Source organism: bacterium, from assembly GCA_023150945.1.
In the GTDB taxonomy this organism is placed as follows: Bacteria; Zhuqueibacterota; Zhuqueibacteria; order Zhuqueibacterales; family Zhuqueibacteraceae; genus Coneutiohabitans.
In genome coordinates this window covers 1-57,671 of record JAKLJX010000004.1, presented here as the reverse complement: position 1 = coordinate 57,671, position 57,671 = coordinate 1, and the positions used below count along the sequence as shown (strand labels likewise).

The 57,671-nt window shown below is 59.6% G+C and carries 33 protein-coding genes; 17 read left to right on the top strand and 16 right to left on the bottom strand.

Annotated features, from left to right (window positions below):
• Positions 1–56: 56 nt before the first annotated feature.
• Positions 57–1,304 (top strand): DUF4032 domain-containing protein, encoded by a 1,248-nt coding sequence (locus L6R21_07070; GenBank protein ID MCK6558945.1) that lies wholly within the window; start codon positions 57–59, stop codon positions 1,302–1,304.
• Positions 1,305–1,695: 391 nt separating this feature from the next.
• Here the strand turns inward: L6R21_07070 and L6R21_07065 are convergent, their stop codons facing one another.
• The 6 genes from L6R21_07065 to L6R21_07040 form a co-directional block, all read right to left on the bottom strand.
• Positions 1,696–2,046, bottom strand: coding sequence for a VOC family protein (locus L6R21_07065; protein MCK6558944.1), 351 nt, complete (start codon positions 2,044–2,046; stop codon positions 1,696–1,698).
• A 118-nt stretch (positions 2,047–2,164) separates the two neighbouring features.
• Positions 2,165–3,196 (bottom strand): hypothetical protein, encoded by a 1,032-nt coding sequence (locus tag L6R21_07060; GenBank protein MCK6558943.1) that lies wholly within the window; start codon positions 3,194–3,196, stop codon positions 2,165–2,167.
• A gap of 171 nt (positions 3,197–3,367) precedes the next feature.
• The gene (locus L6R21_07055; GenBank protein MCK6558942.1) at positions 3,368–4,108 is read right to left on the bottom strand and encodes a sulfite exporter TauE/SafE family protein; all 741 of its coding nucleotides are present in this window, start codon (positions 4,106–4,108) and stop codon (positions 3,368–3,370) included.
• 66 nt (positions 4,109–4,174) lie between these two features.
• Positions 4,175–4,942, bottom strand: a complete 768-nt coding sequence (locus tag L6R21_07050; protein ID MCK6558941.1) for an SDR family oxidoreductase — start codon at positions 4,940–4,942, stop codon at positions 4,175–4,177.
• 3 nt (positions 4,943–4,945) lie between these two features.
• Complete coding sequence (locus L6R21_07045) at positions 4,946–6,193, bottom strand: T9SS type A sorting domain-containing protein (protein MCK6558940.1); 1,248 nt, start codon at positions 6,191–6,193, stop codon at positions 4,946–4,948.
• Positions 6,194–6,590: 397 nt separating this feature from the next.
• On the bottom strand, positions 6,591–8,681 hold the full coding sequence (locus L6R21_07040) for a S46 family peptidase (protein ID MCK6558939.1): 2,091 nt from the start codon (positions 8,679–8,681) through the stop codon (positions 6,591–6,593).
• Between the two features lie 244 nt (positions 8,682–8,925).
• On the opposite strand from L6R21_07040, the gene L6R21_07035 reads away from it, so the two are divergent.
• The 5 genes from L6R21_07035 to L6R21_07015 all read left to right on the top strand — a co-directional run bounded on the left by L6R21_07035 (position 8,926) and on the right by L6R21_07015 (position 15,734).
• Positions 8,926–10,500: a sodium:solute symporter gene (locus tag L6R21_07035; protein MCK6558938.1), complete on the top strand. Its 1,575-nt coding sequence runs from the start codon at positions 8,926–8,928 to the stop codon at positions 10,498–10,500.
• Positions 10,497–10,958, top strand: coding sequence for a hypothetical protein (locus tag L6R21_07030; GenBank protein MCK6558937.1), 462 nt, complete (start codon positions 10,497–10,499; stop codon positions 10,956–10,958). The genes L6R21_07035 and L6R21_07030 overlap by 4 nt, the downstream gene beginning before the upstream one ends.
• Positions 10,959–11,020: 62 nt before the next feature.
• On the top strand, positions 11,021–12,316 hold the full coding sequence (locus L6R21_07025; GenBank protein MCK6558936.1) for an MFS transporter: 1,296 nt from the start codon (positions 11,021–11,023) through the stop codon (positions 12,314–12,316).
• Positions 12,317–12,511: 195 nt separating this feature from the next.
• The gene (locus tag L6R21_07020; protein ID MCK6558935.1) at positions 12,512–13,291 is read left to right on the top strand and encodes an MBL fold metallo-hydrolase; all 780 of its coding nucleotides are present in this window, start codon (positions 12,512–12,514) and stop codon (positions 13,289–13,291) included.
• A gap of 19 nt (positions 13,292–13,310) precedes the next feature.
• Positions 13,311–15,734 (top strand): glycoside hydrolase family 31 protein, encoded by a 2,424-nt coding sequence (locus tag L6R21_07015; GenBank protein ID MCK6558934.1) that lies wholly within the window; start codon positions 13,311–13,313, stop codon positions 15,732–15,734.
• Between the two features lie 214 nt (positions 15,735–15,948).
• Here the strand turns inward: L6R21_07015 and L6R21_07010 are convergent, their stop codons facing one another.
• The 3 genes from L6R21_07010 to L6R21_07000 all read right to left on the bottom strand — a co-directional run bounded on the left by L6R21_07010 (position 15,949) and on the right by L6R21_07000 (position 20,317).
• Positions 15,949–16,473, bottom strand: coding sequence for a hypothetical protein (locus L6R21_07010; protein MCK6558933.1), 525 nt, complete (start codon positions 16,471–16,473; stop codon positions 15,949–15,951).
• Positions 16,474–16,515: 42 nt separating this feature from the next.
• Entirely contained in the window at positions 16,516–17,355 is an 840-nt protein-coding gene (locus tag L6R21_07005; GenBank protein ID MCK6558932.1) for a metallophosphoesterase, read from the bottom strand.
• Between the two features lie 358 nt (positions 17,356–17,713).
• Positions 17,714–20,317, bottom strand: coding sequence for an alpha/beta fold hydrolase (locus L6R21_07000; protein ID MCK6558931.1), 2,604 nt, complete (start codon positions 20,315–20,317; stop codon positions 17,714–17,716).
• Between the two features lie 485 nt (positions 20,318–20,802).
• Between L6R21_07000 and L6R21_06995 the strand changes: the two genes are divergently transcribed.
• The gene (locus L6R21_06995) at positions 20,803–21,429 is read left to right on the top strand and encodes a hypothetical protein (protein ID MCK6558930.1); all 627 of its coding nucleotides are present in this window, start codon (positions 20,803–20,805) and stop codon (positions 21,427–21,429) included.
• Positions 21,430–21,444: 15 nt separating this feature from the next.
• Here the strand turns inward: L6R21_06995 and L6R21_06990 are convergent, their stop codons facing one another.
• The 3 genes from L6R21_06990 to L6R21_06980 are packed head-to-tail and all read right to left on the bottom strand — an operon-like array spanning position 21,445 to position 25,269.
• Positions 21,445–22,788: an NAD(P)-binding domain-containing protein gene (locus L6R21_06990; GenBank protein ID MCK6558929.1), complete on the bottom strand. Its 1,344-nt coding sequence runs from the start codon at positions 22,786–22,788 to the stop codon at positions 21,445–21,447.
• Positions 22,781–23,125 (bottom strand): DUF1992 domain-containing protein, encoded by a 345-nt coding sequence (locus tag L6R21_06985; GenBank protein ID MCK6558928.1) that lies wholly within the window; start codon positions 23,123–23,125, stop codon positions 22,781–22,783. Before L6R21_06985 ends, L6R21_06990 begins: the two co-directional genes overlap by 8 nt.
• A complete protein-coding gene (locus L6R21_06980; GenBank protein ID MCK6558927.1) occupies positions 23,122–25,269 on the bottom strand; it encodes a SpoIIE family protein phosphatase in 2,148 nt (715 codons plus the stop codon). Before L6R21_06980 ends, L6R21_06985 begins: the two co-directional genes overlap by 4 nt.
• Positions 25,270–25,555: 286 nt before the next feature.
• Between L6R21_06980 and L6R21_06975 the strand changes: the two genes are divergently transcribed.
• Together L6R21_06975 and dut are read left to right on the top strand one after the other, a co-directional pair.
• Positions 25,556–26,101 (top strand): HD domain-containing protein, encoded by a 546-nt coding sequence (locus L6R21_06975; protein MCK6558926.1) that lies wholly within the window; start codon positions 25,556–25,558, stop codon positions 26,099–26,101.
• Positions 26,102–26,219: 118 nt separating this feature from the next.
• Positions 26,220–26,657 (top strand): dUTP diphosphatase, encoded by a 438-nt coding sequence (dut, locus tag L6R21_06970; protein MCK6558925.1) that lies wholly within the window; start codon positions 26,220–26,222, stop codon positions 26,655–26,657.
• A gap of 21 nt (positions 26,658–26,678) precedes the next feature.
• Here dut and L6R21_06965 read toward each other — a convergent pair whose 3' ends face one another.
• The 4 genes from L6R21_06965 to L6R21_06950 form a co-directional block, all read right to left on the bottom strand.
• Positions 26,679–29,666 carry an SBBP repeat-containing protein gene (locus L6R21_06965; GenBank protein ID MCK6558924.1) on the bottom strand — a complete coding sequence of 996 codons (2,988 nt, stop codon included), beginning with the start codon at positions 29,664–29,666 and terminating at the stop codon, positions 26,679–26,681.
• 115 nt (positions 29,667–29,781) lie between these two features.
• Entirely contained in the window at positions 29,782–38,190 is an 8,409-nt protein-coding gene (locus L6R21_06960) for an Ig-like domain-containing protein (GenBank protein MCK6558923.1), read from the bottom strand.
• 345 nt (positions 38,191–38,535) lie between these two features.
• A complete protein-coding gene (locus L6R21_06955; protein MCK6558922.1) occupies positions 38,536–46,233 on the bottom strand; it encodes an Ig-like domain-containing protein in 7,698 nt (2,565 codons plus the stop codon).
• Between the two features lie 813 nt (positions 46,234–47,046).
• Positions 47,047–47,502, bottom strand: a complete 456-nt coding sequence (locus tag L6R21_06950; protein MCK6558921.1) for a hypothetical protein — start codon at positions 47,500–47,502, stop codon at positions 47,047–47,049.
• 250 nt (positions 47,503–47,752) lie between these two features.
• Here L6R21_06950 and glgB point away from each other — a divergent pair, with 250 nt between their 5' ends.
• From glgB to miaA, 8 genes are all read left to right on the top strand, one after another.
• Positions 47,753–49,990 (top strand): 1,4-alpha-glucan branching protein GlgB, encoded by a 2,238-nt coding sequence (glgB, locus tag L6R21_06945; protein MCK6558920.1) that lies wholly within the window; start codon positions 47,753–47,755, stop codon positions 49,988–49,990.
• Positions 49,991–50,026: 36 nt separating this feature from the next.
• Complete coding sequence (locus L6R21_06940) at positions 50,027–51,028, top strand: DUF4126 domain-containing protein (protein MCK6558919.1); 1,002 nt, start codon at positions 50,027–50,029, stop codon at positions 51,026–51,028.
• 89 nt (positions 51,029–51,117) lie between these two features.
• Positions 51,118–51,945 (top strand): undecaprenyl-diphosphate phosphatase, encoded by an 828-nt coding sequence (locus tag L6R21_06935; GenBank protein ID MCK6558918.1) that lies wholly within the window; start codon positions 51,118–51,120, stop codon positions 51,943–51,945.
• 235 nt (positions 51,946–52,180) lie between these two features.
• Complete coding sequence (radC, locus tag L6R21_06930; GenBank protein MCK6558917.1) at positions 52,181–52,870, top strand: DNA repair protein RadC; 690 nt, start codon at positions 52,181–52,183, stop codon at positions 52,868–52,870.
• 22 nt (positions 52,871–52,892) lie between these two features.
• The gene (gene mutL, locus L6R21_06925) at positions 52,893–54,710 is read left to right on the top strand and encodes a DNA mismatch repair endonuclease MutL (protein MCK6558916.1); all 1,818 of its coding nucleotides are present in this window, start codon (positions 52,893–52,895) and stop codon (positions 54,708–54,710) included.
• A gap of 119 nt (positions 54,711–54,829) precedes the next feature.
• The gene (gene moaA / locus L6R21_06920; GenBank protein ID MCK6558915.1) at positions 54,830–55,855 is read left to right on the top strand and encodes a GTP 3',8-cyclase MoaA; all 1,026 of its coding nucleotides are present in this window, start codon (positions 54,830–54,832) and stop codon (positions 55,853–55,855) included.
• 9 nt (positions 55,856–55,864) lie between these two features.
• Positions 55,865–56,470: a methyltransferase domain-containing protein gene (locus L6R21_06915; GenBank protein ID MCK6558914.1), complete on the top strand. Its 606-nt coding sequence runs from the start codon at positions 55,865–55,867 to the stop codon at positions 56,468–56,470.
• A complete protein-coding gene (gene miaA / locus L6R21_06910; protein ID MCK6558913.1) occupies positions 56,467–57,417 on the top strand; it encodes a tRNA (adenosine(37)-N6)-dimethylallyltransferase MiaA in 951 nt (316 codons plus the stop codon). The genes L6R21_06915 and miaA overlap by 4 nt, the downstream gene beginning before the upstream one ends.
• Positions 57,418–57,671 lie beyond the last annotated feature (254 nt).

The following is a 57,671-nucleotide window of genomic DNA, read 5'->3' as shown; positions in this document are numbered from 1 at the left end:
TTCACCGGTCGCGTTGTTACTTTGCCCGGCCACTGTCATGACGACCGGTTGAACCTATGCTGCCCCTCTCCTCCTTTCCCCAAATTTCTTTCTTTGTGGATGATCTGTTTCTCCCCGATTTGGAAAAATTGCCGTGGCCGCACGCCGTTGCAGGCTGGCGGTCGCTGGGCGTGAAGCATTTCAATATCAAACATGGTCTCGGCCGCCACCCGGTGGTGTTCGTGCAAGCAGGCAACCGGAAATATGTGATCAAAGAATTGGGTTTCGAGGTCGCGCGCCGGGAAGTGGAGAACTACAAGCAAATGCTGCTGCGCGGTCTGCACACGCTGATCCCCGCAGGCTGCGTGGCGCGCGAAGAAGAGCCGCTCGCGGTGTGGACGCCGGTGGGCCGCCAATATCAACGCAATCTCATCGACCACACCGTCACCCTGCTCATCGACCACGTGCTGCCGGACTCGCAGTTGTATCGCCGCGCTTTCAACTTGGAAAACCGCAAGCGCATTTGGGATGCCATCGTCGACCTGTTCGTCGAGCTGCACGCCAACGGTGTCTACTGGGGCGATGCCTCGCTGGCCAACACGCTGATCAAATTCATGAAGATCGATGTCCCGCTCATCGGCCGCAAGACCCGCCTGAAGGCATTCCTGGCAGATGCGGAAACCGTCGAGATTCACGACTCCGTGCCGGATTCCATGCGGGAGGCGGATCTGGCGTTCTTCCTGGAATCGATGGAATGGGTGAATGAAGACTTGCGCGCCAGCGACATCACGCGGGATGAAATGGCGACGGCGCAGGACAAGGACTATCTGCGCGAAAACTACGAACGCCGCTATGAGGTCGAGCTCAAGGGCCGCGCCTTCGAAAAGCTCAGCGGGCTGGAAATTGCAAAATATCTCGGCCCGGTGCGGGAGCCGGCCTATTTCGAGGTGTTGCGCCAGCACATTGAAGAGCACAAGTGGTATGCCAGCGAGCGGCTGCAACGCGAAGTCAGCTATGCCGAAGGCGCGCGCGACTGGCTGGAACGCGTTTTCATCCCCATGTGCGAGTTGTTCCGAAGCGAAGGACTGCTCGATCTTTTTCCGGGCAAGACCGCCTCCGACTTGTACGTGGAAATCATGAACAACAAGTATGTCTTGAGCCGCAAAGCGGGCCGCGACGTCGGCATGATTCGCGCGGCGCGTGATTACGCCAACCGCTTTGGCGAACCCCATCCTGTTGCCGCGTTTTGGCGCAGCCTAGCCGGCGGAATGCTCAAGATCCTGGGGCAACGGAAAAAGGGAATCCGAGCGCCAGGCCGGGATTGAACGCCGAGAGGCACTCCCGCGCGTGAGAAAAACTCTCACCGGCAGGGCAGATCAGATTGTCGAATGGGTAAATATTTAGCCAGTTGCAGAAACCCACCGCCCGGGCGTTCTTGATTCGAATCAGCTTTAGTTGTTGAATTCCTTCGTCGAACGGGCTTCAAAGGGCTCTGAGCGCCCGGGCGGTTCTTCAAATGACTATATTTCTACTCGAATGGTTTTCGTTTTGATGTGGGGGAGCTGCCCGGCGATTTCGAGAGCAGCGAGCTGGGCAAGGCCTGAAATTCAGAACACACGAATGGCGGATGGAGGCGGAGCCGACTGAAGACGAATAGCGGGATTTGGTTCAAATCGGTCGAGTATTGCAGAAAGCGCCGGACCGCAATCCCGGCCGTCAGCGATTCTGCCAAATGCCGAGCACATTCTCGTCGGGATCACTGATCAACGCAAAGCTGCCGCTTGCCTTGTCTGGCGTTTTGGCGCGGATGATCTTTCCGCCCAGTTGCTGCACGCGCTGCAGCGTGTCGTCGATATCCTCGACGCGGATATAGAGAATGATGCCCTGGCGGCCGGTGTGCCGGGGGGAATGGTAGAAGGCGCCGTTGACGTGCTCGCCGGTTTCGAAGAGCATGTAATCTTCTTCCGCGAGGAGATCCATCTTCCACTCAAACAATTCGCGGTAGAAGTTTTGGGTTCGCTCAAAGTCCGCGCTGGGAATCTCCACGTGTACGAAGCCGTGGACCATCACACCTCCAGGGGGTAAACGACCAGTATCCGTGTAGTTCCCCGTTGCGCCTGCTTGCCGCAGCCCCGGGGCGGGCACGCAGGTGTGCGGCGCGCCCCGGAATGAGGCGACAACAAACTCATTCGGCCAGACGATTCACGCGGCGGGCGCGGCGCAGACGCAGGCGCGCCGCGGCGAGCTCCAGAATGCGATAGACCATCGCGCCGTAGTCGTAGCCGATCTCTTGCGCCGCCATGGGCAAAACGGACTCGGGATCGAGATCGGGATTGGGATTGACATCGAGCACCATCGGCGCGCCATTCCACAAGCGGATATCCATGCGGGCATAATCGCGGCAGCGCATGGCGCGATAGGCGGCGATCGCGGTTTCCTGCAAGAGCTGCAGCAGATTGTCATCGACGGGCGCCGGGCACAGCCACTTGATGCCGTCCCAGCCGTCGGAGTTGGGATTGAATTTCGATTCGAACGTGTAGAGCCGGTCGTGAATGTCGGAGTAGCGCGAATAGTCCAGCTCCACCGGCGGCAGCACTTCGAGTTTGCGATTGCCCCACACCGCGACGTGAAACTCGCGGCCGCCGATGAAAGGCTCCACCAGCGCCGGCCCGCCAAACTCCGCTTCGATGCGCCGGATCTGACGCGCCAGTTCCGCGCCGGACTCCACCACCGAGGCGCGCGTGATACCATAGCTGCAATGCTGATTGGCGGGCTTCACCATCGCGGGGTAATACATCCATTCTTTTACTTGGTGATGGTGCATGGCATGGCCGGGCGGCGTGGGCGCGCCGGCATTCAGCAGGATTTTCTTGATGGTATACTTGTTCTGGGATTTCCTGAGTGTGCGGGAATTGGCGCCGGTGTAGACGAACCCGCGCTGCTCGAGACCTTTGGCGACCAGCGCATCGGACCACGGTATGTCAGAAAAGCCCTCGCACCAATTGAAGATGATCCACTCTTCCGGATCAAAGCGCGCGAGCGGTTCCAGGTCCTCGTGGATTTCCACCGCTTCCACCCGCATCTTCCTGCCCTGCAAGCTCGCGAGCATGTAGTCCACGAGCCGCATCGAATTCGCGCGATCATCCGCGGGCCAAGTCGGATCGATGTTGTAGAGCACGATCACTCGTTCGATGGGTTCGTGTTGCTTTGTCGCCATTCGGCCTCCAACTTGTTGTTCATCTGCATTCATGCAACGGTCTTGCTGACCTCACGCGGCGCGACGCACTGCCGCGGCCCCAGCAAAATTTTTGCGATGATAGGAATCATTCGCGATAATTGCAAGAAATAAAATGCGGCGGCGCGTCCTGCCGTATTTTTTTTGTACGGCTCACAGCAAGATCATCTTCACGGCAGCAAACAACAACACCAACGCGAGCAGCCGGCGCAACGTGCGCGGAGCAAAACGGTGGCTGCCATACGAAGCACCGAGATAGCCGCCGGCCGCAGCGGCCAACGCCCACCAGGACATCTCGCGCGGCAGCATCGCAGCTTGCGCGAGATGTCCGAGCAGCCCCGCGACCGAATTCACAAAAATAAAAGCCGTTGATAGCGCGGCGGTCTCGCGCGCGTCCGCCCAGCCGCGCAGCAGCAGCAGCGGGCTCAAAAAAATCCCACCGCCCACGCCGGTCAATCCGGAGACCAATCCCATCGCGCCGCCCCAGAGCAGTGCCGTGTTCCGCGGTATGCTGCGCCGGGCAATGATCGCCGGCGTTGCCGTCGTGCGATAGAGCCGGTAAGCCGCATACGCCAACAAGCCGGCCACGGCAGTTCGATAAACGAATCCCGGCAGCATCCAGCCGCCGCCGGCGAAGGCAAAAGGAATCGAGGTCAGTGCGAACGGCCAGAACTTCTGCCACGCAAAATAGCCGGCGCGCTGAAAGCGAACGAAAGCGATGGCCGAGACCAGAGTATTCAACACCAATGCCGTGGGTTTCATGATTGCCGGCGGCAGGCCGAACAAAGCCATCGCCGCGAGATAGCCGGAGGCGCCGGCCTGGCCCACGGAAGCATACAACACCGCGGTGGCGAAAATCACAACGGCGAGAGCGACAGTGGTGAGCGTAGCCAAAGGAGAAGAATGGTGTGTTCGCGGGTCCGGGTCATCAAACTGGAATGCGGCGCGCTGGCATGGGCGTCAGCGCGCGCAGGTGAGTTGGCGGCCGCCGTCAATATTGAATGTCACGCCTGTAATCCAACCGGCGCGCGGTGAGGCCAGATAAAGAATGGCATCGGCAATTTCCTCCGGCGTGCCGACTCGCCCGATGGGATGCGTGGTCTTGCTGTGTTCCAAAAACGCCTGATACTTTTCCTCCTCCATGCCGCTGGCGCGATGGAGGTTGGTGAGCACGACACCGGGATTGACGGCGTTCACGCGCACGCCGAACGGCGCCAGATCCAGGGCGGCACAGCGCGTGAGCTGGTCCACCCCGGCCTTGCTGACGCAATAGGCGAGCACGTTGGGAAAGGCGCGCGTGCCGGTGACGCTCGACACATTCACGATGTTGCCCTTGGTTGATTTCAGAAACGGCACGGTCTCCTGCATCATGTGAAAAACTGAGGTCAAATTGAGACGAAGCATCAGGTCCCACGCTTCCGTGGTGGTGGAGGTAATCGAACCGGTGGCGATGATGCCGGCGGCATTGACCAGAATATCGAGGCGACCGAAGTGATCGACCGTCTGCGCGACCGCGCGACGGCACTGCGCCGCGTCGGTGACATCCACGGGCAGAATGATGCTCTCGCCGCCCTGCTCGGCGATTTCAGCAACCACGCGTTGCAGGCTCTCCTGGCTGCGGCTGAGCAAAGCCAGGCGGCCGCCGACAGCCGCAAACGCCCGTGCCGTGGCTCTCCCGATGCCGCTGGAGGCTCCCGTAATCAATGCAATCTTGCCGGTCAGTTCCATACGTCACTCCATATAGACGAGTTTGCGCGTCTGCGATTGGCCATCAGCAACGAGGCGGTAGAAATACACGCCGCTCTTCAGGCCGCGGGCCGCGAGACGGGCGCGATAGTGCCCCGGCGCTTTGGTCTCATTCACCAGCGTGGCGACTTCCGCGCCGGTGAGGTCATAAAGCTTGAGCGTCACCCACGCGCGCCGCTGCAGCCGGTAGCCAATCACCGTTTCCGGGTTGAAGGGATTGGGAAAGTTCTGCTCCAGCTCAAACAGCGCCGGCCTCTCTGCGCGCGGCCGCTGCTGCACGGCAGTCTGGTTCCCCACGACGAAATCGGCAAAAACCGGCAGGTGGTCCGAGGCTTCGTGCAGGGCATTGGCAACGCTCGCCGCCACCACGCCGTTGGCACCGGCGTTGATGGCGCGGTTGAAATGATTGCCGTCGTTGCCAAAGGCGCGATAAGAATTGGGCAGCAGATACATGCCGTTCGGCGTGAGCACACTGGCGGAAACCAGGATCAAATCAAAGCGATCGTCGAGGCCGCCGGCGCTGCCGTCGCCAAACACCGTGGTGCGCGTCGACTGCGTGTGCAGGGCGGCAAAACTCGCATTGTTGTTCCACACGCCCACGGCATTGAGCGGATCGAACAGCCGGCCGTCATTGTCCGCCTGGCTTTCGGTGAGGCGCAGAAACGCCGATTCGCTGGAACGCGAGAGATTGAAATCGCCCATCGCCACCAGGTTTTCCTCCGGCCGCAGTTCGTTGAGATAGGTTCTCAGCGTCAGCGCCTCGTTGGCGCGCTGCCGCTCGTCGTTGACCTCGGAGCCGGCCTTGAGATGCGCGGAAAACAAGCGGAACTCCACACCGTTGGCCTGCAGATAGTATTCGGAGATGTTGCGCAAGCTCGTGCGGATTTGCTGCGTGCCCAGCAACGTCACCTTCGCCGGTTTGTAGTAGAGTGTATTGTCGAGATCGAAGCCATCGACAAACGGCGCGCTTTGATACAAATGGGATTGGGAAAAATTCATCACTTGATTGAGGAAGAGCAGTTGCCCCTGCTCGCTTTCGAGTTCCTGCACCAGCAACAGATCCGGCTGCAGCGCGTTGATCACCGTGCGGAAGTTGGGCAAGCGCGCCACCCCCTGGCTGCTCGGGAAAAAGAGCAGATTGTAGCTGGCAATGCGGAGGGTATCGAGCTGCGCCCGTGCCGCGCCGGCACCGAGCAGCAGCAAGAAACAGAGAAGCAGAGAGTATTTTCTCATGCAGCCACGCTTCCGGTTAAATGTTTTCGCGGGTAAAGTCTGATGAATGATGTTGCTTCCAATTAGTGTCTGTTCGAAAACGCCACCGCCCGGGCGCTTTTTAATGACCGAGAATACGTTTTGTTCAACCCGTGCACGTTCAGGGCTGAACGCCCGAGCAGTTTCTTCATTTCCGGACGGACACCAATTATAGCCGAAATTACTCGATTTGCAAGCCACAAATTCCGCCCGCGGCAAAAACACTCACATTCCGCAAAGCTTCGGACAACCGCGGCCTCTCTCGGCCCAAAGCAAAAGTGGCGCTTGATGCTGCCATCAGGCGCCACTTCATGTGGAGACTCTTTGCTGCTTTGGCGGAATGATACCAAGCCCGCCGGCAGGAGTTCATCCACCAAAATCAGTCGGTCTTGGAGGGCACCGCGCCCGCGTTTTCCAGCTCATCGGCAACCGCGCCGGCATCATACAACTTGCGCATCGCTTCGATCATGTAAGCGGGATGCACCGCCACCGCACGATTGGTTTCGTCGTTGTAGACGTAGCGGCCCACCAGGCTCTCGATGTTGCCGTCGAAGATCAAACCCACCAGTTCCGCGTCTTTGTTGATGACCGGCGAACCGGAATTGCCGCCGATGATGTCGTGGGTGGTGACGAAGTTCACCGGCGTGCGGAGATCGAGTTTGTCGTGGCGTTCGAGATAGCGTTTGGGCAGGTCAAAAGGCGGCTGCTGGTTGAAACTGTACGTGCGGTCAAAGAGGCCGTACAGCGTCGTCATGGCCGGTGCTTGGGTGCCGTTCATCGGGTAGCCCGCCACTTTGCCATAGGAAAGCCGCAGCGTGAATGTGGCATCAGGATAGGCGGCTTTGCCGTAAACCGCGAAACGTGCCTTGCCGATCTTTTCACCTGCCGTCACCAGCACGCTTTCCACCTGCTCCTCGTAGAGGCGGTTTTGTTCGCGCATCATGCCGTCCAGCTTGCGCATGATCACAATGAGCGGATCGGTCGAGGCATTGATCGCGCTTTCCCCGCCCTCGAAGAGTGCCCTGCGCACGGCCACGCCGGTCAGTTTGGTGCCACCGATGAGCTCCTTCGCCACCTCGACCGGCGGGCGGCCGTTGAGTACGATCTTAATGAAGGGATCATCCGCGCCGAGCTGCTCGAGCGATTCTTGCAGCGCATCGGCCAGCGAGACTTCCTCCAACGCCGGATAAACCGGCGCCGGCGACAGCAGTTTGAATCTCAAACCCTCGAGCTGGGAGTCGTGAAAACCATCGAGGCGCTCTTCGTCTTTCTTTTTGATCTCCGTGGCATACTGCACCAGGTTCTTGGCCATGCCGGCCAGGCGCGAGAAGCGCAAATCACGATAACGGAGGTGGGGCAGCATTTCGATCTGCTTCTTTTCGGCACTGGCGATCATGTCCCAAGCCTCGCCGTAGGCCGACTGCCACTCCGGCTTGCTGGCGACCAGAGCGCGGAAATCATTCTCCTCTTGTTCTTTCTTGGCGATCACCTCTTTGCTGCGCAGCCCGTTGTACTCCCCGGTCCAAGCTTTGAGCGCATTCTCGATGCCGAAAATATCGCGCATGGCTTGGCGCGCCTGTTCCGGGCCTTGTGCGGCATATTGGCGCAGCAATGCCAGGCGGCGGTTGTACATCCTCAGGCGATAGGGATAGCTGTGGTCGCGCTGCCGGACAAGCTGCGCCACGGTCTGCAGCCGGTCAGTCGAACCGGGATGGCCGGAGACGAACACAAGCTCGTCGACGGCCGCGCCTTTGGTGTTCCATTTCAGATAGTGTTTGCTCTGTACCGGTTTGTCATTCTCATACACGCGAAAGATCGTCATGTCGAGATCATGGCGCGGATAGGTGAAATTGTCGGGATCACCGCCAAAAAATGCCGCCTGCTGTTCCGGCGCAAAAACCAGACGCACGTCGGTGTATTTCTTGTAGCGATACAGCCAGTATTCCCCGCCCTGATACAGCGCCACCACATCCGAGCGCAACCCGGTGGCTTTCAGGCTTTCTTTTTCGATTTTGGTGATTTCCTTTTGGCGCGCCTCCAAAGCCTGCTGGCCGGTCATGCCCGGCTTCACCGCGCTGTGCACGCGCTTGGTGACTTCTTCCATCGCGATCAGAACATTCAACTCCAAATCCGGGCATTTCACTTCTTCCGCCGGGCTGCGCGCCAGAAAACCATCGGCGGCATAGTTCTTCTCCGGCGTCGACATCTTCTGCAACTGGCCGAGCGCGACATGATGGTTGGTCAACACCAGGCCATTGGGGCTGACGAAGGAGCCGGAACCGCCGTCGTTGAAGCGCACACTCGCCAGCCGGACGTGATCCAGCCACGCCTGCGTGGGCGCGAAGCCATAGCGTTCTTGTAGCTGTTTGGCCGGCGGATTGTCGAACGTCCACATGCCCTCATCTGGCCAGGCCGCGCCCAGCAGCAGCAACGCACTGCCCAGCAACATCATCACCGCAACTCGGTTCAATCTCCGACGCTGCACCTGCATCTCACACCTCCATCAGATTCAAATAACCATCCACCTTTGGGAAATCAAATCAGCCATTCCCTGTCATTCAAAAGCGGGGCATGTTAGAAAAAAGTTGCGTCATCTCCAATACTTTTTATCTTAACGGCAGCTTGAATACAGTCTCACCTTTGCGCATAAGGTGACGGCACAGTCCTCACCATGGCACGCCGGAGGCGGAATCGCTGTTCAACCGGGCCGGTCGATGAGCTCTCTCTATTGGGATATCGCGATTATCGTTGTCTACTTCATTACCATTACCAGTCTCGGACTTTACATGGGGCGGCGCGAAGAAAGCATGGAAGACTTTGCGCTGGGCGGGCGCAAGATTCCCTGGTGGGCGGTGTTGGCGTCCATCATTGCGGCGGAAACCAGCGCCGCGACCTTTCTCGGCGTGCCCGCGGAAGGCTATCGCCAGCAGAGCGCGCTCTACGTGCAGTTGATGCTCGGCACCGTGATCGCGCGCGTGATCATTGCCTACCTCTTCATCAAGCCGTATTATCATTACCGCGTCTACACCGTCTATGAGTTTTTGGAGAAGCGCTTCGGTGCGCTGTCGCGTGTGGCCGGCAGCATCATCTTCCTGATCACCCGCGTGCTGGCGAGCGGCGTGCGTGTTTACATCGCGGCAGTGGTGCTGGTCATTGCGTGGAAATTCCTCACCGGCGCCTCGCCCACTTTCGAGCAGTACCTCGTCGCCATCACAGTGATGACGCTGATCACCACGATCTACACCATGCTGGGCGGCATCAAGGCAGTGATCTGGACGGATTTGATTCAAGCCAGCATCATGTTTGGCGGCGCACTGCTCTCGCTCTATGTCATCGTCGCGCTCATCCCCGGCGGCTGGGAGGGTATCAAGGCCGGCACCGACAACTTCGCCAATTTCCGCATTTTCGACACGGGCGTGCACGGCGAAACCAACCTCTACGACGCCCTGCTCAGCATCTTGCGCCAGGAATACACCGTCTGGGCGGCTTTCACCGGTTACATTTTTCTGGTGATGGCCACGCACGGCACCGATCAGGACATGGTGCAGCGCATGCTCACCGCGACCGATTATCAGCGCAGCCGCTTCTCCCTCATTCTCTCCGGCATCGCGGATATTCCCATCGCCCTGGCATTTGTCATGATCGGGATTTTCCTCTATGCTTATTTTCAAATCGTGCCCGACCCCAACCTGCCGGCAGCGCACAACGAGATCTTCGCCTATTTCATCATCAACAAGATGCCGGTGGGCTTGCGCGGCTTGATCATTGCCGGCGTGTTTGCCACCGCCATGGGCTCGTTGAGCGCGGCGCTCAACGCGCTCGCCACCAGCTTCGTGAAGGACTTCTACACGCCGTATTTCAAGAAGAATGCCGACGACCGCCATTACGTCTCCGCCGCCCGCCTCTTCACCTTCGTTTTCGCGATCTTGATGATCGTGGTCGCCGGCTTGGCGGCCTACTCGGTTCTGCACGATCCCACCCTCACCATCATTCCGATTGCGCTGGGCATCATCGGCTACACCTATGGCTCGCTGCTCGGCATTTTCTTGATCGGCATGTTGACACGCAGCCGCGGCAATGATCGCGGCAATCTCCTCGCCATGGTGTGCGGCTTCCTCACCGTTTTCGTGCTCAGCGGATTGGCCAACAAAGTGCTGGGCTGGCTGGGCCTGGGCGCGATCCCGGTGCCACAGATTGCCTTCACCTGGTACATCATGTTTGGCAGTGTGGTGACCTTCCTGGTCGGCATTTGGTTTCGAACCCCACAGACAAAACGACCACCCCTATGAAAAAACCTCGACCAACTCTCGGCATGCAACCGCCCCGCTATCACTTCTTTCTGAATCCGCAGAGTGAGCACCGCTTCACGCGCTGCCCACAGTGCGGCGGTCCCACGCGAGCGCGGAAGTTCGCCCTGCTGATCTACCTCAAGAAAGCGGGCATGGTTGCGCTGGGCAAGACCTGCCGCTACTGCGAGAAATGCGAGATTATCGTCGCGCATCAGCTTGAAATCGAGGATCTGATGGCCGATCTTTTTGAGCAGGTTGGCCCGCGCGTCATCGGCAGCGATTACCTCGTACTCGGCACGGTGGAACGAGCCGCCTGGCGCACGGGCAAGTCGGAGCCGATGACTGTCGATGACATGCTGCGCCACGTCGCCGACTTCAAGGGATATCTCGACGTCACGTATGATCCCGGCGGCTGGCGGCCCAACCGCCCGGCCCGCCCGCCGCGCCGGAAAAAATGAAAGCCGGCTGATCATCATGTCAGAACCATGGCCGGCCGAACGCCGCCAACAACGGAGACTGCATGCCGCTCTTCAAGAACAAACAGGAACTGGGGTGGTGTTTGTATGACTGGGGCAATTCCGCCTTTGCCACCACCGTGATGGCGGGCTTCTTTCCCGTCTTTTTCAAAGAGTATTGGAGTCAGGGCGTGGCGGCGACGGCAAGCACGGCCAAGCTGGGCTTGGCCAATTCCGCTGCCGGCTTGATCGTGGCGCTGCTCGCTCCGGTGCTCGGCGCGGTTGCTGATCGCGGCAGCCGCAAGAAGAAATTTCTGGTCTTCTTTGCCTTCCTGGGCGCACTGTCGACCCTCGCGCTGTTTTTCGTCGCCCGCGGCAACTGGCCGCTGGCAGTGTTCATCTACGTCCTGGGTACCATTGGATTCTCCGGCGGCAACATTTTCTACGACTCGCTGCTGCCTTCCATCGTCGATGAAAAAAAGATCGACTTCGTCTCGGCGCTGGGTTATGCCATGGGCTACCTCGGCGGCGGCTTGCTCTTCGCCATCAACGTGTGGATGACGCTCAGTCCCTCGACCTTCGGCCTGGCTGATGCCGGCGAAGCCGTGCGGATTTCGTTCATCAGCGCGGGCGTGTGGTGGGGCGTATTCACCTTGCCGATCATCTTCTTCGTCCCGGAGGCACAGCCCGCCACGGCGCGCAGCCTGCGGCAAGCCGTGTGGGAGGGCGGCCGCCAATTGGCGCACACGTTTCGCAAAATCCGCCATCTCAAAACCATCGGCATCTTTCTGGCGGCCTACTGGCTCTACATCGACGGCGTCGACACCATCATCCGCATGGCGGTGGATTACGGCTTGTCCATCGGCTTCGAATCCAAAGACCTGATCGTCGCGCTAATGATCACGCAATTCGTCGGCTTTCCCAGCGCCATTGTGTACGGCAAGCTCGGGGAACGCCTCGGCGCCAAGCGCGCGATCTACCTCGCGATCGTCGTCTACCTGCTTGTCGTCGTCTGGGCGGTGCAGATGAATGCCAAGCAGGAATTCTACGCCCTTGCCATTGTGATCGGGCTGGTGCAAGGCGGCATTCAAGCGCTGAGCCGCTCGCTCTATTCGCGATTGATCCCGCATGATCAGACCGCGGAATTCTACGGCTTCTACAATCTGCTCGGCAAATTCGCCGTGATTTTCGGCCCGATTCTGATTGGCGTGACCGGACTGATCTCCGACAGCCCGCGCCTGGGGATCGCCTCGATCGCCGTGCTGTTTTTGCTCGGCGGGCTGTTGCTTTATTTTGTGGATGAAAAACGGGGCGCCGCAGAAGTGAAACACCTGCGCCTGTCCAGCGCGCCGCCGGCCTAGTACTGCATGTCCAGCTTTTTGGACTCAGGACAAGGTTTTGATCGCGACTCAACCACCCAGGCACATTTGGGCACAGCGCTGAGTCATTCGCTGGATTCCTTTGGATAACAGGCCGCATGAGCCGTCACAGAAAATTGCAGTCCTGGCACGCCACCGCCGCCGTGCCAGAAGCACAACCGACTAATAGAAAGCTCCATGTCGAACTACATCAAATTCCTCGGGACTGCCGGCGCCCGCTTCGTGATGATCGAGCAATTGCGTTCTTCCGCCGGCACCATTTTGAGCCTGGACGGCCGCACGATTCTGCTGGATCCCGGACCAGGCACACTCAGCCGTTGCGCCGCCAGCCGGCCCAAAATCGACGGCCGAACGCTCGACGCCATTCTGCTGAGCCACCGCCACGTCGACCATTCCACTGACATCAATGTCATGATGGAAGCCATGTCCGACGGTGGCCGCCAAAAACGCGGGTTTCTCTTCGCGCCCGAGGATTGCCTGGAGGGCGACGACCCCGTGGTGTTGCGCTATGTGCGCCATTACATCGCCGGCATCGAGCGGCTGCAACCCTTCACCAGCTACGATCTCGATGGCCTGCGCTTTCAAACTCGCGGCCCGCATCGCCACGGCGCCGAGACGTATGGCTTCGTTTTCGACAGCCGCGTGGGCCGGATTGCGTTCTTGATCGACACCGAATTCTTCCCCGACTTGCTTGAATGGTATGCCGGCGCGCGGGTGCTGGTGCTGAACGTTGTGCTGCTCAAACAGCGTGAAGAAAACCTGATTCAGCATCTTTGCCTGGCAGACGCCCGGCGTTTGATCGCAGCCCTCAAACCGGAAACCGCGATTCTGACTCACTTCGGCATGTCGATGGTGCGCGCCAAGCCCTGGGTACTGGCCGAACAACTCGCGCAAGAAACCGGCGTGGCCGTGATCGCGGCGGGCGACGGCATGCATTACGCGTTGGATGCAGGGTAACACATGAAAGGATGAAGCCATGAGACTCCGTTTCGTATTGGCACTGTTGGCAGGTATGTTGCTGTTGGGAGAAAAAGCGATGAGCCAGTACCGTTTCCTGGGCAATCTCACCGGAATCGATTTTCAAAAGGATGGTGCGTTGCTGCGCTGCGGCGATGATCTCGTGCGCCTCACGCTGCTCGCGCCGGACTTGGCACGCATCACCCTGGCGCCGGAAGGCCGCTGGCACAGCGGGCCGGATTATGCCATCGCCCGGGCCGAGTGGCCGGGCGCAACGTTCACGGTGGCGGAGAATGCCACGCACGTCATGCTCAAAACCACGGCGCTCGAGATTCGCATCCTTCGGTCGCCGTGCCGCCTGGCGTTTTATGACGCCGGCGGCAATCTGCTGAATCAAGATGAGGAGGCGTTTGGCCTGGGGTGGGAGGGCAAGGAAGTCGCGGTGTTCAAATCCCTGCTCGCGGGCGAACGTTTCTACGGCCTGGGCGAAAAAACCGGCGGCCTCGACCGGCGCGGCAGTGAGTGGCAGATGTGGAATTCGGACATTCCCGCCTACAGTGATCGCACCGATCCGCTGTATCAATCACATCCATTTTTCATCGGCATGCGCGCCGGCCGCGGCTATGGCATTTTCTTCAACAACACCCATCGCAGCTTTTTCAACATGGGCGCGGGCAACCATCGCGTCTATTCGTTTCGTGCAGAAGGCGGCGCGCTGGACTATTTCTTTTTCGCCGGCAACACGATGAAGGATATCATCCGCCGCTATTCCGAGCTGGTGGGCCGCATGCCGCTGCCGCCGAAGTGGGCGTTGGGCTATCAACAGTGCCGCTGGAGCTATTTTCCCGAAAGTGAAGTGCGGCAATTGGCCCGCACCTTTCGCGAGAAGAAGATCCCGGCGGATGTGATCTATCTCGACATCCATCACATGGACGGCTATCGCTGCTTTACTTTCGATGCCCAGCGCTTTCCCGATCCCGCCAGGCTGCTGGCCGATTTGCGGCAGCAGGGATTCAGAGTCGTCACCATCAGCGATCCCGGCATCAAAGTCGACCCCGGCTATGCTGTCTATGAAAGCGGTTTGCAGGGCGATCACTTCATCAAGTTCCCCGACGGCCAGCCTTACATCGGCGACGTGTGGCCCGGCCCGAGCCATTTCACCAACTACACCAAACCCGCGTCGCGCGCGTGGTGGGGTGATCTCCACAAAGATTTTCTCGACAAAGGCATCGCCGGTTTTTGGAATGACATGAACGAACCGGCCGTGTGGGGCCGCGAGGCACCCTTGCTGGTGGAATTCGACGAGAACGGCCGCAAAGTCTCGATCAAGAAAATTCACAATGTCTTCGGCCATCTCATGGCGCAAGCGACTTATGAGGGTTTGCTCCGCTTGCGGCCGCAGGAACGGCCTTTCATTCTGACCCGCGCGGGCTTTGCCGGCACGCAGCGTTGGGCCGCAAGCTGGACCGGCGACAATGTTGCTTCCTTCGAACATCTGGAAGTCGCCATTCGCATGTGCCAGTCCATGAGCTTGAGCAGCATTCCGTTTGTCGGCGCGGACGTCGGCGGCTTCGCGGAAACGCCGACGACTGAGCTGTTCGTGCGCTGGATGCAAGTGGGCGCGTTCACGCCTTTCTTCCGCACGCACACCCACATCAATTCACCGGATCAAGAGCCGTGGAGTTTTGGAGAATGGGCGGAGGAAGTGAATCGAAAGTATATCGAACTGCGCTACCGCCTGCTGCCCTACACCTACACGGCATTTCATCAGGCCGCGGTGGAAGGCGTGCCCATCATGCGGCCGTTGTTTCTCGAATTTCCGGAGGAGGCGGAAACCTATCAAGGTCACAATCACACGACTTATCTGTGGGGCAATGACATGCTGGTGGCGCCGGTGACCCGTGCGGGCGAACGCATTCGCAAAGTCTATCTGCCGGCGGGTACGTGGTATGATTTCTGGGAGAACAAAACCTACGCGGGCGGGAACTACATTTACGTAGATGCGCCGGTGGAAAAACTGCCCCTGTTTGTGCGTGCCGGCGCCGTGCTTCCGATGGGCGAAGTGCTGCAGTATGTCGAAGAAAAGCCGCTGACGCAAATCGATCTGCACGTTTATCCCGGCGCGGAGAGGACTTCAGTGCTTTACGAGGATGATGGCCGTTCCTTTGAATATGCCGATGGCATGATGAGCCTGACTTCCTTCAAAGTCACGACCAAGGCGAAGAACGTGACGTTCAGCCTCGCGGGCCGCCAGGGCAAGTATGCGCCGCCGGCACGCGATTACCGCATCATTCTGCACGGCCAAAGCAACGCGCCGAAGCTCGCGAGCCTCGATGCCGGGAAAGTCGCAGCCGCTGACCTCAGCTTCGAGGCCGGCGCCGGCACGGTCACGGTTCGCCTGCGCGACGACGGCAAAGCGCACACGCTCAGGTTTGATTTCTGAGACAATGTCGCAGCCCCGAATGGAATTCTGCGAGACTATAGACTCTGGGCACTCTGGCGGTCATCCTGCAAAAAACTTGAGAAGAATTGGGCGCTGTGCCGGGTTATTCACCAAATTCTTGCCGGATGACCAGTCAATAGGCCGCCCAAGAAGACTCGAGTAACGGCACAGTGGCGGAAGGTGTCCTGTACCGCCCCGCCCACCGCCTGCCGGTTCATTCCAGATGCAGATGATCAAAATACAAAGTCACCGGCTTGGGCGGTTGCACCAGAAAAAAGTACACCGACTCGATGCTTGATCGTTGCATGCGGCGCCGTGTGCCGTTGGTGATGAGCGAATCCAGCGGCAGCGCAAACTGTGTCCACCCCGGTGGCAGCCGCATGCGACGATTGTAGCGGTCGGCATAAGCCGGGCGCTCGTGGCTGTCATCGAGGCGGAAATGCAATTGCAGGGTGTCCGGCTGCGGGTTGTAAATGGTGGCGTGCAGGCTGCGGAAATCCGACCAATCCGGATCGAACTTGGTGATTTTGAGGCCGGGATAATTTCCGGAAAACATCTGCAGGCGAAGGCTGCGCTCGCCGTGCGCCACCGGCTCATCGACCAGCGTGAGCAGCTCGCGGCACTCCCAATAGAGCAGATCGAGTTCCGCCTCATTCTCAAAGTCAAAGAAGAAAGGCCGGCTGCGCTGGCAGGCGATGGCAAGCAAACCGATCATCGCCAAGCCGATCAACCTCGCCATCCCTCTCTTCCACTTCTTTTTCTGCTGGTTCACGCCAGGCATTTACTCTGCTGCTCCAAATTCGAAGACTACAATTTCCGGCGCCACGCCCAAGCGAAAGGGCAGATCAGTTGTGCCAATGCCGCTGGTGACGTACAGCATTTTGTTCTCCTCTTGAAAAAAACCGTAAAGATGATCCGGATCGGGCTTACGCATCGTCAAACGCCAAACCAAGCCGGGCAGGAGAATCTGTCCGCCGTGGGTGTCGCCGCTCAACACCAGTGTTGGCGCCGGCGCAGGCACGCGGGCATAAGCCAGCGAAGTGTGTGACAACAAGAGGGTGGGATGATCCGCGGCGACCAGGGAATCAACCAATGCGAGATCCGGTTCCAGCGGCGGCCAGCAATCCAATCCCGCCAGACGCAATTGCCGGCCGGCGATCTCGAGATCGACAAACCGATCACGCAAAAAAACGACCTGGTGCAGATCCGGCGGATCGGCAGAGCCTACGCGATGGCAAAACTGGCAGCTTGCGCGGGAGAAGGAGTAATCGGCATCGCCCATCACCGCGTACACGCCGAGCGGCGCCCGCAATTGCCCGAGAAACGAGAGCGCGCGTTGATAATCCTCACGGCCACCGTACCACCTCACGTAGTCACCGGTCAGGAGAATCATGTCCGGCTGAATCTCATGGAGCTGGGATAGAACATGTTGCACGGTTTTGCTGCTGTGCTGGTTGAAATGCAAATCACTGAGCTGGACGATTTTCCGGCCGGATAAAACTTCAACAAAGGCAGGGTGCTGAATACGGAGGCGCTGTACGCGAATCTCAGCGGAAGAATTCCACAGCAGGCCAATCATTCCCGCGGCAATGAGCGCGAGAACGGCTAGCAGCTTCGGCATGAGTGCAGTTCGGCTGGCGAGAGAGGAGACAACGTGGTTTTGATTCGCAGCGACAGATGCCATACCGCAAGGTTAACACAGATTTCATGAATGATCGTTGAACCGTTGATTTTTGCGCGGCCGCGAATCCGACAGACCGCCAAACGGCAGTGGAGTGGCTCGATCCAAAGCGTGACGATCGTGTTGCCAGCGGCCACTGCAGTCGCTAAGGGTTTTGCCGCAGCTCTCTTCTACCATGCAAGCGCAGTCTTTGCAGAAAAGCCTGCCTTGCCCGAGGCTGCTGCAGCGCATTGCATTCCAACGCAGTGGCGCGGAACAGTCGCAGCGCGGCCGGCGCCTGAAGACGAGGTGCAACGCATCAATTCTGCGGCTTGGCACCGCTCAACAGCCGCAACAGCTCGCGCAGACTTGCCGGCTTCACGCCGCGGGCGCGGTTTTGTGCGCCGATTTCAAAGGCGATGCGCCATTGCTGCAACAAAACGCGGTAGGCCCGCCAGAGACTGTTGGAGGGATCATAAATGCTCGTCGCCTCCGAGGTCACGCCGTTCAACTCGATCACTTTGAAATTCTCGCCCGCTTTGAAATCCGCGAGCGAGGGCGTGCGAATGTCGTAGCGGCCGAAATAGAAGCCGGCAAAGCTGCGACTGATGCGATCAATGACCCGTTCGAGCTGCGGCGTTTTGACCCGACTGCCATCATAGAAAACGGCACCGCGGCAATGCGTGCCCAATTCGACCAACGCCACCTGCTCTCCTGCTGCCGGGATTTCAAACAGGCCTTGCTGGTGTTTCTCCAAATGAAAAGGCGCCATGCACACCGCACGATTGTCACTGAGGATCAGTTCTTCCAGCGTGCGCCGGCCGTCACCCTGCAGCGTCAAGAATCGCTTGTCGGTGATGGCGAAAACCTCGCCTTGCACTTGGTCGGGATAACGATAGTAGAACACGCCAAACTCGTGCCCCGCAACGTATTCCTGCACGATGGTATCTCCGGCAGCCTGACGCAAGTAATCACGAACTTCTTCTTCCGATCGGATCACCGCCACGCCGGCGCCGCGTTGGCCGACATCGGGTTTGAGCACGATGGGAAAGGTGAGATCAAGCTCGTGCAGGAAAGCGCGCACGCCTTGTATGCGTTGTTCCACCGGCGCCGTGCCGGAAATCAAGCGGTAGCGCGCCACGTAACCATCCGCGTTTGCCAGTCCGGCGAGGATGGCAGACTTGGATTCACCGATGACGCCGCCCGCGAAAATCGCAGGATTGGCGGCGGTGAATACGGTGAGCGACCGATACTTGCAGGCCAAGTACAGACAGTAAGCCACCACCGGCGGATAAAATGCCCACAGCGGCCAGAATTCCCACCGCGTCAGCCGGCGCCACTTGGACAACAACAGCCGCCGGCCGCGAAAGCTGAACAACGGAATCACCAACCGCGCCAACAGCCACAGCCCCATTGCCAGTGCCATCAAAATACGCCAGGAGTATTTTTCATAGAGCGCGAGCCAGGTCATCACCTTGCCGCCGAGCAGGGCTGCAAGCCCAACCAGCGCCGGCGTCCACAATGCCGCGGCCAGGAGGAAATAGCCGGCGAATTTCCAGAAGCTCAGATTGAGCGAACCGGCGGCCACATACGTCGGCAGCCGGCTGCCGGGCAGGAAACGGCTCAGCAGGATCACGCGTGCGCCTTCCCGCTCGAACCACTGGCGGCCGCGAGCAATGGCGCTGGCCTTGACGAACCATTGCAGCGGTGGCCGCGACAGCGCATGCCGGCCCAGCAATTTGCCGGCAAGAAACAACAGGAAATCGCCGCACACAATGCCGGCAAAACATCCCAGCGTGGCTGAAAAGTATCCCAATGTGCCGCGCGCCACCAGCAGCCCCGCGCTGATGCAGGTCAAATCTTCGCTGACAAACGTTGCCAGCGCCAGCAAGAGCACCAGCGCCACCAGGCCGAGGCCCTGCGGCGGTGGAATTTGCGCGGCGTCGAATGACTGTCGCGCGAGCGTCAAACGCTCGGGCGCCGCCTGTACCCGAGTGAGGCCTCCTCCCTGCTCGACGCGCTGAATGAACTGGTCGATTACAGCGGCGAGCAACTCCGGCTTGCGGAAGATCAACTCATGCCCGCCGCTCAGTATCTGCAATTCACTTTGCGGCACAATGCGATGATGCTCGCGCGCCGCTGCCAGCGGCACGAGCGGATCATTGCGACCGTGTACGATCAGCATCGGGCCTTGATACTGGGAGAGCAGGCCGCGCAGCGGCCGCTGATCCGAGTCGAAGAAATTGCGGGCATACGATACGTTCAAGAAAGCGTCATCGAGGTAGCCGAAATGCGGTACGCCTTCCTGCAGCAACCACAAAAGTCCGAGCTGCAGCCCGTGCACCGCGTGATTGAGATGATAGTCGCCGAGCAACTCCAGCTCCTGCACTCCGATGCTGGACACCATGGTCAAAGACTGCACGCGCTCCGGCGCGCGGCCGGCAAGATGCAGAGCCACGCCGCCACCCATGCTGTAGGCAACGACATGAACGCGGGCAATGCCGAGTATGTCCAGCATTTGCAGGACATACTCGGCGTGGCTGCGAATCGAATAGTCGGGCAGGCGGAGCGTCGAATGGCCGAAGCCGGGCAAATCCGGAACCAGCACGCGACAATTGCGGCCCAGCAGCGGCGCGAAGCCGGCAAACGTGATCGAGGCCACTGGACTGCCGTGCAGCAGCAGGACGACAGGAGGATTCGCTGACTGAACCGGCTGCAGGTCTTCGTAGGCCAGCTTCACTTGTTGCGGCAGCACCTGATCCCGCGCGACCGCGCGCAGCGTCATGAGCTTCTGTTCCGGTCGCGCCGGTGTCTCCGCCGGCGCAAACAGGCGCGCGCCGTGCGAGAGCAACAGCAAAACAAGATAGCCGAGTCCGATTGCTTTCGAAGTGGAGAGAAAGTATTTGCGTGATGCGTTTGGCATGGCGTCATGCGCAAGGACGGTTCTCAGACTTGCTGCGACATTACCCAAAAGTCAAAGACTCGACTCGCAGTGAACAGCCGCGTTCTCAAGTGTGCACGGCTGAATGAATGCGAATCATGCGAGAACAATTGGTTTCACTCTACGAGACAATAACAATCTGCGCGGTGCAAAAATTGCCGGGAAGAGTCCGGAATTCTTTCGTCTTGAGGCAAAACCATGAAACTCGCGCGCGCGCCGCTGTGATCGGAGTCACGCCGGGCTGCGCTTTTGGAGGTGCGCCAAGGATCACATGCCCGGCGATTGACGAAGTCCAAGACTATTCGCCCTGGGTGCGGCGCAGATTCAACCCTGCCGGTTGTGCGCGCCCAAGCTCAGTTCACTCCACGCTATCCCATGCGGCAAAAACTCAGAAAAAGGTTTTGCCTCTATGCCCTCAGATTTGTATGATACCGCCGCATGTAAAACTTATCTGAGGGGAGACGTCTATGCCAGCCCGGCCTCAATCAAAATCGAAGAAAAGTGATCCGATCCAGCGGGAGTTGAGACGCCTGAGCCGCCGCATGGAACAAGGCTTTCGCAGTCTGAAGAGTGGCCAGCAGACCGTCACGCAACGGCAACTGAATCTCGAAAAGAGACAGGATAATCTCGAAAAGCGCCAGAACAATCTCGAAAAGGGACAGCAGAAGCTCGAGAAGAGACAGCAGAAGCTCGAGAAAAGACAGTTCAACTTGGAGAAAAACCTACGGGCCTTGAGATCCAGTCAGCGCGATCTAAAGAACAGGCTCAGAAGAATCGAAAAACGGCAGCTTGAATGTGAAGCGAAAATGAAGGCGTTTTGGAAAAGCGTGGTGAATTTGTTCAATGGAATTCTCCGGCGGATGGAAATAATAGAAGAGGAGAACAGAAAGTTCAGAGATCAGATCTACACACTGATTGATGGCGTCATGAAAAAGCATGACGACTTCACAATCGAGAAGCAGGCGCTGGCTGCGTGTGATGATCGCCTCGATGGTCGCGTCGAGGTGCTGGAGCAATCCGATGGCACACAGAATCGCGCACTCCAGGAACTCGATACCTGCGTGGCCTCGCTCGAAGCTCTTCCACTGAAGTAGATGCCCGGGCGGGTTTCAACGCCCGCCAACCTCCTTTTTCCCCGCGTTTTCTCCGATTGCCGCCTTCTTCCTCCCTCCTTTGCGTCGTAGCTCTCGCTTGATTTGCCGAACATAGGGGAAGAAATCCACCTGCATGGTGTGCCGGGCTGAGGTGACGTAACGCCGGCGCAAGTGCTCGCGTTCGCGAATGATTTCCCGTTGCATCACCGCGGCGTTGGGCAGTCTGCATTCTCCGGTGAGCAAGCGGGCGACCCACTGCGCCTGCAGCTCGGCCAGCGGCATGATGGCGCCCAGCGGCTGCAAGAAACCGATGAAATAAAGATGCGGATGCTGCACGGACACGACCCGGCGGTAGAGCGGCAGTTCATTGTCCCGCACCGACAAAACTTCCTGCTTGAAAAACGGGAAGGAAACATTGTAGCCGGTGGCGTAAACGATGCAGTCGATCCGCTCGCGGCTGCCGTCTTCAAACACCACGGTGTCGCCGGCGAGCATTTTGACATTCGGTTTGATCTTGATCCCCCCATGGCCGATCAACGTCAGCAAATCGGATGAAATGGTGGGATGCGCCTGATGAAGCTTATGCGCCGGCTCCGGCAAGCCCAGCCGCCGCTGCGAACCGTGCGCCACCCAAAGCAGCAAACGCATGCTCAGCGACTGCACCGCCAGCGGCAGCATGCTGGTGAAGGGCGTGGTGAATTGGTCGACCGGCCTGCCCAGAATGTATTTGGGAATCACCTGCGCGCTGCGCCGGGTGGAGAGGAACGTCTGTGCCGCCACCCGGCTGCTTTCACAGGCAATATCGACGCCGGAATTTCCCATCCCGATTACCAGGACGTTTTTCCCGGCAAACAAATCGGGGGTCTTGTAATCATGCGAGTGCATTTGCAGACCGTCGAAGCGACCGGGGAAATGCGCCCACTTCGGATCCCAGTGATGGCCATTTGCCACCAGCACGGCACGAGAACGGCAGTTCTTGCCGCCGGCGAGCGTGACTTCCCAACTTCCGTCGGCCGCCGGCGCAGCTTGCACCACCTCGGTGCGAAAAGTGATCTTGTCGCGAAAACCGAAATGATCGACGTAGTCATCGAAATACTTGGCAATCTGTGCGTGGTGGGGATAGTCCGGATAGTGTTGCGGCATGGGAAAATCAGAAAATGCCATGCGCGTTTTCGAGGTGTTGATGTGCAGCGAGGCATACGCCGAGGACTGGCCGTTGTCATTCAAATAGCGCCAGTTGCCGCCGACCATCGAACCTTTCTCGAAACAATCGAAGGGAATGCCCTGATCATGCAGCACTTTTGCCGCGGCAATGCCGGAGGCTCCGGCGCCGATGATGCACACGCGGGAATCATTCATGCCGGGAGGCGGGATTGCGGAGGTAGCGGCGATGGCGCTCCATCAGGAGATGGAAGCGCGTTTCCAAATCACGAATCTGGCGGCGCAGCCATTGCGACTCTGCTTCCGACGCGCCTGCCAACTGTTCCTGCAATGCGGCAAGGTCTTGCTTGAGCTGCATTTCCTCCGGCAAGATATTGGCATTCTTCAAGATTTTGAAGCTCAGCCGCAGGCTGGCGGGAATGGCGGAATCGTCTTCCCAATTGAGCGGCCGGCCCTGGCCAGGCAGATTGTCGAATTCACCGTTGGCAATCGCTGCGAGAATCTTCTGTTCGGCGAGGTGCTCGAAGGCGTTCATGTCGGCACTCCTGCGGCTGCGGCCTCTGTTTCGGGCTCCGTGCTCAGCGCTCGCGCGCTGCGGCGCGGTTGTTCCGTGACGCCCACGACGACGACGGTAAAATCGTCATGGGTGTTGGCGAGTCCGACATGATCATAGATGCTCAACAAGATGCGATCCTTGAGCGCATCGGCTGTCTTGTAATCACGGCGTTGCACCACCGCCAGCAGCGATTTTTCCTGAAATTCTTCTTCGTTGTCGTTGCGCGCCTCCACCACGCCGTCCGTGTAAAAGACGAAGAAATCGCCGGCGGCCACCGGCAACGTCATCTCCTCCAGCGCGGCTTCAAACGCCGGCCCTTCTTCCAAGCCAATGGCCATGCCCGCGGGTTGCAGAAAAGTTGGCACGCTGGTGTACGGCGATTGCAGCAGGGGATTGTGGCCGGCGCGACTGAAGGTCATGGTCATGCTGTCGGGGTCAAAGACGGCGTAGAGCAAGGTGATGAACAGGTTTTTCTCGAGGCTGCGGCTCAGAATGCGGTTGGTGTGAATCAGCACTTCACGCGGCGAATCATAGTGACGACCGAGCGCTTCGACCACGCCCTTCACCTGTGCCATGTAGAATGCCGCGGCTGCGCCCTTGCCCGAAACATCCCCCACCACCACCACGAGCTTGCGGCCGCGGGTGAAAACATCATAGTAATCTCCACCCACTTCCTGCGCCGCCACGCTGACGCCCGCGACCTCGAGGCCCGGCACCTCCGGCATGACTTTGGGCAACAGCTTGGTCTGCGCTTCGTGCGCGACGCGCAACTCCTGCGACAACCGCTCTTTCTCGATGGATTCCGCGAGCAAATGGGCATTGTGAAAGGCAATGGCGGCTTGATCGGCGAAGGATTGCAGCATGTCCTGATCGAACTGATCGTAGCCGAAGTAATCCTGTTTTGCCGAGAACAGCACGCCGAGAATTTGGCCGCGCGACATCAACGGCACCGCTAGAATGGCGCCAATGTCCCTCTTCCACGGCCGCACACCGGCAGCACGCGCCTCCGCGGTGACGTCATTGATCAACAGGCTCTTTTGATTTTGAATGACCCAGCCGCTGATGCCGGATTCGCGGCTCATTGGCATCTCCTGCTGCTCGCGGTCGGTGAGATTGACCGCCGAGCGCAACACCGGCGGCGCGCCGCTTTCTTCGAGCAGCTCCAGCCAGGCAAAATCGGAGCGCGTGACTTGCAGCGCCCGTTGCGTGATCATCGCCATCAGTTGCTCGCGCTCCATGAAATGGCTGATGGACTGGCTCAGCTCCTGCAGCGTTTTGATGGCGTTGATTTTTTCATCGAAGCTGCCCGCGGTGGGCAAGTGCAGCAGCAACGCAAAGGCGGTGACTCCGGCATAGACGCTGAAGAACAGCGCGATCGCTCCACAAACCGCGGCAAAGGCGATGCTGTAATCCGCCACGAAGCTGCCGGCCATGCGTTGCGTCAACATGATGCCCAGGCCGCACGCCAGCCCGGAAGCGAGAAACACCACCCACTTCTGCCGGCGATTGAGATAATCGATCCAGCGATGGCGGAAAGCGTTGACCACAATCAACAGCAACAGCAGAATGAAGGGGACATCGGCGAGCCAGTTTTGCTCGAAAGCCACGAAGAAGCTCACGCGGCCGCGCGCGGAAGAGGTCGCCGCCACCAGCAGCATGGCAAACACCAGCAGGCGAAAGTTGCGCAGGGTCGAGCTTTTGCTTTTGTAGAAAATCAGATTGGCGAGCAGGCCGGAGAGCAGCAGGTGCAGCAACACCAGCAGAAACGCGGCCGCGGTGCCGATGAGAAAATGGCGGGTGGAAACGAACAGCCGCGAGGCGGGAAACTGGGAAGCCGGGGCAGCGATCAAGTACTGGTCAACGACAATCATCACCAGCAGCGGGGTGAGGGCGGTCAAAAAGATGTAGCGCAGGGTGTGAAAGATGCGGCGCTCGGAGAAGACCCTGATTTGCTGCCGCAGCGGCAACAGCATCACGATGGCCGCCAGCAACACGCCGTCCCGCAACAGGCGCACGATCTCGGGGATGCGCTCGATCATGAACCACACGGTGTCGACCAGCGTCACTCCGAGAAAGGTCAAAAATGGAACGGAAAGTATCGTGTTCTTGAGAATGCGGCGCATGCCGAAGGTCGTTTTCGGTTATTCCTGTGCCCGGGTCGAAATCCCGGCCTCAACTGAAAAACAAAACGTCAAACCGCAGCCTGTGGCCGGTGAGCATACAACTCCCGTTACCGAGGCTGGATTTTTTTTCGCACGGACACCAACTCGCTTGTCAGGCCCGGCAAAGTAGACATCAGCAGATGGAAAGTCAAGCGCGATCTCTTCTCCGGTGCGCCGCCGAATTCGGCCTTGAATGTGAGTGCGGCGATTTCGTATTTTGACCGGCGTACCAAAGCAAAGGTTTCAGATGCAAATTTCTCAGACCCAGACTCACAACCACACCCACGATTGGGCGATGATCGACCGCGCCCTCGCCACAGCCGCTTTCGCGCACCGCCAGCAAACGCGCAAGAGCACTGACATCCCCTACATCGTGCATCCTTGTGCCGTCGGCTTGCTGCTGCTTGATGCCGGCTGCCCGACCGAGGTCGTGGTCGCGGGCATTCTGCACGACGTGATCGAAGACACCCCGGTAACGCTCGCAGCGCTGCGCCGGGATTTCGGCGCCACGATTGCCGAACTGGTGGCGCAATGCTCCGAGCCGGACAAATCCCTGCCCTGGGAAAAGCGCAAACAACACACGATTACCTTTCTCGCCACCGCGCCCGCGCCGGTCAAGCTGGTGGTGGCGGCGGACAAGCTGCACAATCTGCGCGGCATTGCGCTGGAACAGCATCGCCTGGGAGAGGCGGTGTGGCAGCGTTTCAATCGCGGCCGCGAGCAGCAGGAATGGTATTACCGCCGCGTGGCGGAGAGTCTCATGCAAAACTTGCCGGAGGGATGCAACACTTAGCTTTTCGAACAACTGCAGCGGGAGGTGGCTGCGATTTTTGGCTAGGCGAATGGCGGGATCAGACGAACGAAGAATCCGGGAATATCACCAACTTCAAAAGGATAGTCCACTCTTGAATATTCGCATCAAAGTCAAGAAACTGCATCCGGCGGCGCGCGTGCCGGAATACAAAACTGCGCTTGCCGCCGGCATGGATTTGTATGCCCGGCTGGAGACGGCCAAAGTGCTGGCGCCGGGCGAATCGGCATTGATTGCCACCGGCATTGCGTTGGAATTGCCGCCGGGTTATGAAGCCCAGGTGCGGCCGCGCAGCGGCTTGGCGCTCAATCACGCGGTCACGCTGTTGAATTCGCCGGGCACGGTGGATGCCGACTATCGCGGGGAAATCAATGTGATCGTCATCAATCATCACCGCCAGCAATCCTTCACCATCAACCCGCACGATCGCATCGCGCAGCTTGTGATTGCCGCCGTGGCGCGGGCGGAACTAGTTGAGGTGGAGGAGTTGAATGAAACCGCCCGGTCGGCCGGCGGCTTCGGCAGCACCGGCCGCTGAGGGCGCGGCAGCCACTTGTCTCTATTTCGCCAACACCATCTTCTTCGTCTCCACGAACCCGCCTTCCACTTCCAGGCGATAGTAGTAGATCCCGCTGGGCACCGCCTCGCCGGCGAAGTTGCGGCCGTGCCACATGACGGTGTGAAAGCCCGCCTCCTGCCGGCGATTCACCAGCCGTATCACGACTTGGCCAAGCGTGTTGAACACCGTCAATTTCACCTGAGCCGGCTGCGGCAATTGATACGCAATGCTGGTCGAGGGATTGAAGGGATTGGGATAGTTCTGGGCAAGACTGAAAACGCTTGACTGACGGTGCTTTTCTGCGACAACGGCGGCCGCAACCGCGGGTTTGTATTTGATCGTCGTAATGGCGGTCCAACAATCTTCAGACAAACATAAACATGCTTGCCCTTCGGAATAGCCCGTCACATACAACGCGCCGGATTCGGCGATTTTCAAATCAACTACATAGTCGTTTGTATGCCCGGGGCCATCATAGATTTCAGACCACAATTGGCGCCCATCCGCAAAATGAAATTTCGCCGTGCGAAAATGTAAAGAAGAAGCGTTGCAACTCTCGTTTCTTTCATTATAAATGTAGCCAACTCGTCCGGACAGATAAACGTTGCCAGAATCATCGACGGCAAAACTACTCGCCATGTAGTGCTGATAGCGCGCAATACCCTCAAAACCGGCCACCCATTGAGTCTTGCCGATGGAATCATATTTTACCACGCGATAGTAGGGCTCGCTTTGACCATTGACATAAACACTTCCTGCAGCGTCAACTAAAATTCCATCGGCACGATCCCAACCGCCATGCCACGCGCCTTCGAGACTGGCGATCCATTTTTTGACTCCATTGCTGTCATATTTGATCGTGACGAAATCTTGCGCAGCGCTGCCCGTGACATAGACATTTCCCGCCATGTCAACCGCAAGCGCACGAGCATCATCATCGTTGTTCTTGACATCGAGGCGCTTGCTCCATTTTCTTGCGCCGTGGCGATCGTATTTGATCGTCAAATAGTCCCGACCAGAATCCAAACCGGCGCTGCTTCCCGTAACATAGACACTTCCAGCACTGTCCACTGCAATACCTGCTGGCTTGTCTATGCCATTGGCCGGCCCGTTGTAGTTTGCCTGCCATGCCAACGATCCGTCTGAAAGGTATTTGACCGTCAGGTAATTCTGATTGCTGAACATGGTCATATAGACGCTGCCAACATGATCAGTGACCAGGGCAACGGGCAAATCATTTGTATTGGCATTCAGATTGTGCAACACGCGCCAGCGCAGCACGCCGTTTGCGTCGTACTTGGCAACAAAACCATGACGCCCTGCCACCGCGCTGGTCTGGCCCGCAATCAGAACATGATCGGTCGCGTCGACTGTAATCAAATTCGCTTGAGCCTCACACGGGAAGAAGTTTTGTTCGCCGCCATGTGCGTCATATTTCAGCACTCCGCGTATGCCGCCCACGGTGGCCAGGATACAAAGATTCTCTTTGCTGTCAATCATAAGTTTTGAAGGATAACCATCACCCCAGCCTTCCCCTCCAAAATCTGAAAACCATTGCATCGCACCCGAGTTGGAAAACTTTGAGGTGGCAAAATCATGATTCCAAGCATTCTGCCACTTTGTTCCAGTCAGATAAACGCCGTCATGGTTGTCCAGTTTTAGTGCAGCCGGCAGATTGATGCTGTGGCCACTACTGTCGTGGCGCAACGTCCATTGTTCTACTCCGGCAGAATCGTATTTAATCGTTATGGCCGTGGCATGCAATGATGATTTCTCGCGAACGCCGGTAACGTAAACGTCGCCATTTTCATGAAGCGCAAGTGCCTGAACGTCATAGGAGGAAGTCTGCGACTCCGGCGAGCGCTTGACCCACAATTCGCGGCCAGAGCTATCGTATTTCAATGTCGCAAACACAGAAACGCCGGCAGAATCAAAGCTGGTTCCTGCGACAAGAACATTTCCAGTAGCATCTACAGCAATTGCTCTGGCATAGTCATTCAGATTCTTGGGGCCGTTGTAGCGAACGATCCATTGTTCTGCACCATTTGGATCATACTTCATCGTGACGAAATCGTCGCCGGTAGAACTTCTCGCACTTGTACCTGTGACGAATAAATTGCCCGCCGCATCCAAAGTCGCAGCCGGAGTGCGATCGGCGTTATGCCCCGGACCATCATACGAGCGAATCCAAAGTTGGGAGCCTTCGTTGTTATACTTGGCCGCAACCAGGTCGCTATTTTTTCCCACGCCACAAGTTCCGGTCACATAAATATTGCCGGCCTCGTCGAGCAAAAGAGCCGAGGGAGAATCCGGCTCATCTTCGCGGCAATCGAGCGAGGCGATCCATTGTTGCCGGCCGTTTTGATTGTATTTGATCGTCACAAACTTTCCGCGTGAAGCAGACCCGCTTATTCCCGTGACATAGGTATTGCCCTTGTCATCGAGGGCTAACGCGGAAATCCGATCGTCTGCCGTTCCGCTGCTGTGAAAACGCGCCACCCATTGCTCAATGCCGGCAGCATCATACTTGATCGTCAAGAAATCCCAGCGGGAATCATCGCCCCAACTGCTTCCTGCCACATAAACGTTGCCCTCCTGATCAACCACCAAGCTTACCGGGGTGTCATCACCGTGAAACGGGCTGTCGTAGGATGCCGACCAAAGTACCCGGCCCTGCAAATCATATTTGAAGGTTTGAATGTCAGTGCCAAAGGGCATGTTTTCGCTGCTGCCGGTGACGTAAGCATTCCCTTCCGAGTCCATTGCCAAAGCTGTGGGGCGATCGTTTGCAGGTGTTCTTGAGCTGTAGTGCTTGATCCAGGAGGTTTGAAGTTCATCCGAATAAGTTTGTGATTCTGTCATTTCGCTAATGGACTGTTCGATCGGAGAGGCAATCACAGGCCGAGAGATTCCGCTGGCAAGAAAATGATGCAAGGAAAGTCCAACAAGAAAAAGGCCGGCCCAGAATAGAAGTTTTGAGGATTTCATTGGCGTCGCAAACCCATTCATCTGCGAATGTTCAAACAGAATCGTCTGTGTTGACCGGGAGGCCACACAGACGATTCGAAACAAATTGCATTTGATTAGGCGCGTTTCTCCCCGACTATTTTGCCAGTACCATCTTTTTCGTCTCCACGAACCCGCCTTCCACTTCCAAGCGATAGTAGTAGATCCCGCTGGGCACCGCCTCGCCGGCATGATTGCGGCCGTGCCACATCACGGTGTGAAAGCCTGCCTCCTGCCGGCGATTCACCAGCCGCGTGACCACCTGGCCCAGGGTGTTGAAGATCGTCAACCGCACCTGCGCCGGTTGCGGCAGTTGATACTGGATGCTGGTCGAGGGATTGAACGGATTCGGGTAATTCTGACGCAAGGCAAAACTTATCGGCTGCGCCACTTCGATCTGAATTGGGCCGTGGCTGATGAGATTGCCGCTCAGGTCGATCTCCTCGAGTTTGTAAAAGTAGCGGCTGCCGGCGCTCGCGGTTTCATCCACGAAAGAATACTCGCCGCCCGGCCGCGGTGGGAGAATGCCGCTGTTGAGCTGGTGATATTGGCCGTTGCGCGCCTGGCTGCGCAGCACGTTGAAGCCGGCAAAGTTGATCTCGCCCGAAGTTGTCCAGCTCAAAATCACCCCCTTGGCATTTGCCGCGCTCGCCGAGAAGCTGAGCAGCGATACCGGCACTTTGATCACCCAGTCCGTAGCAACGTGATCGGCGCCATCCGACACAGTGACCTTGACGGCGTTGTAGCTCTCCGCAGTGATCAGCGTGTAACGCGCAGAGTCACCGCCGACCGGCAGGCCGTTCCGCTCCCAAATGAAGCTGAGTGGATCGCCGTCTTCGTCAGCCGCCTGCACTCGCAGCGTGAGACGTGCCTGTTTGCCGGGTTCGGTAATCAACGTAGTGTCGGGCTTACTCGGGTTCGCGTCGCCCACCGGGCTGCGGCTCACGATGCGCGGCGGACGGTTGCGGTTCAACACTTCGAGGCGCACGATTTCGATGTCGATACCGCCGCGATTATCGCGCACATAGAAGGCCGGTTCATAGATGCCCGCGGCATTGAGATTCGGCACCCAGGTGAAAGTCAGCGTCGCGAGTGAATCAAAAGTGGCGCCCGGCGGCAAATGGCCCGCGCCGAAACGAATGGGATCGCCATCCTCATCCCTGGCCGCAAGGGTGAACTCCACCCGCTCGCCCTCGGTCAAGCGCCGATCCGGCAGGTCGGTGAAAATCGGGAAATTGTTGGTGAAGCCGTTGGCGATAAACTCGACTTCCGGCAGGCCGGAACGAATGACTTTGACGCGATTCGCGCCGGGATTCGCACCGAGCGTCAATGCCACGGAAGCCACGCCGTTGCTGTCACTCAACGCGCCGGCACTGGAGAGATTGGGCTGGCCGTTGAGATAGCCGCCGCCGGCCGTGATCACAAAATTCACCGACTCATCGGGCACGGGATTACCGAAGCGATCGGCCAACTTTGCCTGCAACGGAAAGTTAAGCGGCTTGCCCACGGTGCCGCCCTGGTTGTTGGTGCGCGGCACCGCCGCCATGGCCGTGGCCGCCGCCGCGGTCGCGTAAACCGTCACGGTTTGCGGCGCAATCGGCAACGTGCTGACGCGGGCGCGAATTCTTCTGGGTCCGCTCACGTTGTCGAACATGATGGTAAAGCTCACCAGGCCGCCGTCTTTGCTGATGGCCTCCGGAGCGAGCAGCATGCCGGTGCCGGAAACAATTTCGAGCCGCACCGGAATGCCGTCCACGCCGTTGCCAAAACGATCACTGACACGAAACGCAGTCACTGACAGCGTGCCACCCACCGGTGCCGAGGGCGCGGTGGCAAGAATGGGATTCATACAGCACGGCTGGCCGCCAATGCCGTTGGCGCGAAAATCCAGCGGTGAGCCTTCCAAGCCTTCCGAGCTGACCCGCAGCGTGTTCAAACCCACTTGATCACCCAAGCGCCACGCCACCGTGGCAAGTCCATGAATGTTGGTGCGCAGCACCGCATGGCTCACATACCCGCCGCCAAAGGCCACGGCAAAATGCACATTGATGTTGGCCACCGGCCGGTTGGTGTTGTCGGTCACTTTGACGCTGATCGAATCCGGCAATTCCTCGCCGGCGATGCCGGCTTGATCATTCCCCGCAATGCTGAGCAGCTTGCGCGCCGGCCGGTTGACGGCATTGGCGGTGAGGATGATGGGGGAGTTGTTCAGACCGGCGGACTCCGCCCAAATCTGGCTCTCGCCGGTGGTGCCGCCGAAGACATAGTGGGTCTCCGCAATGCCACTGGCATTGGAGTTGACGCGCAGGCTGCGGTTGCCGTCGGGAAAGCGGCCGTCTCCGGCTTTCACGGAGAAGATCACCGGATGCCCGGCAACGCCATTGCCGAACCGGTCTTCGACTTTGATGCGCAGAGGATCGGGCGTCGCAGTGTAGAGATTGCCAGTTTGACTGTTACCGCTGGTCAGTGACAATTGCTGCGCGGCGAGCGCCAGAAACTGCACGGTCGAGCCGTTGGTGATGCTGATGCCGCTGGTAACGCGCGCCGTGATCGTCTTCGCGCCGGCGCGCCGCGAGGCGAAGCTGCCGGTGGTTTTGCCGTCTCGGTCCGTCTTTTTGGTGGGCTGCGAAATCTCATTCGGGCCGTTGGTGACTTCGATGATCACCGCTTGATCGGGCACGGGATTGTCATACACATCTCGCACGAAAATGGTGACCGGCATGGGCGTCAAACCGTCAGCCGGCACGGCCCCGCTCGCTTGCACGTAGGACGTGATCGCGCTTGGTTTACCGCCGGTGGCAAACGCCACAAATCGCAGGGGCGAATTGTTCAGGGGATTGACCCCATCGTTGGCGGCGGCCTGCACGAGCTGGCTGTCCGGCACCACGGCCGGGCCGAGGCGCAACGTCAACTGGGCGATGCCGTTGTCATTGCTCATCACCGTGGAATCGCTGGCGCCACTGCTGAAATTGCCGCCGCCGCGCAACACCGTGAAGCGCACCGGATGATTCTTCACCGTGTTGCCGTTGGCATCACGCACGCGCACGCGAAAAGGCTGCGCCAACAACTCACCCGAACTGCCGGTCTGCCGGTTGCCGCCCTCGGTCGCCAAGCTCGCGGCCTTGCTCGCTTCCGCGCTCGCCACAAAGCGAACCGGCGAGTTGGTCAGCGGAATCGAGCCGTTGCTGGCGCGGGCTTCGACCACGTTGTTGTAGCTGCCGGCTGCCGGCCCCAGGGTGAGCGTCACTTGCGCGCGACCTTCGGCATTGGTCTTGACGGTGTCGCTCGACTGGCCGTTGAAATTCCCCCCTCCTGCCGCCACTTTGAAGATGACCTCGACATTGGCCACGTTGTTGCCGTGTTTGTCCACCACCTTTGTCACAAACGGCACGCCGAGCTGGTTGCCCACGACCCCGCGCGCGCTGTCGCCGGCAACTTTGGACAAACTCGCCGGCGCATCCACTTCTGCGGTCGCGGTGAATTGCACCGGCGAGCCTGGCAAAGCCGGAGTGATCATGGCGGTGGCGCGATTGGCCACGGGCCGAATGCCGAGGCGCCAGCGCACGCGCGCCTGGCCCAGCGAATCAGTTGGCACGGTCTTTTCCGTTACGCTTCCCTCCAGCTTGCCGCCGCCCTCCGTGATTTTGAACACCACCTCGCGGCCGGCGATGCCTTGCTCTGCCGAATCAAGCACCGCTGCCGCCAGTGGATTGAGCAGGAATTGATCGACAATGCCGGTCTGTTCATTGCCGGAGGCGAGTCTGAATTGCTTCAGGCCATAATTTACCACCGTAAAGATTTTCGGTGAGCCATTTACCGGCTGATTGTTGTAAGTCGCCGAGGCGCGCACGCGGTTGGTGGCGCCTGGCGCAGGATCGCAGGTGAAAAAGGCTTCGGCATCGCCGGCAGCGTTGGTGTTGATGGTGACTGTGGCCTTTCCGCCGAAACTGCCGTTGCCCTGGGTGACTTCGAATTTCACCGGAAAGCCCGGCAAGGCATTGCTGTTTTCATCTTTGATGCGGATCGTCAGCGGCTGCTTCAGCACATGGCCGGCAGAGCCACGCTGATCATCGCCGGCAACTTTGGTGAAGGAGCCGGGCGTGGCAGCGATGCCGGTGAAAATGATCGGGCTGCCGCTCAAGGCGCTGGCCGAAGCTTCCACCGTGTTCGCAACATTGGTCTGACCGCCCAGAATCAGTGTGATCGCTGCCCGGCCGTTGGCCTCAGTTGCAATGGTCTTGGTCGTGCCGCCCTCTTGAAAACGGCCGCCGCCCGCGGTGATTTTGAACGTGACCGCCACGCCGCTGACACCGTTGATGCCGGTGACATCGGTCACGCGCGCCACGAAAGGCTTGCTCAACGGTTGATTGACCGAGCCGACCAAATTGGTTTCGCCGTCCGGCTGCAGCACTGCGGCCGGGCCGGCGGTGACGTTCGCCGTGAAACTGATCGGGCTGTTCGCCAGACTGCCCACCAGCGCGACCGCCTGCGCCTCCTGGCTGCCCACCGTGTCGCCCACCGTCCACGTTGTTGCCAACCGGCCGTTGCCGTCTGTCGCCGGATAGAGCTGGACGTCATCCACAAAAAAGTGACCGCTGCCACTGGTCTTGAATTGCAGGGGCCGGCTGCCGACGGTGCCATTCACGCCGAAGAGTCGATATTGCACCCAACTCTCGCCGGTCGCCGAAGGCAACAGATCGATCGTTTGCTGCAACAACTCACCGGTGCTGCTGCTCTGCTGCCAAACCACCTGGGCGGTGCCGCTCACGACTTTCGCCCAAAACGTCAACACGTAGTTGGTGCTTTCCGCATACTTCGGCGACTGGCTCACACCCACGCCGCTGCGCGCCGCGTTGATTTCCAGGCTACGCAAACCGGCTTTCGGCGCATTGGTGGAAGCGGTGACTTCGCTGGCGGTTGGCGAGTTCAACAGCGACCACGAAGCCGGCGTGGTGCCGCTGGCGTTTTCAAAGCCGCCGTTGCGAAAACCGGTTTGTGCTGCCAGCGTACCGCCGCCGCGTTTTGCGGTGAACTCGATCGGCACGTTGGGCACACCCGCGTTGCTCTCTTCCAGCACGCGCACGGCGATTTTCTCCGGCAAGGGCGTGCGCACCGCCGCTGTCTGATTATTCCCGCCCACCCGATTCAGCGTCTTCGCAAAGCCGGAAACCGCAGTGGCCTTGAAGAGGCGCGGCGAATTGGTGAGCGGAATGCCATTGCTGCCATAGCTCCGTGCTTCCACTTGATTCTCAGCCTGCACCTGCCCCAACGTCAGCGTGGTGAAAGCTCTGCCGTCGCGATCGGTGAGGCTGGTATAGCTGCTCAGCCGGCCGTCGCCCGCGGTAATCACCCAGCTCACCGGATGCCCGGCCGTGGGATTGTTGCCGGCATCGTACACACGCACGGTAAACGGCAGCAACAGCTCTTTGGCGGCCGCGCCGGTTTGATTGTTGTTGGTCATCTCGGCCAGCCGCACCGCCGCGCCGCCCGAGGCCACGGCAGTAAACTGCGCGGGCACGAGACTCTTATGCCGGGCTTCGATTTTCACCTCCCCCGAGGTTTGGCCCAGGGTGACGATTGCGCTTGCCTGGCCGTTGCCATCCGTGACAAAGCCGGGGTCTTCCAATCCGGTGGGAATGAAATTGAGATCCGCAGTGATGATGAATTTGTCGAGCCAGGTCTCTTCATAGCGCGCCTTGAACTCGAGGGTGTGGCGGCCGGCCGCGAAATTGAACTGCCGGGGATTGAACTGCGGATTTTCCGCGGGACCGTTGCCGCGGCCACTCAATCGGTTCCACGTCCATTTGTCGCTAATTTGCCCTTGAAACACGTCATAGATTTGGTCGGCACCGCCATCGACACTGACCATCCAACTGCCGGCCGGCGCTTGATTCTTGCGGCTGCGTGTCCAAATGATGTAGGTTCCGGCTTGCGCAATGTCGAAAGAATAGGTGGCTTTGGCATCCTGGGTGTTGCCGGCGGGATAGGTGAGGTATTTGCCGCGCGCTGCCTCGGCATCATTGCGCACGCGCAGCGGCGCCTGAATCGTGCCGGACTCGGCTTCGATGCGAATGTGCCCATCCGGCGCCGGCGGCGGCGCGACCACGGCCTCGCCTTTGGTCACGACGAAATCCACCGTCTTGCCGGGCGAGGGATTGGATTCGGCATCCACCAGTCGCACCACCAGCGGCTGCGGCAACGTTGCGCCGACCGAGGCCACTTGATCATTGCCCGCGACCGCCGTGATGCTGGCGGCCTCCTTGATCGGCACCGAAATGGAAATGGCATCAATGGCGTTCTCCGGACCAGCGGCAGCCAACATAAAGCCGGCATAGGGCCCGTTTTCGAGCTTTTGGGGATCCGTCAGTTCGCGATCAAAGCTGCCGTTGACGAAAACCGTGAAGGAGTTGAATTGCTCGGTGAGGTTGTACTCCACGCGCATGATGGCGCCCGGCCCAATCTGTCCACCGAAGGAATTGCCGCTGTCGATTTGATTGGTGAGCGTGCCGTTCTCCACGCGCCACAGGATCGTCTTGCCGGAGGAGTTGTTGTGCTGAATGAAATAGCCGTTGGGCCGGCTGGTGGCGTTGCTCGCCATCACCAAGATGCCGCTTTCATTGATCGGGCCCAGCACCGCGGTCGGCGCCCAGGTCAACGAAACTTCACGCGGATCGCGGCGCGTACTCAATACTGCGGCTTGGTAGCCGGAGCCGTTGTTGTGAACCGCGCCGTTCACAATTGCCACGCCCGCGCCTGCCACCCACCCTTCTCCCAACGCCGGACCGGGGCGCTCAAAGTTGTCGGTAAGCGCGGCCAGCAGCGCGGTCGTGCCTTGCACGACATTCGAAATAGTGCCGGTGTTGCCGCCGTCATCCACGGCTTTGACGGCGAAGTAGTAGGTGGTACCGCCCTGCAAGCCGCTGACTTCGAGATTCTCCAGCGTGCCGACCAACGACGGTGGCTTTAGGCCGAGGGCACGGGCGGCAAGGTTGAAATTCGTCGCAGTGATGGCCGTGGTGGAATAGCGCACGTCATAGCTGGTGCACTGGCCGATGTTGCCGTCATCGCCGGGCGCGGTGAATTGCAGCGTCACGCCCGCGGAACTGGTGCCGAGCACACTCAGGTCGGTGATCGCACCGGGTGCCGCCAGATCGCTGGCCGTCGTGGCAAAGAAATCGTCAACTCCGTTGTTGGTAGCGCCGTTGATCTGCACGCCGGCGTAGAGCAGACCCTCGTTGCCCTGTCGCTTCAGCGGATCAATCAACACGCCGTCGAACACGCCGCCGGTGGTCACGGTGAATTTGTGGCCGTCGGAATCCGTGGCGATTTCGACGCGAAACACCTCGCCCACCGCGGGCGCGGGCGCGCGCGCCGGCTCAATTTGAATTGCCGGATTCACCGGCACGCCCTCGCGCAATTCATGCAGGCGGATGGTGTTTTCCCCCGTGCTGCTGTTGACGTTGTGAAAAACGAGATAGCCGTCGGCAGTGTTGGGATCGGCGCTGTTGAGCATCACCGCCAGGCCGGTGAAGGCGCGGCCCACGGCGTCACTGTTGGCGCCGTATTTGAATTCGATGATGCGCGGGTTCGTCATCTCTTTGGGAATCGCCAGGAAGCGGTCCCAGGCATCGACGGTGGAGGTATTGACCAGTTCGTTGTTCTTGATCTGCATCGCGCTGTTGAACGCCCATTTGGCGCCCAAACCCGGACCGGTGCGGTTGAAGTTGTCTTGAAACTCCCGCACCACTTGCGGCGCGTGATTCTTGCGAATCTCTTCGAACCACACCTGGGCAATGACGTCATAGCCGGCATCGTTGGGATGCACGGTATCGAACATGCGCGCCGTCTGCCAGTTGGGATCCGCGAGAAAGCGCGTGTTGAGATCCACCAGAAAGATCTTCACGCCCTGGGAGCGCTTGGTCAACACCAAATCGGGCAGCAGGGCGTTGAGCTCTTCGATCTCGCTCTGATGGCTGTCCTTGCGCGGCAGCAGCGTCGCGAGATAGATTTCGATCAGGCCGTTGAATTGAAAAATGTTGTCGATGATCTCGCCGATCTCGTTGCGCGTGCTGGTCACGCCCTGATTTTGGTTGAGATCGTTGGTGCCGATGAGCAACAGCACGAGATTGGCAGGATTCTTCTGCAAGTAGGATTTGACGTTGTCGCGAACGAGATCCGCCCGGTAGCCGCCGTGCCCCTCGTGCTGCGTGTCCGGGAAACCGGTGCCGCCGTTGAGACTGCCGACGAAATCGAAGGCAATGCCCTCGTTGGTGAGACGGGTATAAAGCCCGCTGCGATACGCGGCGGCGTTGGAGGAGCCGTCGCCGTCGGTGATGGAGTCGCCGAGCGGCATGATCTTCAATTGCGCGTGGGCGGCAACCGCGCAGAGCAGAATGGCCGCCAGCGTCAGGCGCCATTGCCGGCGGACCGGATGATATTTCTCGCTTCGAGTCTTGCGCAGGTGGGCAAAAGCGGATACCAGGCTGGGGATCCAAGACGCACTCACGATGTCATCTCCTGGGGGTAAAATCTTGAATCGGCTCCGCCCTCGCTGGCGGAGAATCTGTCGACGAAGTCTTCAACCAACAACTCCCGGCGTCGATTGTGCAAGGAGAAGAAAAGCGGTTCTCACCACACGAAATGCACACTCAATCAACAGTCCGCGTCCGTCCGAGAACACGGCCGCCCAGGCGCTGCACCATGAACAGAAGCAAATTCAATGCGACTGGTGCACACTGCGGAGTCAAGCGCCCGGACGGTTCTCCCATTTTCTGAACAGACGCGAGTTCGCAATTAGCGGTCAAGCCTCACCGGCGGCATTGCCGCCGCCTTTCATTCAGGCCAAATGACCTTATTTGGCCAACACCATCTTTCTGGTCATGACCAGGCCGTCGGCCTCTAGGCGGTAGTGATAAACGCCGGAGGGCACGGAATTGCCGTTGCGATCGCGGCCGTCCCACACCACGGTGTGAAAACCGGCCGGCTGCTCGCGATGCACCAACTGCTTCACGAACTGGCCCAGCGCGTTGTAGATCACCAGCCGCACTTGCGCCGGCCGCGGCAGTTGATATTGAATGTTGGTGCTGGGATTGAAGGGGTTCGGGAAATTCTGGCTCAGCGCGAACTCCGTGGGCAGCGCTGCCTCGATTTGGATCGGACCGTGAGTGGTCACGTTACCGTTGGCATCGACATCTTCGAGCTTATAGAAATAGCGGCCGCCCGCGGCAATGTCGGTATCGACAAAAGCATACTCGCCTGCGCTGCGCGGCGGAATCAGCTCGCGGTTGAGCTTGGTGTAGGTGCCATTGCGCGCCGCGCTGCGCAAGACATTGAAGCCGAGATTCTGGCTTTCGCTGCCTGTGCGCCATTCCAGCTTCACCCCGTTTCTGCCGTCGGCACTGGCCGAGAAACTCACCAACACCACCGGCACTTTGATCTGCCAGTCTTCCACGACCTGATCGAAACCATCTGAAATCGTGACGCGGACATAATGAAACACCGGCACGCCCACGAAGCGATAGGACGGAGCATTGGTGCCGACGCGCACGCCGTTTTGTTCCCAGGCGTACGTCAAACGATCGCCATCAGGATCATCCGCCACAACGCGCATGGTGAAGCGCGCCACGCCGGTGGAGTCCACCACCACGGTGGAATCCATGCCATTGCGATCGGGCAGGCGGTCGGGAATCCGGCTGAGGACAACGGGTGACCGGTTGGTGTTCTTCACGGTTATGCGCACCGCCTCGATATCAACCCCACCCTTGCCGTCACGCGCGAAGAACAGCGGCTCGTACACTGGGCCGTTGTTGGAGGTGTTGAAGTCCGTGCGCCAGGTGAAGATGCGGGTGTTGAGTGAATCGAAGGTTGCGCCCGGCGGCAGATTGGCGGCGCCATAGCTGATCTGATCGCCGTCATCGTCGCTGGCGCGCAGGGTGAATTCCACCCGGTCGTTTTCGAACACAACTTGATCCGGGACATCAAAGAAGATCGGGAACTTGTTGGTGAAGCCGGAGGCTTTGAATTCCACATTGGGCAGGCCGGATTTAATCGCCACGGCTTGATTGAGGCCGGGCGCAGCGCCCAGCGTGAGGGTGGCGGCCGCCACGCCATTGGTGTCGCTCAAGGCCGATACACTCGGCAAACCATTGAAGCTGCCGCCGCCGCCGGTGATCACAAAATTGATTGATTCATTGGGCGTGGGATTGCCGAAGCGGTCCAACAGCTTCACCTGCAATGGAAAATTGAGCGCACGATTCACGGTTCCGTTTTGGTTGTTGGTCCGCGCCACGGCGATCATGGCGACCGCCGCCGAGGGCTTGACATACACCTGCAGCAGCAGCGGCGAACCCGACAACCCCGGCACGATGGCACGAACGGTGCGGAATCCACTGAGATTATCGGTGTTGTTCAGCCGCGTGCTCGCGATACCGCCGTTGCTGGTGTAGCTCTCCGTCGCGGTGAGGCTGCCGGTGCCTTCGATCAACTCAAACGTGACTTTCTGGCCGTCGACGCCGTTGCCGTTGCGGTCGCTCACTTTCACACGAATCGGATCCGAGAGGCCGCCGACATAGCCGTTGACCACGCCGCCCAAATCAGCCAGACAGCAAGCCTGGCCGCCAGTGCCGTACGCCGAGAAGTCAATCGGGGAGCCTTCCAATCCTTCCGCGCTCACGCGCAGCGTGTTCAAGCCGGCATTGTCGCCCAATCGCCAGGCCACCTTGGCCTCGCCAAAGACATTGGAATTCGCCAGCGATCGGTTAACGCTGCCGCCGCCGAAGGCAATGGTGAAACGCACCGGCACGTCGTAAACCGGCCGGCTGTTGACGTCGGTCACGCGCACCGCGATCGAATCGCGCAACACTTCGCCCGCCACGCCGGTCTGGCCTTCGGTGCCGGTCGGGCCGTTGCCGCCGACATACACCAGTTTGCGCGCCGGACTGTTTTCCGTGGTTTCGATGAAAATCACCGGCGAGTTGTCGAGGTTGGCGGACTCGGCATAGACCTGGCTTTCACCCGCGCTGGCGCCGCCGATGAAATAGGCGCGTGCGATGCCGGCTTCATCCGAAAACACCTGCACAGCCGGCGAGCCGCCGAACATGCGGCCGCTGCCGCGCTTCACCGCGAAGGAAACCGGATGATTCGGCACGCCGTTGCCGAAGCGGTCCGAAACTTTCACCGACAGTGGATCACGCACCGCCGCATTCACGTTGCCCCTTTGATTGTTGCCGCCGCGCAGCGCCATTTGCTGCGCCGCCTGCGGCGTGAAGGTGACGGTGGCGCCGGCGGTGATCGCGATGCCGCTGGGAATGCGCGCCGTCACAACCTTCTCACCCGAGCGTGTGGAAGTGAAGCTGCCGCTGGTGATGCCGTTGCTGTTGGTCACCTGCGTCGGCTGGGTGATTTCATTGGGCCCGTTGCTCACTTCGATGATGACACTCTCGCCCTTCACCGGGTTGCCGAAACAGTCGCGCACAAAGATCGTCACCGGCATCGGCGTCACGCCGTCAGCCGGGTTGCTGCTCGAGGCGGCGGTCACGTAGGACTTGCCGTCGCACGGCCGGCCGGCGTTGGCATAGGCCAGGAACTTGATTGGCGAACCGATGAGATCACCGGTGATGCCGTCATTCGCGGTGGCATGCACCAACTGGCTGTCGGGCTTGATCACGCCGCCCAGGCGGTATTGAATGCGTGCCACGCCGCTGGCATTGGTGACGATGGTGGTATCCGTCGCGCCCGTGGGGTGAAATGAGCCGCCACCCCGCTTGACGCTGAAGCTCACCGGATGTCCTTCCACGCCATTGCCGTCCTTGTCGTTGATGCGCACCCGGAAAAGCTCTGACAACAAATCACCGGCGCGGCCAGTCAGGCCTGAGCCGCCGTTGTTCACGATCGTCACCGCGCGGCTGGCGGTCGCGGAAACGCGAAAACGCGCCGGGGAATTCTTCAGCGGAACGGAACCGTTTTTGGCTTCGGCCTCAACGACGTTGTTGAGCAGACCGGCAGTAATGCCCAGGGTGAGTGTCACCTGCGCCTTGCCCTCGGCATTCGTGATCCGTTTGAGGCTGGGCTGGCCTTCCAAAGTGCCGCCGCCGCTTTTCACTGTAAACGTTACCTCGATGCCCTGAATGCCATTGCCGTGCTTGTCGGTCACCTGCGCGACCAGTGGCGTCGGCAGCGGATTGCCGACCACGCCCTTGCTGCTGTCTCCTGCTGCTTTCACCAGGATTTCCGGCGGGCCAACTTTACCGGTCGCCTTGAACAGCATCGGCGAGCCTTGCAGCGCAGGGGGATTGCTGGTCGCGGTCACGCGATTTTCACCGGGCTTGGTGCCGAGCCGCAGAGTTAGTGCAACGAAACCGGTCGTGTCCGTCTTCACCGTCTTCTGCGTCACGTTCCCTTCGAGCTGGCCTTCACCGGCAGTGACTTTGAATGTCACTTCTTGATTGGCAATGGCCTTGCCGGCCGAGTCACGAATCGACACCTTGAACGGTTCCGGCAGCAATTCCCCCACAATGCCTTCCTGTTCGTTGCCGCCCTCGAGTTTGATGCGATTCAAGCCTTGCGCGCGAATTGTGAAGGTCTGCGGCGAACCGGCAACCTGCTGGCCATTCACTGTTGCGCTCGCCTTGATGCGATTCATGACACCGGGGGTCGGTCCACATTTGAGCGATGCGCGCGCCACACCATCTGCTTCGGTGCTGAGCGTGATCGTGCTCTTGCCGTTGATCGTGCCGCCCCCTTCCAATACTTCGAACACCACCGGATACCCGGAAATGGCTTTGCCGCCGGCATCGGTGATGCGAATGGAGAGCGGCGCATTGGTGAGATAACCGGCGGAACCGCGCTGGCTGCCGCCGCCGGAGATTTCGAATTTGCCCGGAACCGCCGCCACCGCGGAAAACGTGAGCGGGCTGCCGCTCAAGCCCGAGGCCGATGCTTCAACGCTGTTGGGGGCGCCATTCTGCGGGCCGAGCGTCAGGATCACCGCGGCCAAGCCATCCGTCCCGGTGGCGCGGGTGAGTGTAGTGACGCCGCCCTCCAGTTTGCCGTTGCCCGCAGTGACTTTGAAAGTCACGTTGACTCCCGCCACGACATTGACGCCGGTCAAATCCGTCACCTTTACCACAAACGGCTGGTTGAGCGGTTGATTGGCGGAGCCGACCTGACCATCACCGCTGTTGGCGCCGTTTTTCGCGAGTGTGGCAGCCGCGCCGGCCCTGGCATTGGCGGTGAATGAAACCGGCGATCCGGAGAGGTTGGCACTGCCGGCGAAGGCACGCGCCTGGACCTCCTGCGTCGTGGCGGTGTCGCCCAACGTCCATGTGGCAGCGAGCTCGCCGTTGCTGTCGGTGCTGCTGTTGATCTTGACGTCATCAATCAGAAAATTGGCGGCGCCGGAGGAGCGCAGGATCAAGGCGCGCTCGCCCGCCTGGCCGTTGGTCACGATGGCGAGATATTTTACCCAATTGTTGCCGGTGCCGGAGGGCAAGATATCGATGACGCGCTCAGAGAGATTGCCACCGGCATCGTTCACGCGCCAAACGACGCGCGCGGTGCCGCTCAACACTTTGGCGTAGAAGGTCAGCGTGTAGTTGGTGTTGGCGGCATACTCAAAATTCTGGCTCACGCCCACGCCGGTGCGGCTGGTGTTGATTTGCAGGCTGCGGTTGCCGCTGCGCGGCGAGGAAGTGGTGAGTGATACTTCATTGCCGGTGGGAGCACCCTCCAGCGACCAGTTCGTGGGCAGGCTGCCATTGAAACTTTCAAACCCGGGATTGCGCAGCGCCGCTTGCAGGCTCACCGTTCCGCCGCCGCGCAGCACTTCGAATTCCACTGAAAATCCCGATACACCACCGCCGCCGGCATCCGCGACTTTCATGACCAGCGGCTGCGGCAACTTGGTGCGCACTTGCGCATTTTGTCCGTTCCCGGAGACGCGCGCCGCCGAGGCCGCGAGCTTGGCATTTGCGGTTGCCGTGAACACCACCGGTGATCCGGTCAGCGCGAGGCCGCTGGCATTGTGGCTGCGCGCCTCCACGCGCTGGTTGGCCTGCACACTGCCCAGCGTCAGCGTGGTGGTCGCGACGCCACTGATATCCGTGACGCTGGTATAGCTGCTCAGCTTGCCTTCGCCCTCCAGCACCACCCAACTGACCTGATGGCCGGCCACGGCATTGTTGCTGGCATCGCGCACGGTCACGGAAAACGGTTTCGGCAAAGCCTGGCCGCCCGCGCCGGTTTGGTTGTTGCCATTGTTGGCGGCAGTGATTTCCATGCGCGCTGCGGCTCCGCCTGTGGCCGTGAGCGTGAAGCGGGCCGCCGGCAACGAGGCATGCGTCGCCTCCACAAAAAACTGGCCGGCTTTGTTGCCGAGCTTCACCTGCGCCCGCGCCTTGCCTTCGCTATCGGTCACGAAGCCGGTGTCCTCGGCGCCTTCCGGGACGAAATCAAAATCTTTGGTGATGATGAACTTGTCCAGCCAGGTCTCGGCATAGCGCACTCGAAACTCGATGGTGTGCGTGCCGGCAGTGAAATCAAAAAAACGCGGGTTGAATTGCGGATTGGAGCCGTAGGTGATATCGTTGCCGCGATCCGACATGCGATCCCACGTCCAGGTGTTGATGATCTGGCCCTTGAAAACGTCGTAGATGAAAATCTCGTTGTCGACTTTGATGTCCCAGCTCACCGCCCGGTCGGAATTGTTGAGGCTGCGGGTCCAGATGATGTATTTGCCGGCCTCTGGAATTTGAAAGGTGTAGACCGCCTTGGCATCCTGGGTGTTGCCCGAGGGATAGTTGATGTACTTGCCGCCGGAGGCTGCCGCGTCATTGCGAATTGCAATCGGGGCCTGCAGATTCCCGGCTTCGGCTTCGACGCGAATGTTGCCATCGGGCGAGGGCGGCGCCGACAGCACCGCCATGTCAGCCGGAGAGACGGCAAAATCGATCTTCTGGCCGGGCGCAGGATTGCCGTCCTCGTCGGTGAGCGCCACCACCAGCGGTTCGGGCAATTGCTGGCCGATGGAAGCAATCTGGCCGTCGCCGGAATCAATGCGCAGGATCGTGGCCGGCTTCACCGGAAATGCCAGCATGATCTCGCCGAGGGTGGCAGTGGGATTGCCGCCGTTCAACATGAAACCGGCAAAGTTGCCGGTTTCACGCTTCAAGGCATCGGCAAATTCACGATCGAACTGGCCGTCAACCGTGACTTCGAAGATGTTCGAATTTTCCGCTGCCGTGATCTTGACCGTCATCACCGAACCGGCCGTCGCCACGCCGCTGTATTGCGACAGGCCGCCGGCAATCTGTTCCAGTTCGCCACTCGCTTTGACGTGCCACAAGTTGGTACGGCCGCCGCTGACGTTTTCGCGCTGAATCAGATAGCCGGAAGCCGTGCTGCTGCCGCTGCTGGCCATCACGAAAATGCCGGTGTGCTGTAGCGCTTCCGGGGTTGCGGTCGGGCCCCATTTGATCGTCACTTCCTGCGCGTTGCGCCGGGTGCTGAGCACGGCCCGCTCCCAGCCGAATGAAGTACTGACGTTTTTCACTTCGCCACCGGCAATTTGAATGTTGGCGCCGGCAGCCCAATTGCTGCCCAAGCCGGGTCCCGCCCGTTCGAAGTCATCCTTGACGGTGGAAAGCAGCGCGGTGGAGCCTTGCACGACGTTGGAAATCTTCGAGGCATTGTTCGCCTCGTCGAGCACTTTGATGGCGAAGAAATAGGTTTTGCCCGAGCTCAAGCCGGTGACGGTCACGCGCTGCACCGTACCCGCGGGCGCGGGCTGATCATTGACATTTGCCGCGGTCGCGCTGCTGAAATTGTTCTCGGTAATGGCGGAGGCCGCATAGCGGACATCGTAGCGGGAGGCGACACCGGTATTGCCGTCGTCGCCGGTGGCGGTGAATTCGAGCGTCAAAGTGGTCGAACTGGCGCCCACCACACTCAGGCTGGTGATGGCCGCCGGCGGCACGGCGTCCGAGGGGGTGCTGAGCGAGACAAAGTCAACGCCGTCATTGGTGTTCCCGTGAATCTGAATGCCCGCGTAGAGCACCTCGCCGTTGCCGGCCACCTTGTCGGGGTCGAGCAGGATGCCGTCAAACGTATTGTTGATGTAGACGGTAAATTTGTGACCGGAGCCGTCGCTGTCCAGCTCGACGCGCAGCGTGTCGCCGATGTTGGGGGGCGGCGCCAACGCGGCTTGATCCGCGATCGCCGGCGTGCGCGGCACCCCGTCAAACAGCTCGAACAGTTTCAGACGCTCGCCGTTGTGCACGACGAGGTAGCCCTTGGCGGTTTTATAGCTCGTCGTGCTCAAACGCACCGCAGCGCCGGTAAAGGCGCGGCCCAGGCTGTCTGAGCGACTGCCGAACACCAGTTTGACCACAGTGGGATTGGTGAAGACTTTGGCGATCGCGAGAAAGCCGTTCCATTGATCGACGGTTGAGGTATTCACCAACTGGTTGTTCTGAATCTGCATGGCCTCGTTGGCGTCCCAGTTTCCGCCCAACCCCGGTCCGCTGCGGTTGAATGTGTCTTTGAATTCCTCCACCTGAATCGCGGGGGGCGTGGACGCCGAGAATTGCGCGAAAGCTGTTACGCAGAAAAGGTGGCTGGCGAGAAAAAGGGTGCAGAGAGTTCCCAAGCATGGGCGCACAAAACGCGGGCGGCGCAATGGCAGTGCGCAGGCAGGCGCGCCTGACTGAAGGATCCAAGTTGCTCTCACGATGCAGCACTCCAAGATGTTGATGCACTCGAATCGTCAAGAAGCTCGAATTGTCTGATGCTGCCGCCCTCACGCAAGGCTTGTGCCAGAGGGAATGAACCGCTCCGCGCTCTGGCGGGCGCGTTGCAATCCGCGATGATCAGGCCGCATTGCTAGCTGGGCTTGGCAAATCTGCCTGCAGAAATCCGTTCCGGAATTGGTGGGACGCCGCCGCCGGCCCGCACGGGCCGGTGCTCCCTGGCGCGGAATGTGGGATGGCAGGTCACCCTTGCTGCAGTCGGCGCAAGGAAGATCAAATTGATTTGTTTCACCGCGGACACTGTTTCAGAGGCAAACAAGGCTTTTGTTCGAATCTGTCAGGCTGGGTAAGCATGCCTCCGGCATCTGGCAGTATGTACCGACTTGCACGAAAGCTGCGGACGGGCAACCGCCTTCTGCGGCTGACAGGTGATCGCCAAAGCCGGGCTGCGGGCGCAAATCACGGCCGGTGTCGGTGCAGCCGCAGCGTCATGGGTTTTGCTTGGGTGGGAATGTGCCCGCAAGGTGAGGGCACTGAGGCGGGGTACAGAAACACAAACGCCGCGTGCTCCCCTGCGGGAACTCGCGGCGTTGCACTCGTTGCGCGTTAACAGCCGGCGCTCAAACGTCCGCCATCGTGCTTTCCAGGTCGGCCATGTTGATGTTCTGGCCGAGCAAGCGCGGCCCGTCCTTAAAGAGGACTTCGATGCGGGTATTGTTGTGGATCTTCGTGATCACACCGATGCCGAAGGAGCGGTGCCGAATGGCCTTGGTTTCGGTAAAATCGTTCGCGCTGGCATAGTCTTTTACGTCGGTCTCCGCGATCTCAGCTATCAAAGAATCATAGTCCTTCTTGCGGCGCGTGGTCTTGGGAGCGGCCTTTTTCACCGTCTCCTTCGCGGCGGCCGCGCTTTTGTCGCGATAAATGTGCTCGTTCTTGCAAGCGTTGCACATCACGCGTGAAATGCTCCCGTCCTTCTTGACTTTGATGATGGTATGTAAGGTGTCGGTTTTGCACTTGCCGCAACGGGTTTCGACTTCCCGACCAATGAGTTGGTCAGCAGAGGTTGTAGGCATGGATGGAACGTCTCCTTCAAAGAGTGGGTCGACTGCCGAGGTTTGCACCATCGCTCGAATTCGCCGCAAAAATAGGATTTATTTTTGCAAAATACAAGTGTTTGGTTGCATTATTTCATGGTGCGCCTGCGGGCTTGCGCTTCAGTCATAAATTTGCTATCATCAGCCCACTTTCACTTTGATCCGGCACACGCATGCACGATTGCGGCCGAAGCAGGGCAGCAATCGCAATTCGAAGGGAGAAGCGGCCGTGAATCCTGTTCCTAGCTCCGAAACCAGACAAACTCGCACACTCTTGCCCAAAGACCTCGATCGCCTGCTGCACGGTGATCATCACGATCCCTTTTCGATTCTGGGACCGCACCTGGTCACCCTCGATGAAGGACAGGGCCTGGCCATTCGCGTGTTCGCGCCCGAGGCCGAAGCCGTGAAGGTCATTGACCTTGACCGCGGCGCGGCCACGGCCATGAGCAAAGCCAACGGCATGGGATTCTTCACCGCGATATTCCCGGACCGCACCAGCCGCTTTCGCTACGAGTTGGAAATCATCAACCGCTATGGCCAGTCGTACCGCACCGCGGATCCCTATGCCTTCCTGCCCATTCTCACCGATTTCGATCTGCATCTCTTTGCCGAAGGCAATCACTGGACCATTTACGACAAGCTGGGCGCGCATTTGATGACGGTGGAGGGCGTGCCGGGTGTGCACTTTGCCGTCTGGGCGCCCGCCGCACGGCGGGTAAGCGTTATCGGCAATTTCAACAATTGGGACGGCCGGCGCCATCCCATGCGGGTGCATCTCAGCGGCGTTTGGGAGATCTTCATTCCCGGCCTGCAGGCCAACGAACTTTACAAATTCGAGATCAAAACCCGCGAAGGTCATTTGCGCGTCAAAAGCGATCCCTATGCGCTGGCAACGGAACTGCGCCCCAACAATGCGGCGATCGTGACCGAACGCAAAAGGCACCAATGGCAGGATCAAGACTGGATAGCCGCGCGCCGGGAAACATTGTGGCTCGATCGACCCATGTCGATTTACGAAGTGCATCTCGGCTCGTGGAAGCGCAAAGGCGCCGGCGAAAATGATTGGTGCAGCTACCGTGAAATCGCGCCGGAGCTGGCCGCTTACGTCAAAGACATGGGCTACACTCACATCGAGCTGATGCCGCTGATGGAGCACCCTTATGATCCCTCCTGGGGCTACCAAGTCACCGGCTATTTCGCGGTGACACGGCGCTACGGCACGCCCGAGGATTTCGCCTATTTCGTCGATTTCATGCACCGCAACCATATCGGCGTGATCATGGACTGGGTGCCGGCCCACTTTCCGAAGGATGACTGGGCGCTGCGCTGGTTCGACGGCACCGCGCTCTATGAGCATCTTGACCCGCGCCAGGGCGAGCATCCCGACTGGGGCACGCTCATCTTCAACTACGGCCGCAATGAGGTGCGCAACTTTCTCATTGCCAGCGCGCTGTTCTGGCTGGAGGAGTATCACATCGACGGCTTGCGCGTCGACGCCGTGGCCTCCATGCTCTATCTCGACTATTCCCGCCAGGAGGGCCAGTGGCTGCCCAACAAGTTCGGCGGCCGCGAGAACCTCGAGGCCATCGACTTCATCAAGAAACTCAATGAAGTCGTGCACGATCGCTTTCCCGGCGCCATCACGATTGCGGAAGAATCCACCGCCTGGCCGATGGTGTCGCGCCCCACTTACCTCGGCGGCCTGGGCTTCACCTTCAAATGGAACATGGGCTGGATGAATGATTTCCTGCGCTATATGCGCGAAGATCCCATTCACCGCAAGTATCATCAGAATCTCATCACCTTTTCGATGTATTACGCCTTCACGGAAAATTTCATCCTGCCGCTTTCCCATGACGAAGTCGTGCACGGCAAGCGCTCGCTCCTCGACAAGATGCCGGGCGATCTCTGGCAGAAGCTGGCAAATTTCCGCGTGGCGCTCGGCTACATGTACGGCCACCCCGGCAAGAAGCTCACCTTCATGGGCAGTGAGTTCGGCCAGTGGTGGGAGTGGAATCACGCCGACGCGCTCCAGTGGCATTTGCTCGACAATGAACACCACCGCCAGTTGCAGCGCTTTGTCAGAGATCTCAACGCCCTCTATTGTCGCGAGCCCGCGTTTTATGAAGTCGACTTCTCGTGGGAAGGCTTTCAGTGGATCGACTTTCAAGATTTCGACGCCAGCCTGATCTCCTTTCTGCGGCGCGGCAAGAACGCCGAAGATGTTCTGGTCTTTGCCTGCAATTTCACTCCCGTAGCGCGGCCCAACTACCGCATTGGCGTGCCCTTCCTCACTTCGTATCAAGAAGTGCTGAACAGCGATTCCGAACTCTACGGCGGCAGCAACGTCGGCAATGCCGGCTGGGTGCACGCCGAGCAACGGCCGCATCACAATCAGCCCTACTCGATGGAGATCACTTTTCCGCCGCTCGCGGTACTGGTATTCAAAGGCCGCCGCGAGTAAACGGAATAACGCAACGCGCAGGAAGGACAATCCACCTTGGAGAATTTGGCAGTTTGGGGCAGCATCGCCGGGCTGGGCCTCGCTTCCGGTGTGAATTTGTATGCGACGGTGTTGGCAATCGGCCTGGGCACGCGTGTGGGATTGCTGCAGCTCAATCCGGCGCTCGGGCATTTGCAGATTCTGAGTGATCCGATCGTGCTGGCGGTGGCGGGCGTTGCCTACCTCGCAGAATTTCTGGCGGACAAGATTCCGTGGATTGACAGCGCCTGGGACAGCCTGCACACTTTCATCCGGCCGGTGGGTGCTGCGCTGCTGGGCGCCACTGCCATCGGCGCAGTCGATCCCGCGGCCAAAACCGTCGCCGGTTTGCTGTGCGGCGGTGTTGCCCTCTCCGGCCATTCCACCAAAGCCGGCATTCGCTTGCTCGCCAATCACAGCCCGGAACCATTGACCAATATCGGGCTGAGCTTGGGCGAAGATGTTTTGGCAGTGGGCGGCACCTTCGCTGCCTTGCAGTACCCAATCGCCACCCTCGCGGTCATCGGGCTTTTTCTCATCCTGTTCCTCGCTTTGGCCCCCCGGCTCCTTCGTCTACTGCGTGCTGAATTGCGCGGCATTCGCTTTTTGCTGAAGAAGCTGCTCTCCTTCCCCACCCCTCTGCCGTTGCCACTCGTGGAGACGCTGCCGGAGAGTTACCGCACCTTTGCAGAAAAGAGAGGATTGCTGCACAACCTGCGCTGCTGCCTGCCGTGCGTGATCGGCGCCGGCGTGAACGGCATCCGCCACGCGGCTGCCTTCTTTTGCCTGAGTGAAGAACGCGCCTTCCTGCTGACCCGGCGCTGGTTCCGCGTGCGGGAGGTGCCGCTGGACCTCACGCGCGGCGAAGCGCAGCACTTCGAATCGCGTCTGCTCTTTGATGAATTGCGCTGGCAAAGCAACGGAAAGCGGCGCACGCTTTTCTTCTATAAGGAAAGCGCGAACCGCGGCGCAAAGATCCTGCAACTTCTGCCGAGGCCGGCCGTGCGTGCCGTAAATTGATTTGGCGGTTACGGATTCGAGCAGGTTGGCCGGTATATCTCTGGCCGTTCATGCCAACGGCACGCAATTCCATCTTTGAAAGGACGTCGATGAACGAGATTTTGGTCGCGGTTGTTTTGGGAATCGTCGAGGGGCTCACTGAATTCCTGCCGGTCAGCTCCACCGGTCATCTCATCCTGGTCGGCAACTGGCTGCAATTCACCGGCGAAAAAGCCAACACGTTTGAAATCTTCATCCAACTGGGCGCCATCATCGCGGTGTTGATCTACTTTCGTAATCGCATTTGGCGGCTGGTGAGCGCGATGCTGGGAAAGGCGCAGTCAGCGGACGGGCTGACGGTCGACCAAGCGCGGCGCTTCGGCGTCGGGGTCATGCTCGCCTTCGTGCCCGCGGCCCTCATTGGATTTTTCTTTCACGACCTGATCGAAGCGCTGCTGTTCAATCCCAAAACCGTTGCTGCGGCATTGATCGTCGGCGGAGTCGGCATCATCCTGATCGAGCAATTGCACCTGCGCGTGAAAGTCGATACGATGGAAGACATTACGTGGACGCAGGCATTGGGCATTGGTTTGGCGCAATGCTTGTCGTTGATTCCCGGCATGTCGCGCTCGGCCTCGACCATCATGGGCGGGCTGGTACTGGGCTTGAGCCACGCCGCCGCCGCCGAATTTTCGTTTTTTCTCGCCATTCCCACCATCTTTGCCGCAACGCTTTACAGCCTGGCGAAGCGTTTCAGCCTGCTTAATGCCGATGATGCCGTCATCTTTGCCGTGGGCTTCATTGTGTCATTGCTGGTGGCTTGGCTGGTGATCGCCGCCTTCATGTCGTTCATCAAGAAACACAGCTTTGAAGTCTTCGGCTGGTATCGCATTGTGCTCGGCTTTGTGATTTTGGGCATGATGCTGTGGCAGGGCTGAGAGTCGCAGCGCAATCGTGGCGCGCCCGGCGGCCGGCCTTGCGGGTCAGAACAGTCGGACTCTCCTGAACCCGCGATGGCGGTGCACGGTTTCCGTTTTCTCCCGCGATCAGCTCTGCTCGCCGTCCGTCGACCTTCATCAAAAAGATTTGTTGAAATTTTGCAACGCAGTTTCTACGTTCCTGCCAATGCCCAAGCCGCCGGGCAGATTTGAAAACCTCTTTGCCGGGGGTGACATGCAAAAATATCCGTTGCGCCTTGCTGAATGGCCGGAAAACGAGCGCCCGCGCGAGCGTTTGTTGAAACACGGGCCGGAAAGCCTGTCGGATGCCGAGTTGCTCGCCATCGTGCTGCGCACCGGCAACCACGGCCAGTCAGTGATGGATCTCGCGCGCAAATTGCTGGTCGAAGCCAAGGGCTTTCGCGGATTGGATACCAAGGCCGCGGAAGAGCTTTGCCAGATGCACGGCATGGGCATGGCCAAGACCGCGCAACTCAAAGCCGCGCTGGAAATCGGCAAGCGGCTGTCACGGGAACAGCATGAAGAACGGCCCTACATTCGCACCAGCCGCGACGTGTTCGACTATCTGCACCTGCGGCTGTGCAATCAACCGCGGGAGCAATTCTTCATTCTGTTGCTCAACACGCGCAACCGCCTGCTGCGCGAACGCAAGGTGTTCGAAGGCTCGCTGCAGGAAAGCATGGTGAATGCCCGCGAAGTGGTGAAGTTTGCCATCAACGAGCAGGCGGCCGGCATCATCTTCGTGCACAATCATCCCAGCGGCGAGCCGGCGCCCAGCCCGGAAGACTTGCGCGCGACCAAAAAACTCAAGAGCGCCTGCGAAGCGGTTGATCTGCGTGTGCTCGATCATGTCATCATCGGCAAAGACCGTTACCTGAGCTTTGCCGAAGAAGGCTTGTTGTGAACAACCTCCCGGGTTCGATGCCGTGTCTGCTTCCACCTCGAAAATCAAGCTCCTGCCCCTGGATCTCACCAACAAAATCGCGGCCGGCGAAGTGGTCGAGCGCCCGGCCTCGGTGGTCAAGGAGTTGATCGAAAACGCGCTCGACGCCGGCGCCACGCAAATCACCGTGGTGGTGAAGGACGGCGGCCGCGTGCTCATTCAGGTCGTGGACAACGGCTGCGGCATGAGTCGCGAGGATGCGCAGATGGCGTTTCAGCGCCATGCCACCAGCAAAATCGCGACCGCCGCAGATCTGGAGGCCATCCGCACGCTCGGCTTTCGCGGGGAGGCGCTGGCCAGCATTGCCTCGGTGGCGCAGGTGGTGCTCAAGACCATGGAGCCGGGGGCCACGGAAGCAACTGTGGTGGAGTTGGAAGGCGGCGTGCAATCCAATCTCACCATTGCTGCGGGCACGCCCGGCACCAGCATCGCGGTCAAAAATCTCTTCTTCAACACGCCCGGCCGGCGCAAGTTCGTGAAGTCGACGACCACCGAATACCGTCAAATTCTGGCGGTGATCAACCGTTTTTGTGTCGGCTATCCCGGCGTCTATTTCACTTTCGTGCACAACGACGAAGTGATTCTCGACATGCCGCCCGCCGGCAGCCTGGCCGAGCGCGTGTTCACGCTTTATGGCAGCCGCATGCGCGACGCCCTGGTGACGCTGCAGGATCGCGGCCCGGCTTGCGAGATCAGCGGTGTGCTCGGCAAACAAAGCACGGTGCGCAGCAGCCGCGGTGAGCAATTTCTGTTTCTCAATCACCGCTACATCTCCGATCGCTCGCTGCAGCATGCGGTGATTTCCGGCTATGGCGAAATGCTGGCGCATGGCGGCTTTCCTTTCTTTGCGGTGTTTCTGCGCGTCGATCCCACCCGCGTCGATGTCAATGTGCACCCCACCAAAATGGAGGTGAAGTTTGCTGATGACCGGCTGATCTATGCGCTGTTGCGCACCGCGGTCAAGCAAACGCTCAACACCAATGCGGTCATCCCCGTGGCAAACGATTTTGCCCGGGCGGTGCCGGTGATGACCTGGCCGGCCGCGCCGGAACGGCCCGCGCTCGAGGGCGAATCCCCTGCAGCCGCGCCGGGGCCGCACAATTTTGCGCCGGCCGACTTTCGTGTTAGACATCCCGGCCGGCAGCTTGGCCTGCCGCTGCCGCCGCCAACCACTCCCGCCGATCGGCCGATGGAGCTTGCGCCGGAAGCGCAGAGCCGTCTCCATGAGCGCACCAATGTCTGGCAAGTGCACAACCGCTACATCTTTTCGCAGATACCCAACGGGCTGGTGGTGATTGATCAGCACGTGGCGCACGAGCGGATTCTGTATGAACAGGCACTCGAGGCCTTCACCAAACAAGAGCCGGCCACCCAGCGTTTGCTCTTTCCGGTGGTCGTCGAGTTAAGCGCAGAAGACTATGACATCGCCTTCGAGATGCTGCCCTTCCTGGCCAAAATCGGCTTTGCGCTCAAGCCCTTTGGCCATCGCACGCTGCTGCTGGAGGGCGTGCCGCCCGGCACGCGCTACTCCACCACCCTGCAGGACAGCAAGGTCATTCTCGACATGGTCGACGAATACAAACGCGGCAAGCGCGAGAAGCTGGAGATTCGCGAGAACATTGCGGCCTCGTTTGCCTGTCACTCCGCCATTCGTTCCGGCGACCGTTTGACGCTGGCGAGCATGAATGCGCTCATCGATCAACTGTTCGCGACCAAGTCACCGTATTTTTGTCCGCACGGCCGGCCGGTGGTGGTCAACATTCCGCTGGCCGAACTGGACAAGCGATTCGGCCGTACCTGAAAGGCCTCGCGACGGGATTCGTGTCTGTCCGAAAATGTTTCAACCTCGGCTGAGCCGGATTTCCAAGACTTCGCGCTCGGTGGAGACTCTGAGGTTTTTGATCTGCACCTTGAATTACCATGATTCCACAACCTGCTCGCCTGACTCTCTCCGACACGCTAAGCCGCCCTCTGCGCGATTTGCGCATTTCCGTTACCGACCGCTGCAATTTTCGCTGTGTCTATTGCATGCCGAAGGAAATTTTCGGCAAGGATCATCTTTTTCTGCCGCGCGCTGAATTGCTGACTTTCGAAGAAATCTACCGCCTCGCCCGTCTGTGCGTGGATCTCGGCGTCCGCAAGATCCGGCTGACCGGCGGTGAGCCGCTGCTGCGGCATGATCTAGAGCGGCTGATCGCCATGCTGGCGGCTTTGCCCGGCCTCGATTTGACTTTGACCACCAACGGCTCCTTTCCGGCCAGGCGGGTGCAATCCCTGAAAGACGCCGGCCTGCGCCGCATGACCGTGAGTCTTGATTCCCTGGACAACGCCGTCTTTCAAAAAATGAATGACGTGGACTTTCCGGTCGAGCGCGTGCTGGAGTGGATCGAGGCTTCCGCGGCGGCGGGATTGACGCCGGTCAAAATCAACATGGTGGTCAAACGCGGGGTGAATGAGGACAGCGTGGTGCCGATGGCGCGCCATTTCAAAGGCGCGGGGCACATCGTCCGCTTCATCGAATATATGGACGTCGGCAGCAGCAACGGCTGGCGCATGGATGAAGTGGTGCCAGCGGCGGAAATCATTGCAGCCATTGATGCCGTGATGCCGATCGCGCCGGTTGATCCCAACTATGCCGGCGAAGTGGCGGAGCGCTATCGCTACCGCGACGGCAGCGGCGAGATCGGCATCATTGCCTCGGTGACGCACGCGTTCTGCCGCGACTGCTCGCGTGCGCGCCTTTCCACCGACGGCAAACTCTTCACCTGCCTGTTCGCGGCACACGGCCGTGATTTGCGCGCTTTGCTGCGCAGCGGCGCCTCCGATGCCGAATTGACCGCGGCAATAGCCTCGGTTTGGCGGCAACGCAGCGATCGGTATTCGGAGATTCGCAGCGCGGCCACGGTGGCGCTCGCCAAAGTGGAAATGTCCTACATCGGTGGTTGAGAAGGCAACATGAGTGATTGGTTGCATCATCCCGATCGGCTGCGCTGGAACGAAAAATTTCAGCGCCGCGGCATGGGCCTCTTCGGCCATGAGCCGGCCGAGTGGCTGGTGGCGCATGCCGCGCTGTTGCGCCGGCAGCCGTGCGGCCCGGCCCTCGATCTCGCGTGCGGAGCGGGGCGCAATGCCTTCTACCTGGCGCAGCTCGGTTTCAGCGTGGCAGCGGTTGACATTTCGGATGTCGCGATCACCTGGCTCACCGAACAAGCGCAGCAGCGTGGCGTTCGCATTCAACCTGCCGTGATGGATCTCGCCAGTGCGACGCTGCCGGCGGCGCGTTATCAAGTCATCATCAACTTCAACTATCTCGAGCGCCGCCTCTTTCCTTCCCTCAAACAGGCGCTGCTGCCCGGCGGCCTGCTGATTTTCGAAACCATGACCAAAGACCAGCTCGAGCTGACGGGCGGGAAATTCAATCCCGAGTTTCTGCTCGATCACAACGAACTGCTGCAGGCTTTTTCCGAATTGCGCATTTTGCATTATCGCGAGACGGTCATCCGCGGCTGCGCCGATTGCGATGAAAAAGCCGTCGCCAGCCTGGTGGCGCGCAAAAGATGAGTGACGCTTCCCTCCTTACCCAAGCCCTCGTGATCGCCGGTCCCACGGCCGTGGGCAAAACCGAGGTGGCGCTGGCGCTCGCCCGCCGTCTGCCGGCAGAAATCGTCTCGGCGGATTCGCGGCAAATCTATCGCGGCATGAATATCGGCACGGCCAAGCCCAGCGCGGCGCAGCTCCGCCAAGCGCCGCATCATTTCATCGACATCCGTAATCCCGATGAGTGGTATACCGCAGGCGAATACGGCCGCGCGGCGCGCGGCGTAGTCGGGGAAATCATGCAGCGCGGCAGAACGCCATTAGTCGTGGGCGGCTCCGGCTTTTATTTGCAGGCGCTGCTGGAAGGCTTTTCCGCGGCCCTGCCTTCGGATTTGCGCTTGCGCGCGCAGCTCCAGCAACGATTGCAGGACGAGGGTGCGCCCGCTTTGCACCGAGAGCTGGCGCAGATTGATCCGGCAGCAGCCGCGCGGCTGCATCCCAATGATGGCCATCGCCTCGTACGCGCGCTGGAGGTTCATCGGCTCAGCGGACTCACGCTCACGGAGTTGCAGCAGCACGCAAGCGAGCCGCCGTCCTTTCGGTATCGTTTTTTCTGCCTGACTCTGGAGCGCCACCGGCTTTATGAGCGCATCGACCGGCGCGTGCTGGCCATGTTGGAGGCCGGGCTGCTCGAGGAATGCCGGCAGTTGCTGGCACGCGGCTATTCTCCTCAGTTGAATGCGTTGCAGACCGTCGGCTATCAGGAAGCCTTCCAATTCTTGAATGGAGAGATTTCGCACGAGGAAATGGTCACGCTGATTCAGCGCCATAGCCGGCAATATGCCAAGCGGCAGTTAACCTGGTTCCGCCGGCGGCCGCACTGTGAGTGGCTGGCAGTCGAAGAGAGCGATCTTCCCGCGCAAGCAGCGGAATCGATTCTGCAGGCAATTGCCGGCGAGAGCGCCCGGTGAACCCCTGCCCAGCGTGCGATTCGCCTGAGCCAAATTCTGGCGCGCGTTTCGCTGAAGACACTGCAATTCCGGCGGCGAGGTGAACATCGTTCACTGAGGCGTTCAGGCGCACCGCCGGCGGCCCGTTGCCTCAAAATTAAATGTTACCCAAATTTGTGAGAACTGGGGTGATTTTGCTTTATTGTTCTTTTGCTGTTGTCTTTTGGTGAACGAAAGTGAAAATGCTTTTGATCTTTGTTTTCATCTGCTCTTGT

What these genes read in the sequence shown, in the direction of transcription:
- L6R21_07065 (MCK6558944.1), bottom strand. Translation starts at nt 2,046, where the DNA reads ATGGTCCACGGCTTCGTACACGTGGAGATTCCCAGCGCGGACTTTGAG.
- L6R21_07030 (MCK6558937.1), top strand. Translation starts at nt 10,497, where the DNA reads ATGAAAAAACCTCGACCAACTCTCGGCATGCAACCGCCCCGCTATCAC.
- L6R21_07070 (MCK6558945.1), top strand. Translation starts at nt 57, where the DNA reads ATGCTGCCCCTCTCCTCCTTTCCCCAAATTTCTTTCTTTGTGGATGAT.
- L6R21_07045 (MCK6558940.1), bottom strand. Translation starts at nt 6,193, where the DNA reads ATGAGAAAATACTCTCTGCTTCTCTGTTTCTTGCTGCTGCTCGGTGCC.
- L6R21_07005 (MCK6558932.1), bottom strand. Translation starts at nt 17,355, where the DNA reads ATGCCGAAGCTGCTAGCCGTTCTCGCGCTCATTGCCGCGGGAATGATT.
- miaA (MCK6558913.1), top strand. Translation starts at nt 56,467, where the DNA reads ATGAGTGACGCTTCCCTCCTTACCCAAGCCCTCGTGATCGCCGGTCCC.
- L6R21_07025 (MCK6558936.1), top strand. Translation starts at nt 11,021, where the DNA reads ATGCCGCTCTTCAAGAACAAACAGGAACTGGGGTGGTGTTTGTATGAC.
- L6R21_07015 (MCK6558934.1), top strand. Translation starts at nt 13,311, where the DNA reads ATGAGACTCCGTTTCGTATTGGCACTGTTGGCAGGTATGTTGCTGTTG.
- radC (MCK6558917.1), top strand. Translation starts at nt 52,181, where the DNA reads ATGCAAAAATATCCGTTGCGCCTTGCTGAATGGCCGGAAAACGAGCGC.
- L6R21_07000 (MCK6558931.1), bottom strand. Translation starts at nt 20,317, where the DNA reads ATGCCAAACGCATCACGCAAATACTTTCTCTCCACTTCGAAAGCAATC.
- moaA (MCK6558915.1), top strand. Translation starts at nt 54,830, where the DNA reads ATGATTCCACAACCTGCTCGCCTGACTCTCTCCGACACGCTAAGCCGC.
- L6R21_07020 (MCK6558935.1), top strand. Translation starts at nt 12,512, where the DNA reads ATGTCGAACTACATCAAATTCCTCGGGACTGCCGGCGCCCGCTTCGTG.
- L6R21_07010 (MCK6558933.1), bottom strand. Translation starts at nt 16,473, where the DNA reads ATGGCGAGGTTGATCGGCTTGGCGATGATCGGTTTGCTTGCCATCGCC.
- L6R21_07035 (MCK6558938.1), top strand. Translation starts at nt 8,926, where the DNA reads ATGAGCTCTCTCTATTGGGATATCGCGATTATCGTTGTCTACTTCATT.
- L6R21_06985 (MCK6558928.1), bottom strand. Translation starts at nt 23,125, where the DNA reads ATGAACGCCTTCGAGCACCTCGCCGAACAGAAGATTCTCGCAGCGATT.
- L6R21_06915 (MCK6558914.1), top strand. Translation starts at nt 55,865, where the DNA reads ATGAGTGATTGGTTGCATCATCCCGATCGGCTGCGCTGGAACGAAAAA.
- L6R21_06975 (MCK6558926.1), top strand. Translation starts at nt 25,556, where the DNA reads ATGCAAATTTCTCAGACCCAGACTCACAACCACACCCACGATTGGGCG.
- L6R21_06950 (MCK6558921.1), bottom strand. Translation starts at nt 47,502, where the DNA reads ATGCCTACAACCTCTGCTGACCAACTCATTGGTCGGGAAGTCGAAACC.
- L6R21_06935 (MCK6558918.1), top strand. Translation starts at nt 51,118, where the DNA reads ATGAACGAGATTTTGGTCGCGGTTGTTTTGGGAATCGTCGAGGGGCTC.
- L6R21_07060 (MCK6558943.1), bottom strand. Translation starts at nt 3,196, where the DNA reads ATGGCGACAAAGCAACACGAACCCATCGAACGAGTGATCGTGCTCTAC.
- L6R21_06990 (MCK6558929.1), bottom strand. Translation starts at nt 22,788, where the DNA reads ATGAATGATTCCCGCGTGTGCATCATCGGCGCCGGAGCCTCCGGCATT.
- L6R21_06965 (MCK6558924.1), bottom strand. Translation starts at nt 29,666, where the DNA reads ATGAAATCCTCAAAACTTCTATTCTGGGCCGGCCTTTTTCTTGTTGGA.
- L6R21_06980 (MCK6558927.1), bottom strand. Translation starts at nt 25,269, where the DNA reads ATGCGCCGCATTCTCAAGAACACGATACTTTCCGTTCCATTTTTGACC.
- L6R21_07050 (MCK6558941.1), bottom strand. Translation starts at nt 4,942, where the DNA reads ATGGAACTGACCGGCAAGATTGCATTGATTACGGGAGCCTCCAGCGGC.
- L6R21_06995 (MCK6558930.1), top strand. Translation starts at nt 20,803, where the DNA reads ATGCCAGCCCGGCCTCAATCAAAATCGAAGAAAAGTGATCCGATCCAG.